The organism is Streptomyces zinciresistens K42, assembly GCF_000225525.1.
GTDB lineage: Bacteria > Actinomycetota > Actinomycetes > Streptomycetales > Streptomycetaceae > Streptomyces > Streptomyces zinciresistens.
In genome coordinates, this window is the sequence record NZ_AGBF01000004.1 from 1 (window position 1) to 55969 (window position 55969).

The window sequence follows — 55969 nt, forward strand, 5'->3', positions numbered from 1 at the left end:
GTCGACGGGGGGCTGGTCCTCGGCTCGCAGTCCCGGGGTGCGCCGGGCGATGGCGAGATCTTCCTCATGGAGGCGCTCGCAGGCGGCGAACAGCCTTCGGGACATGCCAAGGTGGACCTCCGTGCCGGGGATGCGGCAGCTGAGGAAGTCGTCGAGTCCTCTGGCGTGGAGTCCGGCGCGAAGGATGTGCTGTTCGGTGTCGGCCGCCTCTCCGCGTGCCTCGTCGCGCATGGCGAGAGTGAACGGGTCGTCTTCCAGGGGGGTAGTCAGCCCGGAGCGCCGGCGGCGGGAGGAGCGGTCGGCGGCCACGGGTACGGCGCGCAGCTGTGTGGCGGGGACGGAGCGCAGCGCGAGGTAGGTCAGCATCTGGGCGCGTGCGGCCCCGATGAGGGCGTCGTCGCTGTCCCCGAGACGGTCTTCCAAGTTGGCCGGGCCCACTGCCTCGTCGCCGGTGCTTGATTCGGCAGGGGCAAGCGGCGGCAGACCGGGGTGGAGTTCGTGGTCGATCGTGAGGAACAGGTCGTCTTCGAACCTCACGGATGCTCCGACCAGCACGGTGCGGTGTGCATACGCGCCGAGCACCTGGCTGCCGGCCGCGAGCTGCTCCCACCCTTCTCGGAGCTTCTTGAGCCCCACGTCGCCGCCCTTGGCCTCGATGAGCCAGTACAGCTTCTCCGTCTCGTGGCGTCCCCACAGATCGGGCAGCTTCTTCTTAGGGTCCTTGAACGTCTTGAGCAGGGCGGGGACGGGGCCGCCGAGTTCGAGGTGCTCGGTCTGGCCGAGGCCCAGCAGGGAGCGGCAGGCCCACTCGGTCATCGTCATGCCCAGCCGGTAGCCGGCGGCGACCTTGGCGCTGCGCTCGGTGCCGTGCGCGTACACCGGGTTCCAGGTCAGGCGCCGCCCTTTCGCGCCGTCCACGGGGTGCCGGGGCGTCACGGGGTGCGCGCCGAGGTAGGCGTACAAAGGGGAGACTCGGGCGACGAGTTCCCTGTGGGCATAGCGCGGCTGGTTCTGCAGGTGCGGGGTGACGTCGCGGCCGACTTCAGTGGCTGCCTTGATGATCTCCCGCCAAGTGGTGGTCGGCGCGTACCAGCCGTCGGCGGCAGGGAACCCGTCCGATCCGGTCCACGCCGTGTGCTTGGCCGTCCGCCATTGCCGCCGGGGCTTCCTCGCAGGTCCACCCCGGAACAGGACCGGTACGTCGAAGCTGTCGGCGTACGTCAGCGGAGGCGCGTCGGGGACTTCTGCAGGGATCATGCGGCTCACTCTGGCACGGCCTCTGGCCGCCACCGGAGCTGGGCACCTAGCCGGGGCGAGGGTCCGGCGGGGCCGACCGGCCATGAACCCGTCTCCGGGCCCGAGGAGAAGGATGAGCAGTTCGCCGGGGGCAGACAGGAAAGATCGCGGAAGGACTGGCCAACGTGCGCGAGAGCATGTCAACGTAGACGATCTCGCAAGAAACCCCAGGTCAGAGAGGTGATAGCCCGTGACCGTAGCCCCCGTGAGTCCCGGTTTCTCCACCACCGTCGAAGCGCTCCGACTACGGCAGTGGCAGCTCGGTCCCGGCCAGCCGACCCTGGTTATGGACCAATTCTCCGCCGAGGACTTCCACCTGGTCGTCGATGACCGTGCGGACGTACACGTCAACAGCAAGGACGGCCGCTTCTACCTCGGCTGGTTCCCGCTCGGCCGTCCCGGCACGGACCGCGAAGGTTGGAAGATCGCGGTCACGGGCACCGCCACGATGCCCGGTTACCAGGTCTCCTTCGACGTCGAGACGCCGGCCGACATCGTTGCCGCAGCCGTAGCCCGTGTACTGGAGACTTCACGCCTCCTCTGACCTTGCGAGGACTGCCCGCTCACAAGCCGCCGGCCGAACCGAGCGCCGGCCGCTCTCCCTTCCCTCGTTCTCTCGCCCCAAGGAGATGCTCGTGACGTCCTCGGAAATGACCGTCGCCGACCTCATCGAACTGCTCGCAGCCTGCGACCCAAGTGCTCCGGTGCGCCAGGCCATGAACCCCTTCTTTCCGATGGCCCATCGCTTGGCACAGGTCCTGCAAGCGGTCGACGAGACCGGCCGGACCGTCGTCTACCTCGCCGAAGGACGCGAGGAAGACGCACAGCTCGGTCACCTGCCGCCCGAAGTCGCCATCGAGCTGACGTGGCAGGGCCCCGTCCAGGCGCCGCCGCGCCGCCCCCGCCGCCGCGCCGGCGGCAACTAGAAACGCACCGAGCCTTTGGAGGCGCCCCTGTACTCCCACCTTCAGCCCGACCCGTCGGCCCCACCCGCATTCTGGGTCGGCCCCCGCCACCTGGCAGGTGACGACGGGCGCCCGTACGACGCTGTCGCCGACGCTCTCGCGGGCCTGGGCTGGACAAGCCTGACGATCGTCCGCGGACGGCATGAGCCGGACGAGGCGGAGCAGGACCGTCAGGTCCTGCGCAGCATCGTCCTGCACATCAGCCCCGACGGCCTGCGCTGGGCCCAGTGGTGCATGGCCGACGAGCCGTTCCACCTGGGTGCACTGCCGATCGCCTGGCAGATCTCCGCCCGTGACGAGACGACCAGCCTCGCTGGTTGGTCGGCCTACTTCACCCGCGACGTTCCCGGCGAGGCCGTTGCCGACTTCCTCCTCGCCCTCGACGCCCACGAACAGCCCACCGTGCCTCTGGCTGGCGCCGAGGTGGTCCTGGACGCCGTCGCCACCCAGGGATGGTTCCGCGACATCGACGAGCCCCAAGCCGCGGCGATGGATCCGACGGGCGCCTCGCACATCAGCCTTGGCGAGGTGCCGCCCCTCATCCAGGACGGCGACCCGCGCGTCCTGGTCACCGAAGCTGACGAAGTGGGCCCGGCCGGATGGCAGACATGGTCCGAGCCCGTACTCGGCGCGCCCTACCTGTGGGTGGCCTCGTTCGCCGCCGGCGTGCCGCACGATCTCGTCGCCGCCTTCGCCACCTCCCTCAGCTCGACCGCACCGGTCCTGCGCCGGGTGCTGCCCGAAGCCACCCAGGAGCGGCTTCTGCGCGCGCCGGCCACCTGACCGTCTCGCCGTACCGAAGCCCGGCGCCCTCCCCGGTGGAGGGCGCCGGGCCTTCGTGCTTCCCGGACACCGTCGTCCCATCTGCCCCGTAAACGCACTGCTGCCTCCGACCTTCCCGGGTCGGAGGCAGCAGTGCGTTTACGGGAATAGATCAGGGCGTTGCGGTGGCCTTGGCGAGGGCCCGATCGAGGTGGCGGTCGACGAGGGCCGGAGAGCCGGAGACGACGAGCAGCAGGCTGCCGTCGCGGATCGCGGTCTGCTTGAGGACCGTGCTTCGTCCCTCGGCGGTGAAGGTCAGGAGCTGGCTCCACTGCTCATCACCGCGGTCGTGGGGTGCGGGCAGCTTCTGGGTGGCGATGTCGATCGGGGCGCTGCCCGCGAGGACTTGATAGTTCGGGCAGCCGGTCATGGCGTCGAAGATCCGGTTGGTGCCGTCGGACAGCTTCGTCGGGCTGTCGCTGTAGAGCTCCTCGGAGATCTCCGAGGAACTGCTGCCGTAGGTGAAGTCGGCCTTCGCCTTGTGCGGGAAGGTGAGGGTGCCGCCGGTCGCCGCGTCGCCGCCCAGCTCGCTCAGCGCGGGGCAGCCGAGGACGGTGGCATCGTCGTGCTGACCCGCACGCTGCGGCTTAGGCCGGTAGCCGCTGCCGAGGTCAGCCTCGGTGAGCAGACGGGACACCAGCGCGGCCGAGGTAAGCGTGGCCGGTTCGCGGTGAGCGTCGGCCGGCTTACCGGTTCGGCTGGAGGAGGCGGTCTGCTGGTCAGCTCCGCCGGTCTCGGGGGAGCAGGCGGGCAGGGCGAGGAGGGCGGCGGTGATGCCGAGGGCGGTGGTGGCGACGCGAACGCGCATGACGGAACTGACCCCTTGGTGCTAGTGACGGGTGGTCAGTGCGGGCCCGGGGGCCCGGTGGGGTCGTAGGGGTGGTGGTCAGTGCCCGAGGTGGCGCAGGCAGTCCTCGAACGTTTCGTGCGTCGCGTCCGCCGGTCCGCTGTTGCGGTTGTACCAGGCGGTGTCCAGGCGGGTCTCCCGCTGCTGGTGGCCGGCCCGGCACCGCAGCCAGATCTCGTCTCGGGTGGAGAGGATGAGCCAGTCCCGGTAGGCCCCGCACTCGGCACAGGCGGTCATCTCACCATCGACAACCAAGGGCTGCTTCCAGGGCATCATCTTGCCCTCGACCTGATCGTGGCTCGGCACGCGCAGCTCCGGCGGAAGGAAGTCCGGTGCCGCAGCGGTCGGCTCGTCGCTCTGCGGTGCGTCCGTCGGCGCCCTGTTCCACGGCGGCATCTGGTTGTGTCGTGCGACCAGCTCGGCGAGCTGCCGCTCCACTTCGCTCGGCCCCTTGGCCCGGCGGCGTATGCGGTGAAACACCCTGGCGCCCTCCTCTGCCTCGTCACCTCGTCCTGCGCGCCTCATGATCGTGCCCGACGCCCCCGCCGGTTTCAATTCACAAAGTTCACAGTCTCCTCCGGCCAGGTCAGCAGGGGCGCTTGGGCGCATCGAGCGGGCCTAACGGACCGGCCGGGCGGCGTCTTCGCCGTTCCGTCGCTTGCCGGGCGCGGGGCGGCTCGTCGCCGTCCCGCGCTTCGTGGACCGGGTGGTTGTGGTGCCCGTCTCGGGCAGACGGGAGGCGTCGGCGGGCAGGTTTGCGGCTCGCCGCATCCGCCACACGAGCACGTCGCTGACGGACTCCGCGGTGCCGAGTTCACGCCCAGCGGCAACCTCGGGGAGCAGAGCGGCCGGGTCGTAGCCGGCGGCATCGGCTTCCGCGATGGTGGCGGCCAGGGCGTACCAGCCGGGCTCCGCGAGGACCTGTTCGGCCAGATCCGGCAGGGCCTCGCGCAGCAGCGCGGTCTGGCGCTGGAGCATCGGCCGACTCAGGCGCCGACCGCGCTCGTAGAGAATCCCGAGGGGCTGCGCGGCGGCGGCCTGGTAGGCGGCGCGCAGGTGATGAGCGGCTCGGGTGGCGGCCTCGGCCTGCTGGGCATGTCCCTTGCGAGCATGCCAGTGCGCGGCGGCCGTGATCAGGAAGAACAGCATGTCGATCGCCATCGCCGTGGTGGCGGCGTCCTCACCGCGGCCGAGCGCCGGGCCGCCCTGGACGAGTTCGCGAGCGGCCTGCCGTAGAGCGCGATCGTGGCCCCGTACGGCGCGGACGTGGGAGCGCGAGGCTCGCTCAAAAGCTGTTGCCGCGTCGCGCAGTTCGCGGCGGGTGTGGGCGGCGGACGTTTTCGCGAGGGCATCCAGGACCTCGCCGGCCGCGGCGATGTGGGCGGCGGCGACCGCGTCCTCGTCGTGCTCGAAGACGAGCACGGCTTGCCACGCGGCCGAGGCCGTTCCGCGGCGGGCAGCGGCCGGACCGTCCGGCCCCGGACGGATCGCGTCGTTCTTGGGGGGAGCCGGGGCGTCGGCGGACCAGCGTTCGCGGATGCGGGGCAGCGACAGATCGGGAGCCAGACGGGCGCCAGGGTAGAAGACCGGCTCGCCGTCCTTGTTCAGGTCGTCGGGTAGCGCAACTTTGTATCCGAGCAGGTCGCCGGAGGGTGCGGCGCGCTTTCGGATCAGGAGGCCGGCGGCGGCGAGCCGGTCGAAGAACTCTTCGTCGCTGCGCGCGCCGCTTACCGCGCGTCGTACGGCTTCGCGTAGTTCCTCGCGGGCGGTGCGCTCGCGGCCCTGCCGCTCGGCCTTGTGGCGTTCGGCGCTGGTGGGACGCTTCGCTGCGGTGCCGTCGCCGGGGGCGACCTGGTGGAGGCCGAGTTCCTTCTCGATGAGGCGGGCTTCGGCCTGGGCGCGGGAGCCGGAGCGAAAGTCGTCGGGTCGGTGGCCGTCCTCGGTGACGAGGGTGGCGACGATGTGGATGTGATCGTCGGCGTGGCGCACGGCGGCCCAGCGGCAGCCGGATTGTCCCTCACCCGGGTCAATGCCCGTAGCGGCGACGATGCGACGGGCGATGCCTGCCCATTCCTCGTCGGTCAGGATCCGGTCGCCCGGGTCGGCTCGTACAGAGGTGTGCCAGACGTGCTTGGCCGGGCGGGCGTGCTTGGCCAGGGCCATCATCGGCTGGTCCAGGAGCCGCTGGAGGTCGGTGAGGGTGGCGTTCGGGTCGCGTCCGGGGTCCGGGGACATGCCGTCGAAGGAGGCGACGAGGTGGGGGTCGGTGTGGTCCTCGTGCTTGCCGGTGTCGTAGAGGTAGTAGAGGAGACCTCGGGTGTCCGACCCGGACGGGTTGACGCTGGGGATCATGAGCCGTGGTGCTCGATCAGCCGAGCGGCGGCCTGGTGGGCGGTGTCGGCGGCACGCCGAACGGCGGCGATGGCCGCTTCGAGGTGAGGAACGTCCACGCCGGAGTTGAGCGCTTTGACTGCCTGGTTGAGGTTGCTGCCGGCCCAGCCGAGCCGACGCCGGCTGTCGAACAGGGCGGTGATCACCTCGCGTTCGTCGGCGATCTCTGCACTGGTACGGCTGAGGTCGCGGGCAGCGGCGAGCGCGGAACGCGCGAGGAACCCGGCGACGGATAGATTGCACTGGGCGGCGGCGGACTTGATCAAGGCGTACTCGTCTTCGTTGAATCGTGTGGCGGGCTGACGCAGGCGCTTCTTGGCGGGCGGCTGACGCGGTCGCTGACGAGCGCGCTGTCGGCGGGCGCGCGGCTCGCTCTGCTTCTCCTCCTGCCCCGGCTTCGATCCGCCCCCGGTCGAAGCCCGAAGGACCTGCGCCCCCCGGTGCAGGTCCTCTCCCGCCCCCTCGGGGGCGGGTTCGGCGGAAGCTATGCTTCCGCCCCAACTTGCTCGCCCCGAGACCGAGTTGGAGCCACGATCAGGTTCCGGGGTGGTGCCGTTCTTGGGTGCGTTCGTCATTGAGATTCGGGCCTCGTAGAGCGGGTGCGTTGCTGGATGGTTGCGGCCAGCGCGAGAACTTCGGCTGGGCTGGCAAGGACGCGAACCGGTCGGTTGGGACGGTCCTGGACGAGCCACTGCCCGGTCGGCGTGAGGACGACGGCGTGGAGGAGTTGCCGGCGGACCAAGACATCCGCCCAGGCACCGGCCTCGGCGGTGGTGGGCCCGGAAAAGCGAGGGGGACGAGGAATCATGGCGTACCTCCTAAGCGGGGCGGTGGCCCGGCGTGGAGCCGGGCCACTTTTACGGATACGGGCCTTTGCTGGGATTTGCCGGTTCAGCCGCATTCGGGGCAGCGTCCGACGTGGCTGTTGAGCGCGCGGGCCATCCGCTGTTTCGCCGAGGCTGCCTGCTTCGCGCTGGACTTCGCCGCCGGCCTGCCCGCATGCCGCTCGGAGTGAGCGAGCATGAATCCGATCTCGCGCTCGTACTCGGCGCGGACCGTCTTGAACTGGTGGCAGGTCTTCATCGGGCGGTGCTCCTCGTCGTCGTGGTGTCCGCGTTCCGCAGCTCCTGGAGGACCAGGCCGAGTCGGTCGTTACCGACACCCGTCAGGCCCTGGCGGCGGATGATTTCGCGCAGCTGCACTCGGGTGATCGCGCCGTTGCCGTCCCGTTCGAGCAGAGCCGGCACATGGGGACGCACCTCACGGACAAGCTGGCGCTCGGACTCACCCAGCTCGCGTGCCTGGCGCTCCGTCTGCGAGCGGGACCGTGCACGCTTGTCCTTGTTCTTCGTCCGGGAGGTCCTGGTCGGCTTCCGGCGAAGCGGGACCTTGTGTCCTCGGTCCTGGGTGGTCTCGGTCCCGGACTGTGGGGCGGTCGGTCCTCGGTCCTGGGTGGTCTCGGTCCCGGACTGTGGGGCGGTCGGTCCTCGGTCCTCGGTGGTCTCGGTCCCCGACTTCGTGATGCCCGGTCCCCGGTGAGAATCCGGGTCCTGAGCTGCCACTTCTCGCGTGCTGTGGTCGGTCCTCATGGCCGCTGCGTCCCGCGCTGCGGCTCCCGGTCCGGCGAGCACGGTCCCTGGGACCGCACCGTCTTCAGAGGGCTTGGTTCCCGCGAACGTTCCCGTTGCGTCGCCCTTGGTCCTTGCGCCGACCTCGGCTTCCGTGTTCTCGGGGACGGGGCCCCGAGGAGCCCTCGGTCCTCCGTCCGGGACCGGCTCGTCGGAAGCGTCGGGACCGGGGACGGGGACCGGCACATCCGATGTCGGCTGTACGGGGACCGTGGCCGCCGATGCGCTGCTGTGCGCCGGGGACCAGGGAGAAGGGAGCGGGACCGTGGCGAGCGCCAGCGCGTGTCGCCGAGCGGCGAGCTGGTCGAGCAGCTGCGCCCGCTGGTGAGGGTCGGTGCCGACCGAAGCCCTGCCGACCGCCTTCGACAGGCGTCGCGTCAGCCGCCGGCCGCGACGGCTCTGCTGCTGCTCGGGTGTGCGCTCGGCGAGGCGGGCGGCGAGGGTGACCGCACGGGCGGTGGCCCGGTCCCGGGTGATCTGCGCGGCGTCGCGGTCCCGCGCGGCGATGCCCAGGCGGGACAGCAGCCGCTCGCGTGCCTCCCGGCCCAGGACGGCGATCAGTCCGTTCGAGGCTGCACCCGGGGTGCGCAGGCGCAGTTCGATGCCCATGGCCAGGTGCCACAGCATCGCCGCCATGACCGGTCCGACGAAGGCGCGGACCGTGCCGCCGATGGGGCCGCTCTCTGCGTAGGCGGGGATCACCTGCACTGTGGTGATCACCCAGACCAGCGTGCCCGGCAGGCCGGGAGCGCCCTGGACGGCGAGGTTCTGCCGTGCCATCAGCGCGGTGGCGAACAGGGCGAGTTCGGCGGCGGCGAACATGGCGGCGCGCTCGGCGGTGCCGGCCATGTCGAGGTAGTCGGCCGCGAAGCGCCAGCTGGTGTCGGCGCTGTAGGCGGTGCAGCCCAGGGCGGCGACGGCGGCGACCTTGACCGCCGGGCCGCCGAGACGTTTCCGCGGGCGGGTTCCCCGGCGCCGGATCGCCCAGGCGGTCAGCACGAGCGCGAGGGCGGCGGGCACGGCGGCGGCGAGGAGGAGAGGGAGGTCCGAAGTAGCACCGAAGGCGAGGACAGGGTGGGTCATGCTGCCTTTCCGAGAGGGGCGTGCGCCGGGGTCGACGCCGCCGGGCGGCCTGTCGGCTGCTGAGTGCCGGGAGCTGCGGGCGCGGGGGTGCCCTTGGCCTTGGAGGTCTTCTTCCGCTTCTTCTTGGAGCGGGGCACGCCGTAGTTGCGGTCCCGGTCGAAGACCTTGTTGGCCGCTTGCCGGAGCAGGTCGCGGGCGTGCTTGTGGCTGATCTGCAGGGCGGCGGCGAGTCGGTCGGGCTGCCAGCCCCGGACGTAGGCGTGGTCGATGGCCACCTGCCGCTCGGCTTCCGTCAGGTGCACGTCGCGTCCCTGGAAAAAGGCGGTCACACGCCGGTAGTCCAGGCGCCGGTGCAGGTTGTCGTGCAGCGGGCGCCGCTCGGCTTCGGTGAGCCCGCCCCAGACGCCCTCCTTGAGGACGTTCTCCAGGGCGAAGTCCAGGCACACGCGGCGGACGGGGCACCAGCCGCACAGCTCCTTCGCCTCCGCGATCTCCTCGTGATCCCGGGGACCGGGGAAGAACACGGCGTCGGCGTCCTCGACGTCCATGCCGTGGCACGCTCCGCGGACGTGCCAGCTGGTGTCTCCGATGCCGCGCAGGCCGGTGGCCGGCGCGTCGTGGGTGGTGATGTGGCGCAAGGCGAGTCTCCGATGTGCTGCCACACCGGCCGGCTGGCGCAGTGCCTGGCGGGTGCGGCGTCGGGCGCCGGCTGCGGCGCGTGGGTGTGCGCCGCATCCGGTGCGGGACGGTGAGGTTGCGGCGGTGCAGCGGACGGGATGCACGCGCCGGAGGCGCCGGTCAGGCCAGGGCGGGCTGCTCGGCGTGCTGGGCCTGCTGGGCGGCGAGGTCCACACGGCCGGGGTGCGGGGTGGCGCGCGGTGTGATGGCGCGTACCCCGTCGTTGGGGCCGATCCGGCGGCGCCGGCACGGCTCGCCGACCGGGGCCAGACACCACTCGCATCGCACGCTCAGGGCATCGGGCAGCCCTTGCGCGACGGCGGCTTCGCGTGCTGCCCGGGCGGGCCGGAACGGTGCGAGAGCGGCGCGGGCGGCGGGCGGTATGCAGGAGCCGATCTGGTCCAGCCGAGCCTGCAGCCTCGGGTTGATCCCCTCCTGGCTGCTGGTGATGGCCGGGGCATACGCGGGCTGCGCTATGCCGGCGGCGACGGCACGGCGGGTGCCGACCAGCTCTGCGGTCCAGGCGGCCTGGTCGTCCGGGTCCGCGGACGGTGTGGGGTCCCAGTGGAGGGCCAGGCGGTTGCGCCGGTAGCTCTCCCAGGGGCGGACCACGTCTGCGGGTTGGATCTGGTACGGCGAGGTGCGGTAGTGCTGGCGGGCGGCGATGCGGGCGTCCCAGCCGTGCGGGGTGGCCATCGGCACGTCGCCGAGCAACTCGTGCCACTGGGCGAGCTGGTCGCGGACCTCGCCCTCGTCGGTGCGGATGCTGCGGGGGTCGAGTCGGCCGATGTAGGCCAGCAGGGCGGCGATTTCGCGGCGGTCCACGGTCAGCCCTCCGTTCCGGTCGGCTCGTCCAGGGCGGCGAGAAGGGCGGCGGTGTGCTTCTCGGCCCGCGTCATGCCACCGGGCGCGGCGGTGTTCTGGCCGGGCACGGCGTAGAGGTTCGGGCGGTTGGGGGCGTGTTCCCGGGTGATCCAGGCTCGCCAGTCGGCAGCCCAGGCTTCCACCGGCCTCGGGGCGTGGGCCGCCCGGTGGGCACGCCACTTCGCGTCGGCGGCCTGCAGGCCATGCGCGCCGAGGCGGTCGAGGTGTCCCTGCTGGCGGGCCCAGGTGTGGGTGGCGGGGTCGACCTGCCACTCGGCAGCCGAGGTGACCGCAGCACCACCACTACTGCTGTACCTCCGGTTCAAATCAGGTTCACTACGGTTCTGTGTGCCGGTGGCCGGTACATCGCTGTGCCGGTGGCCGGTACGCCGCTGTGCCGGTTTCCGCCTGGACCTGCCGGTTTCCGGTACTGCCGGTTTCCGGACCCTGGCGGGGGATTCCGGCACCTCACGCGGGCGGATTCCGTACCGCCGCAGCGCCGACAGCCGGAGCTTGGCAGGACCAGTGGGCTCGTCCGGCACCGCCGTGTCGCCCGCTTCCTCCCGCTGCTCTCGCAGTGCCTGTGCGACTGCTTCGGCGGCGAGCGGCAGGCGGTAGACCGTGCTGCGCTGCGGGCCCACCAGGTCGTCGAGCTGTTCCAGCTCGCCGGCGAGGACGAGGCGTTCGATGGCTTCGCGCACCGTGGAGACCGAGGCGTGCGTGCGCTTGGCCAGGCTGGACAGGGAGGCCCAGGAGATGCACTGATCGTCGGCCACCCGGTCGGCGATCGACAGCAGGACCAGACGCGCGGCCCCTCGGCTGGAGCTGTGCTCCCACACCCACTCGCGAGCTTCGCTGCTCACCGGCCGCTCCCGGCAAGCGGGCGGGCGGGGCGGCTCGCGGGGGCCTGGATGGTGCGGTCCGGCTCGGGGCGCTGAGGCGCCGAGGCGGAGCTAGCTGCCGCGCAGGCCGGACGGTAGGGCCTTTTGCGCAGGGCGGAGCGCATGCAAGAATCTCCTTTGGTGTTGCCACGCTGAGACGCCCCGTGGAAGGGATCAGCGTGGTGATGGTGGCGATCTCCGCCCTTGCCGGGGCGGTACAGCCGTTAAGCGTCCGGCGTCCGGGAGTTGCCGCTCTCGGGCGCCGTCGCTGTGTCCTGGGACCTATGAGGCCCGGAGGTTGTGCACGTCATTGCTCCTGTGCTCGTCCGCGCGGGCGGTCTGCCCGGCGGGGGACGACGAACATACGCACGGCTCCGCGTCAAGGTCCAGAGTTGGTTCTTAAACCCTGTAGAAGTCGCGTGAGCTGCTGCGACGGGGGTGGAGCGAGCATGGGTGAGTCCTAGCGCGTACGTAGGCCACGACGGCCGGGCAAGGAGCGCTTACCGCACCCCGTCGGCGTCACAACACTTCAGTGAAGCTGTGATCGAAAACCTACGCCAGAGTGATCCCAGTCTGTCAACACTGAAGTGAAGAGTCTCGGCCTTTGGTCCTGGGAACTACACTGCAGTACAGTCCGGAGTCGGCGTCTAGATGAAAGGAGTCGGTGATGGTGGAGTCCAGCGGACCGGCGGAGGCGCCCGGCGGCGCGGCCGACGCTCGGCGCTCATTCGCCGACAAGCTCAACCACCTGTTCCAGACCGTGACGAACCCGGAGACCGGCAAGCGCTACACCAATGCCGAGGTCGCCCGGGCGATCTCCGTGTCCGAGAGTGCGATCTCGCAGCTGCGGACCGGTGCGAAGCCCAACCCCACCTACACGACGGTGGAACGACTGGCCGGCCACTTCCACGTCAAAGAGCAGTACTTCTTCTCGGACTACGACGCCGAGGAGGCTGAGAAGGTGCGCGCCTCCATGGAACTCATCGAGGCCGTAGCCGACAGCGACGTCCGCGGCCTTGCGCTTCGAGCCAACGGCCTCTCGGCGGACAGCTTGAGGATGATCACGGATGTGATCAATCAGGCGAGACGGTGGGAAGGGCTCGACAAGCCCGGGCAGTGATGTGACCTCCCTCACCTGCTGGGTGGATTTGACTGGTATGCCGCGCATGGATCTTCAAGATCGCCTTGGGTAGCCATCTGTACCTATGCAAAGCTCCGCTAGAACCACGCGGAATGATGGGTTCCGGTTAGCGCAGGCCGTGTCAGCGCTCATTCGAGGGCTACAGCAAGGATCTCGTCCATGTTCAAGCGGCAATTCGCGCGCAGAGAGGCGCAGCTGAGGCGACTGTGTGAGGAGCAGTTGCGGGGGATCGAGATATCCGATCCCTACGCGGTGGATGAAATATGCCGGCAGCTCGCCGTCAAGCGTGGCCGCCCCCTGCACCTCCACGAATTGCCTGAGACCGGAGGGGCCAACGCTCCCTGCGGAATGGTCCTCTCGTTCGACCACGGGGATTACGTCTTTCACGTCGCGGCTACCAGCGAGCGGCATCGTGCACAAATCGTGCGCCACGAGCTAGCGCACCTGCTGCTCGGGCACGCCGGGAACAACGAGAGCGTCGTCAGGTCTCTACTGGGAGTCCTGCCTGACGGGGTCGACCCCTCTGCCGTGCTCTCCGCTCTCGGCCGGACGAGCTACGACAGCGAGACCGAGTACGACGCCGAAATGGCCGCCTCCTGCCTGGGAGAGCTCTTTCACGATCTTGCCCACTCGGGCCGGGAACGCGGTCGGTCCGGTGCCGTGGCGCGGCTCGACGACGCCCTGGTCCACCCACGGAGGAACCGCCGCTCATGAGTACATCCACCCTCATCGCCGGCGTCCTCTGGCTGGTGGCTCTGTGGCGACTGCCGTCCCTCCGGCACTCTCGCAAGCAGCGAAGTCTGGCGCTGACCCTGGTGGCTCTCGCAGCTGCCATGACGTTCGAGGTTCCGCCGGTCAAAGAGGCAGTCGATGCCGCCGTCGGTGCAGACGCCAGGCTGTCGCCGCTGCTGAAGCACCTGCTCGGCGTTACCTCGGCGGCATATCTGCTCGACTTCGTCATCGCAGTCGTTCGACCGCAGGGCCTGGCAAGTCGCACCCGGCTGGTGGCCGCCGGCGTGACGTTGCCCCTCATGCTCGCCTTCTACGCCCTGGCCAACTGGACGTCAGGAGGGCCCATCAGGCTTGGGGAGGGCCGTGGCGCCCTCTTTCCCGTCCTCTACATGACGGTCTTCACGCTGTACATCGGCATCGCCATGGTCGTCGCTACATGGCTGTTCCTCGGCGGCGTACGCCACAGTCGGACTCTCCTGGGGAAGGCCGGCCTCGGATTTCTGGGCTTGGGAACCCTGCTCGGAAGCCTGTACGCCCTCCAGCGCATCGTCTTCGTGACGGTTCAGCTTGCCTCCGGCACCAGCTATCCAGTCTTGGAGAACCTTCTCTCCACAACGCTCAAGCAAGCCACCGTCCTGTCGGTCGCAGTCGGCGTCTGCTTGCCTCCTCTCTCCGTCGCCGTGGAATACGTCGCCGCGTGGAGCACCCTGCGGAAACTGCGTCCGCTCTGGGTGCAGCTCACGGAAGCAGCCCCGTATGTGGTGCTGGCGACATCTGTAGGCAGGTGGCGTGTCCGCTTCCGGCTGGAACGGTGCGTCATCGAGATCGAGGATGCCTGCCTGGCGCTTCGCGAGTACGTGTCAGTCGACATGCACACAAAGGCCCGGAGGTTCGTCCGTCAGGAAGGGGTCGCTGCGCAACTCTCTGACGCAGTGGCGGAAGCCTGCTGGTTGCGTGCAGCCGTCCAGAGCGCACGAAATGGGGAACGGCTGCGGGGAGTTGAATATCCACCCCTCGGCGTTACTGGCCGAGACAGAGCGAGCGAACTGTCATGGTTGCGCACCGTTGCCCGCGCGTACCTCTCCTCGCCAGTCGTTTCCGAATTCGTCCGGCAAGAACATTCGTCCGTTTCCCACGAGCAGGGGGCTTCGGAAAGGATCTCCTCAAATGACAACTGATGTCCGCCCCAGCGAGTCGCGGCTGGCCCGCCGCATTACAGACTGGCTTGAGCCGAAGAACTGGATCATCGCTGTCACGCTGCTGGTCGGTTGGCACACCGCAGAATGGACAGGTGTTGCTTGGGGTGTGGTCGGCGCCCTCTTCGCGGCCGTCATCCCGATCACCTTCATCAAGTACGGCATTCGCAAGGGTCACTGGGGCGACAGACACGTCGGAGCGAAGCCAGCACGGCTAGTCGTGATGGCCGTCATCCTGCTCTCCGTAGCCACCGGCATCGTCCTGATGCTTGTCGCGGGGGCGCCGCGCACCATGGTTGCCCTCATCGTCTCGATGCTCGTGACGCTCGCGATTCTCGCCGCGATCACCTTCGCCTGGAAGATCTCCGTCCACCAGGCCGTGTCCGCAGGTGCCTGCGCGATGCTCGTGCAGACCTACGGCCCGTGGATGGCCCTTGGCTTCCTGTTGGTCGTCGTCGTCGGCTGGTCCCGCGTCGAGCTGCGGGACCACACACGCAACCAAGTGATCGCAGGCACCATCCTCGGCACCATCGTGGCCGCAGCCGTCTTCCACCTGGCGCGCTGATCCGAAGGAGGGGCGTGGTTGAGAGCGACCGCTACGCCTCCCAGGTCTCTCACCCGGCTTTCTGGCCCCTGCATCCCCGAGCTCGCGGGCCGACAGGATCGGGTTTCAGTGCTCGTAGGACCAGGCCCGTCCGGTCTGCCGGTACTCGGTCACGGAGATGGGCTGCACTCCGGGGCGCATCCGGGCTGTGTACAGGTGGCCGTCGAGGTGGTCGATCTCGTGGTGGACCAGACGGGCGAGGCCGCGTTCGTAGTCAGTGGTCACGGTCGTCCCGTCGAGTGTCGTGGTCTCGACCGTGATCCGGAGGGGGCGAGGGACGAGGCCGCGTACGTCGAAGAAGCTCAGGCATCCCTCGTACTGGTCGTCGGTCTCCTGCGAGGCGGCGATGCCCCGGGGGTTGAGCAGCAAGATCGCGCCCGCTCCTGGCTCGGCGGGCTGGACGACGGCCGCGGCCCGGCGGATGCCGATCTGTGGGGCTGCAATGCCCATGCCCTTGGCGAACGTGTGGACGCCTGCGATGCGCGCCATGGAGGTGAACAGGCTTTCCACGGCTTGCTCGGCGGCCTCACGTTCGGCAGGGAGTGAGAAGGGGCGTGCTGGCTCGGCAAGGACGGAGGCGCCTTCCTGGACTACGCCGAGGTTGCGCATCTGCTCGCTGGGCCGCATCTCGTTCACGAGAACTCCTGTTGATTCGCGTCGTGTTCGCTCGGCCAACCGCGGTTGCAGTGGACATACGACGGGGTGCGCCGCTCGGGGTGCCGGTCATGCGGGCCAGGCGTTAGCTCGGCAGCTAGCGTGGCGTTGCCAGACATCCGCTGCGACTGTTGAAGCGTCCCGTATGGCCTGATCCAGAGGGTCGGGGATGCTGCCCCGTCCGAGGCCGGCGGAGGCGACTGCAGTGGAGAGCGTTCTGCGCTCGTCCTGGCTCAGCCCTTCGCGGCACACAGAGTGGGCCAGGACGTCTCGTGCGATGTACCCGTCGGGATGCGTCGTCGCTTCGCTGGTGAGGCGGCGCATCAATTCGGCTTGTCGGGACTCTGGGGAGAGGTCGAGCGCAACTAGTCCTACACGAGAGCGGAAGACGGCAAGGTCGGGGGCCGAGTCGAGAGCCAGGTAGTGCTGCACCATCTTGTTGATCGGCTCGACTGGCTGCTCGTCGGCTGCCCTGTGGCAGAGGACGGCAAGGGCTGCCGCGACGGCGTGCTCCCATGGCTCCACCAGGGTGCTCTCGTGTAGGAACTTCAACGCATCGCTGGGCTGCTCGCCGAGGCAGCGGACGAGCACCTCGACTTGGCGCCCGTCGAAGAGGCGCTGTCCCACGCCCCGGTGTTGCCTACTGTGCGCCCGGGCGTAGTCCCATTCACCTGCTGCGACGAGGGCACGGGTTCCGTCGCCGAGGAGTACGGCCCACAGCCATTGGCATACCTGTTGATGGTCGGAAGCCGACTTCGTGAGGCGCTGGAAGGACGTGGCGCGGTCGTCGATGACCGCTTCCGTCTTCGATCTGACTGCTCGGTTCAGGGAATCGAGCAGATGATACGCGCCAGTCCCGTCGCCGTCGCGGATGCGCAGCCGGGCCAGGTTGACCAGGGGTTCCAGGGCGTACCGGGCTTCCTGCGCGCCCAGGGGCTGGGCGCGCAGGACGGCCTCGGCGTGGCGCCAGCACAGAGAGCGTGCCAGGTCCGGCATGCCGCAGTCGCTTGCGATCAGTGCCGCCTTGTTCAGGGCGACGGTTGCGGAGGTCACGTTGTCGTCGCGCTCGGCGGCGGCAGCGAGGTCGGTGATTTCGCGGATGCGTTCAGCGAGAGGCGGGCACGCTGGACGTGGACGGGCAACGAGCGGGAACCGCTTCGCTATCTGGCTGACGTCCATGTCACTGCCATTCGATGACGATGCGGTTCAGCGGGTTGTCGAAGGTGAAGCGGCCGGGCTTCGGGGCGAGCGGGGTCGCGTCGAGTGGTTGGATTTCGAACCCGACGTCGAGCGCCCGGAAGCCCTGGTTCCAGGTGCGGATCTGGTCCGCGACGTCCGAGGCGAGGGCTTCGGCGTCAGGGCCGTGGCCGATGACGCCGAACTCGTACAGGGTGGCGCCATCGGGGGCCTTCTTCGCGTAGGGGCGCCGGGTGAGGTAGGTGAGCGTGCCACCCTCGAAGACCGCGGTCGAGGACGGGTAGGGCGCGGTGACCAGGCCCTTCTCGATGGCCTCGTTGTTGGCGGGCATCCGGCTCAGGCCGTTCGGCATGGCGCAGGCGAGCCACAGCTCCAGGTACTCCGCCGATTCCGGGCCCCGGAAGGTGACGTCCGTCCACGCCTCGGCGCGCGGCTGGCGGAAGATGTCGCGCAGGGCGTCAGCGTCGACCTTCTGGTCTCCGTTGGTGACGAGCGTGACGGTGTTGTCGGGGTCCAGGGGAACGAAGACGCGCGGGTCGTCGGCGATTCCCCGGCGCAGCGGCATGAACGTGTTCATCTGGCTGCCGACGCTGCGCCAGGCTCCGTCCTGGTTCTCGAAGGCGATCGAGCGGGAGACGCTGCCGCGCAGGCGTAGTGGCGTGAGGAGTCGTCCGCCGGGGGCGAGCTGGTCGAGCCAGGCGTGTGGAACGCCGTGGGCGCCGACGGTGGCTTCGATCCGGTCGTACGGCGCGTTGGAGGCGTGGCCCACGGCTCCGTCTCCGAGGACCACTTCGACGTTGTGGATGCCGGCGGCGGCCAGCCCGCCGCGCGCTCCGTCCACGATGTCCTCGTCCACGTCGATCGTGGTGACGTGTCCCGTCTCGCCGACGAGGTAGCCGAGGAGTCCGGCGTTGAAGCCGGTGCCGGCCCCCAGCTCCAGGATCTTCTGGCCGGGCTGGACGTCGAGTTGTTCCAGCATCATGGCGACGATGTCGGGCTGGGAGGCGCAGCTGATGGAGCGGCCGGATCCGTCGAACTTCGTGTCCACGGGTGTGTTGCCGTACGCCTTTTCCAGGGGGGCGTTGGGGACGAAGACGTGGCGGGGTACGGTCCGCATGGCCTCCTCCACCCGGGGCGTGCGCACGCACCCGGTCTCGACCAGGTGGTCGATCAGCTGGGCGCGCAGACGGTCTGCAGAGGGGGCTTCGATGGTGTCACTGTTCACCCCGTTGACCGTAGTGCTCGCCGTCCCCTCAGCTCGGGTGGACGCGGTGTTGTCGCTCGTTCCCATGACTACCTCTTTCGCGAGTGTTGACAAGGTGCGCTGGTCCTGGGCGGGGAGGCCCAGGCGGTTGAAGTGGAAGATGCCGTGGTGGGCGATCACGGCCCGCAACCCTCGTTCCAGGCGGCCCTGACGGTTGAGGTCTGCGAGCTGCTGGCCAAACCACTCGAACGTGGCTATCCACTCGGCCAGCGGCGCGAGTCGGCCCTGGGTGACGCTGCGGCTGGTGGTGCTGACGTCGACGGTCATCAACCGGTGGACAGCGGCCCGGTGCCGTTGCGGACTGCAGACCTCGTCGCCGGGGCGCTCGGCCGCGATCCTCGCCCAGACGTCGCCCTGCTCGTACCAGTCGAGACCCGCCGCGCGCATCGCCACGCTGAGCAGGAGCACCGCCAGCTCGCGGCGGCCGAGCTGGGGACCGGTGACTGCCTGCTGGCGGGCCGCCTCCTCCAGCAGGTGACGGCTGTCGTAGTGGAACAGGGTGTGGGCGATCTTCATCGCGGCGGGGCCGCCGAAGGCTGTCTCTTCCGGCTCGTAGATGCCTCGCGTCCAGGAAGCGAGGACGCCGGCGTCGACCAGCTCGTCCAGGGCAGCGTCCAGGGCCTTCGCCGTGTCCGGGCCCGCGGCCCGGTATCGCAACCGCCACCAGGGGAACTTTCGCAGGAATGACCACTGGGCCAGTTCCGACTCCTGGGCGATCAGCACTGGGAGCAGATGCTCCACGGCGGTGGCCTCCGCGCGACTCCAGTCGGTGAACCGGATGAGGCGTTGCGGCCATTCGTCCGCTGCCATGTTTCCTCTTCTCGTCGGCTAGTTGATCAGGAAGCAGGTGTCCCACCCGGACGCGGACGGCGTTCCGGTGTGGAAGGAGTGCAGGGCGAGGGCGGTGCCGGCGGCGCCTTCGAGGAGTCCGATGTCGCCGCCGCCGGGAGGGTTGATCAGGGAGTCCGCCAGGGCGCCGGGCGTGGTGTCGGTGATTGGTGCCAGGAGCCGGGGCAGGCATTCGGTGAGGCCGGGAGTGAGGGCGTCGGTGGCAGCGAGTTGTGTGATGTGCGCCAGGCCGGCGAAGCCGTGGCACAGGGAGACGTCCACGGTCGCGTCGAGTTGTCCGGGGTCGGTCACGGCGCGCAGGAGGGCGAATTCGGCGGCGTGTTGGCGCGCCGGGTCCTTGAGGGCGAGGGCGGCGAGCTGCTGGGCGCGGGCGAATCCTGCGGTGCCGTAGCACCAGGACGGCCGGGATGGTCCGGGGCCGATCGTGCCGGAGCGTAGTTGCTCACGGGTGATCCAGTACGGCCACCACGGGCCGGCGGGGCCGTCCTGCTGCCAGTGGTCGAGCCAGGCCAGGATGCGGGTGATCGCGTCGAGGTGGCCCTCGACGGTGACGCTGCGGCGGGCTGCGAGGGAGAGCACAGCGAGGGGGCCGCCGATGCCGTGGGCGACGCCGTTATTGGCGTGCCCTTCCGGGTACTCCGGGGAGACCGTGCCGGAGGGAGCTAGGGAGCTCCACCAGCCGGGCAGAACTTCCCCGTCCTGCTTGACCGGCTCGGTCAGGCGGACCAGGTAGGTCAGGATCTCGCGGACGACGTCGGTATGGACGTCGCGGTGCAGCAGGAGCCCGCCCAGCCCGCTCAGGCCGCGGATCGCGTCGAACTCCGCCAGCGCGGGCATCTCGCCGCGGTCCATGCGTGCGTGGGCGTCCGCGAGCCGGTCCCGGATCGCCTTCGTGACGTACCGGTCGAGGGTGTCCAGGGCGCGGGCGTAGCGTCCGGGGCGGTCGGCGGCGGCGTGCAGGGCGAAGGCGAGCGCGGGCGCCCCGTAGTAGAGGTGGCTGTCCGGGCCGCCGACAGCGGGTTCGGCTGCGGCGCAGGCGAGCCAGTCGTGGGCGCGCTGCCACGGACCCAGCTCGGTGCGGGCCCGCTCGATGTGCAGCAGCGCGACACCGACCGCGCCGTGCGCGAGCGACTGCGGCCACCAGCCCTGGCGGTGATGCAGCCCCCGTACATCCTGCGGCGAGGCAAGCCGCTCGGCGATCGTGTCGGCGGCTGCCCGCGCGCTTTCACGCAGATTCATGGTGATCTCCTCGGTGAGTCCAGGCCATGGCGGCGGCGTGGGCCAGCCGTACGCACATCCGCTCGTCGTCCTTGTCGATGCCGGCGGCGCGGATGTGGTGGGCGTGCAGCAGCGAGTCGAGAACGACGTCCGGGTCGATGCCACCGAACGCGTCCAGCTTCTGCCGGTAGCGGGCCAGGGCCGCGTCGCGCTCGCTCCAGGCGCTGGCGATGGCGTCGCCGCCGGGAGCCGCGCGCAGGGCCGCCCAGCCGTCGGCCGGGTCGGCTAGGCGCAACGCCTGACCGCGCACGGTCCGGTCCATAGGGCGCGGGTCAGTGATCCGGCCGTGGCCGATCAGCCAGTTCATGCCGGCTGCGGTGCTGCCGGTGAAGGCGGCGGCGACGGAGACGAAGTTCGCTGCGGCGAGGACCTGTTGGTGCGGACGGGAGCTTTGGGCGAACTGGACGGCCAGGGCTCGGGAGTCAGCGGCGAAGACGTCCTCGGCCAGGCTCATCAGCGGCCCGGGGCCCCACCGGCCGGTCTCCGGGTAGGAGGTCGCGAACTGCATGTCGGTGAGGAGCCCGGCACGGCGCAGTCCGTTCGCCCAGGCGCTCACGCGTTGTGCGGTGAGGGCGAAGTCCTGCTCGCTGGGGACCGCGATGCGCAGGCGCAGGTGCCAGCGGGGATCGCGGTAGCGCATGTACCACCAGGTCGGCGGCTCGTTCCACTGGCCGAGCAGCGCGGGCAGGTGGTCGGCAAGGATCTCGGGCTGCCGTTCGACGTGCCCGTACAGCTTGACCAGCAGCCAGGAGGCGGCGCCCGGAAGGTGACCGTAGTCGCGGGTGACGAGCTGGTCCGCGGTGACGGGAGGGACGGCCGGCCACTGCGGCGGGCGGACGGCCGTCATCGGGGCGATGATCTCGTGGGACCGTCCGTCGAACCAGCCTTCCTCGGATTCCGCTTCCGTCAAGATCACCGATTCATGAGTGTCCAGGTGGGCGCGCAGCAGCGCGAGGTGCGCGCGCTCGGAGAGGTCCAGCGGCAGAAGCTGGTCGCCCTCGGCCAGCGCGACTTCGTCCGGAACTCGGCGGCGTGCGCGCCACTCGTCGGCCGCCTTGTGCCACTCCCCCCAGGAGGCGCGGCGGTCGGGCAGCTCCGACCGGTCCAGTCGCCACCTCGCCGGAGAGAGGATCGCGCGGCCGTAGCGCACCCGCGGCAGGTACGGCAGTGCGGTAGCGGACGCCCAGGGGAAGACGGTCAGGACGGCGGTCTGGGCCCGGCTGATCTCGGTGAGGAAGCGTGCGAGCGGCGGCGTGTGGCCGCGCAGGTCCAGCGCGTGCAGCGTCATGGGATCCAGCAGGCAGGCGCGGGAGAGGGAGACGAGGTAGAGCCTGCGGCGGTCGCAGCCCACGGCGAGGTCGTCGAGCGGGATGGTGCGCGCGTCGACCGGACGGTGCTCCGCCAGGCTGATGACGGCCGGCAGGAGTTCTGTAACGCGGGTGACGTTGGTGTCGCCCCGGTCGAGTGGGGTGAAGGAGACCTGCGTGGGCACCGCGCCGGGCGTGTTGACCGGCAGCTCTTCCAGCATGACGGCCACGCGGGCCTGATCGTCTGACGCGAGCAGCCCCAGGCTGCGGCCGATCGTGGTGCCGATCCCGCGGGACGGGGCGATGCCGTGGAGAACGAAGTCTCCACTCTCCAGGGACTCTTGCGAAGCGGCACGGATTCGAAAGCGCAGCTCCGTGTGGGCCGGTACCTGCGGGGCGTTGCGATCTCCGACCGTCAACGTGCGGATCAGGTCCTCGTCCAGGCGGATCTCGTCGCGGCCGTCGAGGACGGCCGCTTGGGCGAGGGAGAGCAGCCGCTGTTCACGGGCGGTCAGGGCCTCACCCTGTTCAGGTTGCGCATCGCGGTATCCGACCGGGAACCCGAGGCCGACATCGGGGTCCACCAGGTCCCGGACCGGGACGAGTGAGTTGATGCCGTACCGCTCGAAGAATCGGTTGTGGAAGTCCTTCCATGCCGGAGTGCCGAAGGGGTACGCGCTCAGCCGGGCCAGCACCGTGGCGGCCTGCTCCGCCTCGCGGGCAACCTGTGGGGGCAGAGTGAGGGAGCAGTCCATGCGAAGGTCCAGCGTGAACGGCTGAGCCTTGACGCTACTCAAAGCGGTCATTTTCCGACGTAAGGCGGTACGCAGGCGCCGGCCGTCCGCCGGGGCCAGTACCTGGTTGTGCCGGGCGATGGCGTCGCGGACCGTCCGCAGGTCGGCCACGAGGTCCGTGGCTGATGAGGCGGCGGCTGCTTCGGCCTGCTCGACCAGGTGGTCCAGGGCGTCGAGGGTGGCAGAGGGCGCGTGCAGGCTGCTGATGAGCACACCGCGTTCGACGAGGCTGCTGACGAGCCCTTCCACCCGGTCCGCGGGAACGTCGGGGAACTCGCTCCTCATCAGTGCGACCACCGCATGGACGGGGACGGGCGAAACGGTGGCATCAACGGCGATACGTACGGCGCTGGTGTACCGGAGGGACACTTCAGCCGCTGGGCTGCCGTCGGTACGGCATGAACGGGGCGGGTAGGGCACGATCAGCCGATCGCCCCGTACGAAGATGGTGTTGTTGGCCATCACATGCAGGTGCCGCAGGAGTTCAGGATCTGCTTCCAGACGGGCGACCAGGTCCGCGATCCAGTCGCCGTCAGCACGGATGACGGGTCGATGCCACTCACCCCAGGACCATCCCGGTCGTTCCCCGAACGAGGCGGGCGCGATACCGGCGAACAGACCGTTCGGGGTCGCCCGGCCCGTCATACGCAGCAGGTACCGCATGACCGACACCACTGCGCGGCGCAACTGACGGGTCTCGGGACTGGCCACCGAGCACAGGGCCTGAACCTGCTGCGCGAGCAGAGGGCTGGCCTGCTCGATGGAGTCGGTGGCCTCGGACAGCGACCAGACGTCGCGCAGCCACGTCTGCCACCGCACCTCGCAGTCCGGGGTGTCGTCGGTGAGGTCCGGCCACGCGGGAAGCCGCAGCCTCGAGGAACGGGCGGCGCGCACCAGCGCAGTATCCGCGCACCGGTACAGCGGGCCGTCCTTCCGGGAACCCATGCACCCTCCCTGGTTGTGGTGTGTTGGGGTGGGTGCCAGCCCGCGCGGCGCAAGGCCGCGCGGGCTGGCAGATCAATGCGCCGAGGTCAGGCCACGTTGGTGGCGCAGGACCCCTGGCAGCTCGGCTTGCAGCCGTCGTCCGTCAGGTTGATCACCGTGGCGGAGCCGTCGCCGGACTCCAGGACGCTGATGTCCAGGTCGAACGCGTCACCGCCCGCCGTGGCGGCCGGGGACTGTGCCTGGACCTTGATCGTGTTCGCGTTCATGCGGGTGTCTCCCTACTCGTCGTGCGGTGGAAGATGATCAGGCCACGTTGGTGGCACACGGGCTGGAGCAGGTGCTGCCGCAGCCGTCGTCGGTGAGGTTGATCAGCGTGGCGGAGCCGTCGTCGGACTCCAGGACGCTGATGTCGAGGTCGAATTCGTCGATCTGCATGTGGTGATTCCTCCGTTGCCGTGCGCGGCTCCGATCGAGCCGCGAGGGACGTGCCGCGTGGGCGGCGCCGACAGGACATGGGCGTCGTGCCGGTGGTCTGGTGCGGTCAGGAGCCGCTGGAGATACAGGCGTTGCCACCGCAGGTTGAGCCGCAGCCGCCGTCGGAGGCGATACTCGCCCCGACCGTGCCACCCGATTCGATGACGCTGATGTCGAGGTCGAACGGATCCTGCGCGGCAGAGGCCGAGGCGGTCCTCATGCCCTGGTCGGTCACCCTGGGAGTCACGGGAATCCTCCTGATTGGTCCGGTGGAACATTTCGATTCGGTGTGTTGCGGTACGGCCGACCCCGGTGGGCAGCAGCTGTGTGGCCTGCGCCAGTCGGGTCCTCGCCGGCCACCTCTTCAGACACGAGAACTGCTGTCCGGAAGAGGAGTTGGGGACGGGACACGGAAGTCCGAAAGGTGAACCGAGATACGCCGTCAGGCTGCCGCGGGCTGCGCTTGAGGATGGTTCTTCGCGGCCTGGTCCAGCACCTGGGTGAAGTGCTCGGCCCGCTTGTCGCCCTCGGCCTCCTGAGCGCGGAGGTCGCCGAAGCGCTGCCAGTAGCGCCGGCAGACGTCACTGCTCATGACCATCTCGGCGTAGAACGGCAGCTGCCCGTCGCGGACGCGGCCGAGGCAGTGTCGGAGGCGGAGGGCGCAGATGAGTCGGTTGGCCGACATGAGCTGCATGTACTCCTCGGCCTTCATGTCCTCGGGCTTCCACAGCTCGGCGAGGTCGGCGTTGGTGGACACCCGGTTCAGCCAGTCGAGCTGGTTGCCCGCGAGGAGCGCCTCGTGCCGCTCGGCCTGGTGCCGTGCGTTCTGCCTGAGCCGGGCGGTTCCGACCACGGCGGTCGTGAGGGACAGGGCAACACCGGCAGTGAGGACGGCGGTAGGGAGCTTCATCGATCAACAACCCTTTCGCAGAGCGGATGTGCGGCATGAAGGCCGAATGGTGGGGACCGCGGTGTTCCGCTTGTTCACGCGGCCTCCGCGAGGACGACGCTCGGGACTTCATCGGTAGAGCCGTTAGGCATGTACCGGCTACGCACCGTCTCCAGTGCGACAGCGATCGGCGGCAGACCGACCGTGGCCCTTCGTTTGTCGACGGATCCCGGCGCGCGCAGTGGGCACAGCTCGATGCGGTCGGCGCTCAGCAGGAGCTGGGTGCCGTACTCCTGGTCCTGGCCGGTGTTGATAAGGGTGCGGTCGTGCAGGTGTGCCCAGTGGTGGACGAGCGCGTCGCCGACCTCGACCGCACGTCCGAGCAGGATGGTGGCGGCGCGCTGGAAGACGAGATCGTGGTCGCTGTGCAGGGCGATGCTCCAGGCGGCTCGGGCAGCAGCAGGGCCGACGAGGCGGTGGCCGGGCCACTCGTATTCGCCCAGGACGCGGTGCAGAAACTTGGCGTTGGCGTAGTCGGTGTGCCGACCACGGCCGAGTTGGACGCCATCGAGCTGGTTGCGCATGCGTGTGGCCCGGTGCGCTGCCGATTCCGTGGCGCGGGCGATCAGCTCGCGGGCGATGTCGGGCCGCTGCGGCTTTTCGGTTGTCACGTGCTGCTCCCTTCTTCCGCGGCAAGATGGGGAGCTTGGGTTTGGCAGCTGATTAGTGTGCTGAGTCGGGGGCGGTGCTCGGCGGCCAGTTCGAGGTGGGCGACCCGGTCCCCCTCCCGTCCCGGACCGGAACCCCGCACGTCCCAGCCCATGTCCGTGAGCCGACGCAGCAGGGCGGCGATGGGTTCGGCTTGCAGGGTGTGGCCTGCCAGGATTTCGGCCCGTACGAGCGGGAGGCTCTGCCGGGCGGCGAAGTCGGAGGCCCACAGGGTGATCAGCCGGGTGATGTCGTCGGGCTGCTCGGGCAGGGTGTGGACGTGGCCCAGGCGGAGGCAGGGGCCTTCGCCCCAGCTGAGTCCGGGGTCGCGCGCGGGGACCATGCAGGCGAGCAGCTTTCCGTCCTCGAACAGGCCGGCCGACGTCGTGTGCGGGTCGCGGAACAGGGTCGGCACGTCGGCTTGGGCGGGCACGGGGAGGCCGCGCAGGGTGAGCCAGCGCTGCCGGTCCTGCGCGAGGGCAGCGGCTTCCGCGCGCTCGGCGTCCGTACGTAACGTGCGCACTGCGTATACGGCGTCCGGGTACTTCGCTGCGAACGAGGTGGAAGCCGGAGGCTCCTCGTTGGCCAGGGGAGTGGGGGGCCTTCTCACTGGCTCGCTCCGCTGCGCGCCGCCGGGTCGGTCGGCAGCAGTTTCCAGCTGTGGGCAAGGATCACCAGGTGGGTGGTGTCCCGGGCGTCTGTGTCGGCGAGGAGTTGGTCGAGTGCGGCGCGCTGGTCGGCGGGGGCGAGCTTGGCGGCGACGGCGATGTCACGGGGGTCGCTGTGCTCGGCGACAGCTCGGAGCAGCAGTCGCTGTTCCGGGGTGAGGGATGGCGCTGGCCGGTCCGCCGTGGGCGAGGCCACCTGTTGGGTGGTGAACAGGCGGTGCACGATCACCGGGGGCTTGCAGCGGGGCGGGCAGTGGAGGCTCTCGCGGATGTCGCGGAGGTACTGGCGGATGGTCACGGGTGACAGGACGGTCTGCGTGGCGATCTCTTGGGCCGTGAGGCCGTTCGCGAGGTGCTGGGCGACGCGCTGCAGGGTCGGCGGCAGGGGCGTGATCGGTGCGCTGGTCGTCACGGGCGGGTTCACGGTGTCTCTCTCGGCTGAGTGGATGGTCACTGGGAGGGGTGCCGCCGGTCCCCGCGGGGGAGGGGGCCGGCGGCACGGGCCCGTGCGCGGCGGTGGGGAGTCACGGGGTGCCGCGCACGGGGGCTCATGCGGCGGTCGGGTCGGGTCGTGCCCAGGCGGCTTCGGCGGCGAGGCGTTCGGACCACTGGATGTGGTCCTCTGCGAAGGCGGCGTCGGCCAGGCGTATGCGCTGGACTTCGCCGGTTCCGGCCGGTGGGTAGGTGTGCTGGATGTCGCGCCACAGGCGCTGGACGATGTAGTCGCGATCGAGGGCGTTGGCGCCGTGCAGTTCCATGGCGTCCTGGGCGGACTGGACGGCCCACTGGTGGCCGAGGTATTTCGCGTTGATCAGGTCGGCGTCGCAGGGCAGGCCCTGGTCGAGGAGGTGCACGGACTGGTAGGCGAGTATCCGTGCGGCGCGCAGGCGGGCCTCCATGCCGCCGACGCGGTCCCGCAGGACCGGCAGGTCGGACAGGGCGCCCTGGTAGCGGGGGCGGGTGCTCAGCCTGCTGGTGGTGGTGTCCACGACGGTTTCGTGGATGCCGAGGCTGACGGCGGCCAGGTTGGGGCGGCCGTAGAGGATGCTGCTGCTCTGGGCCACGGCCAGTCCCTGGCCGACCTCGCCGACCACGTTGTCTTCGGGGACGCGGACGTGATCGAGGTCGAGGCGGCCGGCGGAGAAGCCATGCAGACCGAGCCCGGCACAGTGGTCGGAGACGGAAAGTCCGGGGCGGTCGGCTTCGACCACGAACGCGGTCAGCGCCTGCGAGGTGCTCACTCCGGCCGCGGCGGTGCGGGCGACGACGAGGTGGGCTCCAGCGAGGTGACTGTTGCCGATATGGATCTTGCTGCCGGTGATCACCCATTGGTTGCCGATGTGTTCGGCGGTGGTCTCGATGCCGCCGATGTGTCCGCCGGCGAGCGGTTCGGTCACGGCGATCGACAGCAGCACGGACCCGTCCGCGACCCGGGGAAGCCAGTGGCCCTTCTGCTCGTAGGTGGCGAAGTGCAGCAGGGCGCCCACGGGGATGAGGGTGGCCTGGAGGATGGCCGCGGCAGCCGCCGAGACCCGCGCGATGCGGTGGACCAAGACGGTCCTGGCCACGTGTCCGGCGCCCAGCCCGCCGAAGACCGCCGGGACGGTGACGGCGAACCACCGCCGGGCGGCCATCAGGTCGGCGACCTTGCGCTCCACCCGGCCCGGAGCGGCCTCCATCCGCGCGGCGCGCGGCGCGACGTGCTCGGCCGCGAAGGCGTCCGCCTCCTGCCACAGCAGATCGTGGCGGGCGGTGAGGTAGGGACGCAGCGCCGGTGGCGGCGTGGTGGGTGTGGCGGACATGATCTCCCTCTCCCTGGATGAAGGTCGCAACGCGTGGAGCGGCCGGGGAACGCCTACGGCTCCCGGGTGGGAAGTTGTGGAACGGCCTAGCGGACGGGGGCGCGGGTGATGTGGTCCAGCACCTGTGCACTGGCGTTGATGACGATGTCCCGCAGACGACGTGCCTCGGCCAGAGGCCGCTTCTCGGGGTCGATGACGCACACCGTGCCCAGCACCGTGCCGCTGTCGTGGATCAACGGAGCGCCGAAGTAGGAGCGGATTCCGACGGCGTCGACCACCGCGTTGCCGCTGAAGCGCGGGGACGCGTGCACGTCGTGCAGCGGGAGGGCCTTCCTGCGGGCCATGACCCCCGGGCACCAGCCGTGGTCCCGGCTCATGGTGCGGCCGACGATCACGAACCCGCTGTCCGCCGGCGGCTGGTGCAGCCCGACGAAAGTCTGCTCCTCCAGGAACAGGTTGACGAACCCGTACAAGAACCCGGCCCGTTCAGCCATGTTGCGGGCCAGGTCGTCGAAGTCCTCGTTGGCCACCGGGGGCACGCCCAGGCGGTTGAGCAGCTCGTAACGCTGCGCCAGCTCCAACGACTGCTGAGGTCGCTGGCTGGTGAGGGCGGTGGCGGTCAGGGTGAACGGGCCACGGTTGGTGTCCCGCATGTCGCGCCGAGGCAAGGACCGGGCGGGCGGGGCAGTCTGCGGCGTGCGGTAGGGGTCGCTGGGGTGCTGTGACATCAGGCGTCCTGGAGGGTGGTAGAAGGGGTGTGACCAGCGCGATTGGTGGTGGCGGCGCTGTTCACGGCGTGGTCGACGAGGGCCAGCAGAACGCCGGCGACTTGATTCGGCTCGCGGGCGTCGCAGATGACCACCGGCACGGCGGCGGGGAGTTCGAGAGCGGCGCGGACCTGCTCGGGGTGGTAGCGGTGTGCGCCGTCGAACTGGTTCACCGCGACGACGAAGGGCAGGCCGATGTCTTCGAAGAAGCTGACGGGCGTGAAGCTGCTCTCCAAGCGGCGGGTGTCGACCAGGACGACCGCGCCGACGGCGCCGCGGGAGAGGTCGTACCAGAGGTCGACGAACCGGTCCTGGCCCGGCGTGCCGAACAGGAACAGCTCCAGAGGCATCGGCGCGTCGGGCAGGCTCAGTCGGCCGAAGTCGAAGGCGACCGTGGTGGTGGTCTTCGCTTCGATGCCCGCCAGGCTGTCGACGTCTGCGCTCGCCGCGGTCAGGTACTCCTCCGTACTCAGCGGCGTGATCTCGCTGACGGCGCCCACGGCGGTGGTCTTGCCCGCGCCGAAACCGCCGGCGATCACGATCTTCAGCACGGTCGGCGCACCGGCCTGCGAGCGCGGCGAAACCGTGGTCGGGTCATCCGGCCTGGGGATAGGCGACGGCATCAGGCCACTTCCTCTTCAAGCCGGCGGAAACGGCTGCCAGCATTTGGATAGACGGACCGGACCCTGCGCCGGTATCGGCATAGGACTGGGTCAGGGGGACGACGAGGGCGTCGGCGTCCAGGAGGTCGGACACGAGGATCTTGACGGCCGTCACGGGCCGGCCAAGGCGGCCCGCCAGCTCGACCACCGACCGCCGGCGCTCCCGGCACAGGGCGAGAATCTCCTCGCACTCCTCGGCCTGCGCCGGGCCGGGCCTTCCCTGCCCGGCCTCCAGGACGGTTTCCAGAGCGAGCAGGTGCCGCGGCTTGGTACGCCCGCGCGTCAGCGTGTAGGTCCGCACGAACGCCGACTCCTCGGCCGCGCGGCCGTACGTGGTCACCGGACCTCTCCGCCCGTGCCCACGCGGACGGGGATCAGCATGTACGGGGCGAACCGCTGGACCAGGCGCCCCATCTCGAAGCCGACGGTGCCCACGTCGGCGTCCCGGGTGGCGATGACAGCGAGGATCGTGTCCACCTCACCCCGTTCGGCCCCGGGGTGGTTGTCGAAGGCCGCGCTGCGCCCGGCGCTCTGGACGAAGAACAGGCAGTCGTCTCGCTCGATGATGACCTGCCGGGCCGGCCTCTTCTTGTGGCTGGGGCCGGTGATGTTCGCCGCGAGGGAGGCGACCCCGCTGAAGGCGGCCGACAGTTCGTCCGCCCAGTCCTTGTCGACGTCGCTGTCCAGCAGCCGCAGTCCGTCGCGCGAGAGCAGGACGGCGTGCGTGACGCCCGGCGTCTCGGAGGCGAACTGACGCAGCAGCCAGGCCATGCTGTCCCGCTGTCCGCTTGTCGTCGCGGATGCGGGCGTGCCGTCGGTCACGTTGTTCATCGCGGGGTGGGTGCTCATGGGGATCGCTCCAGAAGGGGGAAGGGCCAGTGGGTGTACTGGGCCGCCGGGAACGCGGAAGAAGCGGGTCAGGGGGTGGGGTCTTCTGTCGAGGCGGGAGGGGGACTGGCGGTGCCGCCGGCCTGGAGGCCGCTGCGGAAGGCGGCTGCCAGCCCGGGCGTCGCCGCGGACACGGGGGCTTGCTCCCGCTCCCGTGGCGGACGGAAAGGCTCCGACCGACGCGTGCGCGTGGGAAGAGCGGGCGCGTCGGCCGAATGACCCGCCGAGGTCGATGCCCCAGCGGCGCCGGGGCGTGCGACCTGCCCCACCCCTGGGGCGGCAGGAGCCGCGGCCACCTGCTGCGGCTGCTGCCCGGACATGCGAGCTTCCTCGGGCTGCGGCGCACCCGCGTCCTCGACCGATGGAATGGCTACCAGGAGCCGTGCCGGTATGACGACCAGGGCGGTGGTGCCTCCCGTCGCGTTCTCCTGCAGGAGGACGGACAACCCGTGTGACTGGGCGATCTTCGCGGCGACCAGCAGGCCGAGCTGTCCAGCCCGGACCTGGCCGCTGACGTCGACCTCGTCCGGGGCTTTGAGCAGGTGGTTCATCTGTGCCCGCGTCTGCGGGTGCATGGGGATGGCGCGGTCCTCGACCTCGATGGCCAGCCCGTGTGGCACCCGCTGCGCGCGCACCATCACCCGCGTTTCTGGATCCGAGCACTCGCAGGCGTTCTCGATCAGCTCGGCCAGCAGGTGCGTCAGGTCCGGCCCCACATGGCCGGGCAACCCCAGCTCGGCGCCCACGGATCCGGCCGCGACGGCCACCCGCGGATACTGCACGACCTCGGAGACAGCGCCACGCAGGGCCGTCGTGACGGGAACGGGCCGGCGCACGCTGCGCAGGGACTGTCCGCCCAGGACCGCCGTGCTCTCGACCTGGCGGCGCATCCGCGTCACGAGGTGATCGATCTCGAAGATCTTGGCCAGCAGTTCCGGGTCGTCGGTCAGCATCTCCAGCTGGCTCAGTGCCTGGAGTGCCTTGCTGACCAGGGCGTGCTCGCGCATGGCCAGGCGGCGAAGCACTTCCAGGAGGACCACGGACTGGGACTCGTCGTGCACGCGGATCAGCGACATGATGGCCTGCGCCTGGAGGGCACTCAGCGCGTTGTCGATCCCGGCGTTCGCAGTGGGCGACTGCGCGGTGTGCGGGTCCGGCAACGCTGGACGTTTTCCGCGGCACAGCTCGTCCGCCGACCACTGCACCGACTTCTCAACGGCTGCCGCTGCCCCTGTGACCGCTGTCAGCGCTGCTGCCTGGGACTCCTCCACTGCCGACTGCACGGCACTGGCCACGGTGCGCGTTCCGTGTGCCGCCACCGCGAGGACCGCCGCCAGTCCGCAGACCAGGCCGGCCAGGACCCAGCCGGGGCCTACGACGGACCCCGACCGGAGAGCGAAGGCGGCGAGCAGCAGCGCGGCAAGGAGTGCCAGGGGCAGTGCCACGGCGCGACGGGCGAGGTACAGCGTGGTCGCGTCGACCGGGGGCCGCCGTCTGCGGTGGCCGGTAGCGGCCGGCCGTGCCGGGAAGGCGCTGTCAGGCATGGGAATCCTCGTCAGGGGTGGGGTGGCTATGCGTGCTGCGGCGTCAGGTCTGCGGTGGACTGGCGCGTGCTGCGGGAGGTTGAGCGGGGTGCGGGAACCGCCAGCGCGGCGTGGCGGGGGGAGGACTGCGCCGCCATCTGCTGAAGGAGCAGGGCGCTTTGGATCAGGCCCATGTGGCTGAACGCCTGCGGGAAGTTGCCGAGCTGGCGCTGCTGGACGGGGTCGTACTCCTCCGCCAGGAGCCCGAGGTCGTTGCGCAGAGCCAGGAGGCGTTCGAACAAGGCACGGGCCTCGTCGGGGCGGCCGGTCAGGGCGAGGCCGTCGACGAGCCAGAAGTTGCACAGGAAGAAGGCGCCCTCGTCGCCGGTCAAGCCGTCTACCCCGACGTCCTCACCGCAGGTCGGGTACCGGTACACGAGCCCGTCTTCCGTGGAGAGTTCACGACGGACCGCATCCACGGTGCCGATGACGCGCGGGTCGTCGGGCGGCAGAAAGCTGGTGCGGGGGATGAGCAGCGTGGCAGCGTCCAGCTCCTGCGAGCCGTAGGACTGCGTGAAGGTGTTGCGCACCGGGTCGAAGCCCTTGTCACAGACCTCCCGGTGGATCGCCGCCCGCAGCTCGACCAGCGGGGCCACGTCCATGTCGAGCGCGCCGGCCTCGGCCAGGCGGATGGTGCGGTCGACCGCCACCCAGGCCATCACCTTGGAATGGACGAAGTGCCGGCGGGCCCCGCGGATCTCCCAGATGCCCTCGTCGGGCTCCCGCCAGCGCTGGACCAGGTACTCGATGAGCCGCTGGTGCAGGATCGCGGTGTCGGCGCAGTGGGCGACTCCGCTCTGGTGCGCGAGGTACAGGGTGTCGATGACCTCGCCGTACACGTCGAGCTGCAGCTGGTTCGCCGCCCCGTTCCCGACCCGTACCGGAGCCGATCCCTCGTACCCGGGAAGCCAGGGAAGCTCCCGCTCCCGCAGGTCACGCTCCCCGGTGATCCCGTACATGATCTGCAGGTTCTCCGGGTCCCCGGCCACAGCGCGCAGCAGCCATCGCCGCCATGCCTGTGCCTCCTGCCGGTATCCGGTCCCCAGCAGCGCGGCAAGCGTCGTGGCGGCGTCGCGCAGCCAGGTGAAGCGGTAGTCCCAGTTCCGGTCGCCGCCGATCTCTTCGGGCAGCGACGTGGTCGGCGCCGCGACGATCCCGCCGCTCGGCCCGTAGGTCATGGCCTTCAGCGTGATCGAGGACCGGACCACGGCCTCGCGGTAGGGCCCGTCGTAGGTGCTCTCCTGCGTCCAGTCCTGCCAGAAGGCGAGCGTCTCGGCGAGCGCGGCCTCCGGGGCAGGAACGTCCGGTGCGGGGGCGTGGGACGGGCACCAGCTGAGCACAAACGCCACGCTCTGCCCGGCGCTGATGGCGAAGGCGCTGACGACCATACCGTCCTTCTCCAACTGCAGGACGCAGGTGTCGAGCCACAGAGCGTCCGCGCCGGCCTCCGCGACCATGCGCCCACCGACCTCGTGGATCCACGGGCTGACGCTGCCGTACCCCGGCCGAGGACGCATGGCCGAGACCATCTCCACTTCGCCAGTCAGGCCCTCAGCGATCCGGATCACCTGTGGGGCCCCGTCGCGCGGCGGCATGAAATCCAGGACCCGGACCGAACCAGTCGGGGTGCGCCACAGCGATTCGAGAACGAGCGAGTCACCTCGGTACCGGCGTTCAGCCACTCTTCCGGAGCCGGACCCGCCTGCGGACGAAGCCGGGGCGATCTGCCAGGTGCCGTGCTTCTGTGTGCCGAGCAGACCGGCAAACACGGCCGGTGAGTCGAAGCGGGGCAGGCAAAGCCAGTCGATCGTGCCGTCGTCGCAGACGTGGGCGCTGGTCTGCGTGTCGCCGATCAGGCCGTACTGCTCGATACGCGGAAGGCGTTTCATCGTGTGTGGATCTCCGTTAAGCCCCGCTGGTCTGGGGGTGTTATCGGGGCCGCCGAAGCGGCCGGGGACAGGCCGGGAGTCAAGGAGCCAGCGGTCAGCGCGGGGACGCAGGCTCGCTCGGAGGTGGTGTAGAGGCCCTGTCTGCGGGATCGAGGCCAGTCGCACGAGTGCCTCGGCACACCAGCCACGCCATCGCGACGAGGATCAGTCCGATGAGGAGCGCTCCGGTGAGGGTCATGTCCGGGGCACCGAAGCGGCCCACACCAGGCAGGTGAGGGCGACGACGAAGACCGCACCGCGCAGCACGTTGATCTGCGGCGTCCATCGAGCCAACCTCCGTGCCGGTCGACTCGCTCCGACGTCGTCCAGCCGGATCTTCGCGATGAGTTCCTGCGTGGCCTCGGCGAGTCTGACGAGGTGCACCCGGCTGGGCAGATAGCCCTCCGGGAGCCCGACCGAGCAGAGTTGCTGCGCACGGAGCAAGGCCGGCTCCTGCGAAGGCATCAGGGTTCCGAGCTGGTTGACGTGCCCTCGCAGCCGCAGGACGAGGTCCTCCACATCGGCGGCGGTCTCGGGCACCGGGGAGTCCTCGCCCAGCACGAGCGTCACCGTCTCCGTCGCGGACACCGCTTGGTCACGCCCGGCACCCGGATCACCGAGTCTCCGGCCCTGACCACTGCGCTGGCAGAACGCCCGGCGAGGGGCCAGCGAGAGACGCATGACACAACTCCTATGTGAATCAAGCCGAATTGAGTGAGAGACGCCGTGCACCACAGTCGGTCGGCGTGCATGGTGAGTGATCCGGCCGCTACGTTGAGCGAACCGCGAATCCCCGCTGGGGGGTATGCCTGTGCGGCCCGCAAGGCCGTCAAAGGCGTCAAAGATCATTTCGGACCCGAGGGGCAGCCCATGGCCCGTGAGCGAAACGTCGCCCTCGCCGCACTCCTGCGCGAAGCGGGCTGGTCCCAGCCCCAAGCAGCCGCCGCGGTGGCTCGTGTCGCCGCGGAGAGCGGTGCTCGCGAATTGGAGGCCATCTCGCGCTCGCACATCGCCATGTGGGTCCAGGGCACCAAGCCCAGCGGACGAGCGCCTCATATCCTGCGTGAGACGCTGTCCCGCAGGCTCAGTCGCCCCCTCACCCTCGCTGACCTCGGGCTGGAAGACGGGCCGACAGGCTCGCCCGACAGCAGTTCCGACTGGAGCGTCGACCCTCTGACCGTGCTGGCCGAGCTGGGAAGCGACGACCTGGACATGCACCGACGCAAGCTGCTGGCGACCGCCGCGTACTCGGCCGCCGGCCTCACTCTGCCCGCGAGTTCGTGGTGGACAACCGCCCCAGCCGCTGCAGCATCGCGCCCAGCAGTCTCCCCACGGTTGGTGACCCAGGCCGACATCGATGACGTCCGCAACCTGACAGCCTTCTACTCCGCACGGGACCAGCAGCGTGGTGGAGCCTCTGGGCGCTCGGCTCTGGCCGGCCACCTTCGCGACGAAGCGGTGCCCCTGCTGGGCAGCAGGTTTCGAACGGAACGGCACCGACGGGACACGTACTCGGCCGTGGCAGAGATGACCTACATCGCTGGCTGGATGGCGTTCGACGCCTCGGAGCACCGCACCGCCCAGCGCTACCTCACCCTCGCCGCCCGCATAGCGGCCGAAGCCGGAGACGGACCACTGGGCGGCCACATCCTGCGCGCCCTCGCCCACCAGGCAGTCGACCTCGGACACCCACGCAGGGCCCTCGACCTGGCCGATGCCTCCATGGCCCGCACTCACTACGGCCAGGCCAGCTCGCGCGAGAAGGCCCTGCTCTCCATCGTCCACGCCCGCGCCATGGCCGCCGACGGCGACAGGCCCGGCACCCTCGCGGCCATCAGCCGAGCAGAGCGGGACCTCGCCCGCGCCGACAACGAGGACGCCCCCGACCGCGTCGGCTTTTTTCAGGAAGCCTCTCTCGCCCACGAAACTGCCTGCGCCCTGCGCGACCTGGGCAACCCCGTCGAGGCGGAGATCCATTTCCAGCGCAGCGTCCGCACCCGCCGCCGGCAGCAGTACGCCCGCACCCACAGCGTGACACTCGGCTACCTGGGCGCCGTCCAGGTCCAGCAAGGACGTCTCGACGAGGCATGCGGCACCTGGGGACAAGCCCTCGATGCCATGGTCGGCGTCCAGTCCGGCCGCGCCCGCGACGTCATCGTCCGCATGCAGAGCGACCTGTCGCCCGTCCGGCAACGCGGAGGCCGCCACGTCGTTGAATTGGACCGCCGGGCACGGGAAATACTGCGCGCCATAGGCTGACCACAGGGCAGGTCCGCAGGTGCGGCTGGCGGTTGCTGCACACGCGACTTCATGGGAGAGGAACGAGCGCCGATGGCGACGTACGAGGTCGAACCGATCGCAACGGTCATTGGGGGCCACACCCGCGTCCAAGACGACTACCAGGGCGGGGTGGAATCGATCATCCGACTGGACGACGCCTTCCCGCTCGAAACGCTGCAGGGCGTCGAGGAGTTCTCCCACCTCACAGTGACCTGGCACTTCCACTTGGCGCGTCCCGAAGACGTGCAGCTCCATGCCCGCAGCCCAAGAGGAAACCCGATCTGGCCGGCAACCGGAACCTTCGTCCACCGCAACCACCGACGCCCCAACCAACTGGCGATCAGCTATCCGCGACTGCTCAAGACAGACGGCCGGGACCTCGTCGTCACCGACCTGGACGCTGTAGACGGCACTCCCATCCTCGACATAGCGCCGTACTTCGCACAGATGGGGCCCCGAGGACCGGTGCATCAGCCAGCCTGGCCGGGCGAAATGCTTGCCACCTACTGGCTCGATGCCTCGGAGCGCCCGTAACTCCGCTTGCCGCAACTTCTCGCCAGCTGCGTCTCTCGTAGCGGCCTGGGCCGTCACCAACCGGGGCGCGACATTCACGTCGGGCTCCCGATGCTGTCACAGAAGAACTGGCACCACGTTTCTTTGCCGCTGCTGCCCCACTTGTCTGCGAGCGCTGCGACGAGCGCCATGCCCCGGCCGGAGATGTCGTCCGGGCCAGCCTGTTGCAACACTGCCGGGGCGGGATTTTCGTCGGTCACTGAAACAGTGAGGGTCCCGCCGACAGCGCGCAGCCGCAGTTCGATCACGCCGTGTCCGTGCTCGATCGCATTCGTGATGGACTCCGAGACCGCCAGCACCACATTGTCGGTTATCGGCCCCGTCAAGCCTGCCTGCCCCAGGAAGGCCGCCGTCGAGCCGCGCATATCCGCGACCGCCAGCGGATCCGGTACGAACGCGGCCTGGAAGACGTGCATGTCTGTAGCCGCGGCGGCGTCCGGCAACCATGCTCGGGCTCCCATCTTGGCTGCCCGTTCCAAGCAACTACGCGGGGTGGTGCTTTGGCTCATGGTGGTGGCCTCGGCTTCGTGGGGAGTTGCAGACCGGCCCTCGCCGCCTCAAGACGCTCAAGCGGAGACCGCGAGGGGAGATCAAGGTTTCCCCGGGAGAGCCGGGCCCGCCATGTCACCGGGGGTATCACCTGCATCCCGCGGGGTGACACGGGTATCACCAACATGTCATCTGGACCCCACTTGCCTGCGAGATCGCTATATGGGGCTTGAGTTGGGTGATAGTTGAAGCGCGGGGCTTGACGCCCCAGGCCGATACGGGCCGCCTCATTGCCAGCGGCCAGAAGGGAGCCGTCGGGGATGGAAGCGCGGACGTTGCTTCAACTGCTGGTCTGGGAACGCGGTTGGGCGTACCCGCGGTTCAGGAAGGAGTACGAGAAGGCCGCTCAGGAGCTGTCCGTCGCGGCCGACGAGCCCCACTTCTTCAGCGCCACGGTGGAGGAGCAGACGTTTCGTCGGTGGACAGCAGGGCGCGTCAAGGGGCTCCCGAATCAGCCTGCACCCGAGGTGCTTGAGCGCATGTTCGGGCGCAACGCCAGAGCTCTTCTCAGCCAACCGAGCGGGCCGCCGCCGGGCGCGAGCTATGTACCTACGATCAATGAGAGTGATCTTGCAATGACTGCTCGGGATGCCGCTTCGCACGCCGGGGACGCCGCGTCCCTCAGTGTGCCGGACATGACACTCGACCAGCTTGACGACGACATCGTCGCCCTGGCACGCGAGTACAGCCGAACGTCTCCCGTGGAGGTCTACCGCAGGGCGAAGGAACTCCTGAGCGTCGCGCAGTCGCTGCTGGAGAGGACCCAGGTGCCCCGCCAGCGTGAGCACGGCTACCTGGCTGCCGGCCAGTCGGCCGCCGTCCTGTCGGCGATCTGCTTCGACCTCGGCTCCCTGCCCGCCGCCGTCTCACTGTCCCGTACGGCCGCCTTGTACGGCCAAGTGATCGAGCACGGTCCACTTCAGGCGTACGCCCACGGTGCACTCGCCTTCCTGGCGTTCTGGGGTGGCCGTCCAGCGGAGGCCGTACGTCTCGTGCGCACTGCCCAGCAGTTCGGAGGACTCGGCGACACGGCTATGACGCGGCTATTCGTAATCGAAGGACGCGCCCACGGACACCTGGGCGACCAGGCGTCTGCTGAAAGGGCTGTGCGGGCCGCCCTTGAGCAGAGCACTGGTGCGCGAGACGAGCTGCACGATGACGTGGGCGGCGAATTCGGGTTCCCCCTTGACCGCGTTGCCATGAGCAACGCCACCACCTACCTCCTGCTGCGTGATGCTGACGGCGCTGAGGAAGCTGCGGAGCAAGCCCTCCAACTCCTCAGCGCCAAGCCCGAACATCAGCGTCCGCTGCTCATCTCCACACAGGCGCACGTGGATCTAGCCCGCGCCCGACTGCTCCGTGGCGAACTCGACGGCGTGCAGGCCGCACTGGAGCCCGCCTTCAGCGTACCGACTGAATGGAGGGGAGCCGGGACACTCGAACGTATGGCGGCAGTTCGCGCCGGTCTTGTTCAGACGGACTTCCGCGGTGCGCCTGACGCCATCGCGCTCGGCGAGCGGATCGAGGACTACACGGCGGAGGCGTCGGCGCAACGCTTGGGGAGCACGCCGCCACTGGCCATCGAACCCTGACCGTTACGAGCCCAGCTTCGCGAGGATCTCCTCCTCCTTCTCCGGCGAGATGCCGTGCTCTGCCCAACGGGGGTGTTCGACGGGCACACCGCCCGACTGCATCCACTCCCAAGTGGCCGCTACGGTCTCCACCAGGGGACGGCATTGCAGGCCAGCGGCCTGCGCCCGCGTCGAGTCCACATTCCAGACGCCCGCGTGGGTGCGCCAGAGAGGCAGTTCGGTCCACTGCTGCACACCCTGGTCAATCAGGAGATCATCGGGTGCCCAGACCAGTCGCCCCCCGCTTCCGGTGACATTGAGACAGGCTGTGAGGAATCCGCCCATCGTCTCCCGACCCAAGGGCGCGGTGACGTTGAACTCACCGCCGTTCGGTGAAAGGGCCTGATCGAGCGCAAACGCTGCTACGTCGCGTACGTCCACCGGTTGGATCGATTTGTCTGGCTCTCCCGGCGCGAGGATCATCCCGCCCTTTGAAGTGCGCCGGAGCCACCAAGGGAGGCGACCCACGTATTCTCCGGGTCCAAGAATGACGCCGGGCCGCAAGATCGACACCCGCGGAGCGCCGAACGTGGTGATGGCGGCGCGCTCCGCGCCGGCCTTCTGGCGACCGTAATACCAGTCGGGTCCATCCCAGTTCGCCGGCAGCCGTCCAAAGTTCACATCGGCGTCGGCCGGTGCGTCCAGCAACTCGGAGCATTCGGTCAGCGGCTCGTCTGGCCATCCGCGGTAAGCATTCACGGTCGAGATGTAGACGTATTTGCCCGCCACGGGCTGCAGCGCCTCGGCACCGGCCAACACATCGCGTGGGGCCAACTCGGAGGCCGATGTGTCGATCACCGCGTCCCACGGCCCCTGCTGTCGCAGCCGGAGGAGGTCCGCGTGCACGGTGCGGTCTCCGAGGATCTCTTGAGTGCCTTCCGGAGCCGTACCGGACCTGCCTCTGTTGAAGACAGTCACCGACCAGCCACGATCAAGCGCAGACTGAGCAACGGCTCGCCCAAGGAACCAGGTCCCACCAAGCACCAGAATTTTCATGTTGCTGATCCTGCCCGTTCAGGGCACCTCCGTGCTACAGCGCCCCCTAATCATGAACTCTCGACAGCCCCGTCGCCGCGAGCCCGGACTGGCGGCGACGGGCCATGGCTGGAGGCCCGACCATGGAGCATGCGATCCCGAACGGCTCTCGCGCCGGCTTCACCAGCGCTTCGCCCACGCCAGGCGAGAACAAAGCTCAAAGGGCTGGAACCTCCTGACTATGTCAACGTACATCGTCCCGCAAAGTACATGGTCAGGAACGGGGCCTGTGGGGACCTCCAAGGCGACCAGTGCCACGTTGGTGTCGTCGTGTAACGGCCGTGTCTATGACCCCATAGGCGCTCTGTCGCGTCAGTGCCCCATTCGCTCACGGCAGACGAGGCAGATTTCCAAAGGACTGGAACACCTCCCGATGATATGTCAACGTACAACAGGCCCAGGAGGAAGCAGGCGCGTTAACGGCTCGCCGGGTGAAATGGAGGGAGACTGTTCTGTCGGTCGGTGGTCTTCGAGGCGTTGAGGTGGGACGGCCAATTCTCCACGTACTCGGTCGATTGAAGCCTGTGATGGTCGAAAGACGGGTGGCTGCGCAGCGGTGTTCACTGGACTCTGCGCTTGCATCTCTGCGGGTTTGCCTACCGAGTGAGGACTTCTTGCAACGATGCTACGAAGAGGGCCGTGCCGTAATCGCGTTGGCGAACAGTGTTCCGGCGACTCCGCACCAAGTGGTGCGCGGCCCCGAGGTTCCCGAGTGTCGTATCACGGTGCCTCTCGACTGACCTACGGGCGAGGTCCCGCTAGCAGCCACACCGGGCAGACGGCCTCGACGACCAGGCAGCCGTCGGGTGCGGTGCGGCGCGCAACATAGCCGACGATCGCCGGTTAGCCAAACCGGCGATCGTGACGACCATTGGGGGTGTTCGCAGCGGCTGCGCTTGGCGGTGGAGCCGTTGTGGATGCAGCCGGTAGTGCCGCAATGTGCAAGGAGGTAGTAAGCGGCCCTGTCCACGGCTTCCCTGGAATCAGCAGCGCCGTTTGCTGAAAGAGGATCCACGTCGAGGTGGCGTGGACTCTCTGGTGTTGCTGATCCTGTTCTGTCGCTCTGTGCGCCCCTTCCCGAGAGATTCCACCCGATGTGCCGATCCGCGATACCCCCTGCCCATTTCCCTCTTCGATTGAAAGCCCTCTCTGCATTGCTCGCCGACTTCATTCCTGTCCTGGATTGCGCTGAGGCAAACGGGCTGGTGGCGCTTTGACCGCCGGAGGTAGCAACCGGCTGCTGACCCCGGAAGAAGTGGCCGCATGGCTCAAAGTCAGCGAGATAACCGTCAAGAACAAGTATCGCGCATGGGGGCTAAAGCCTCAGAAAGTCGGTCGCCTTCTGCGCTTCCGAGAGCGCGATATCGTGAGCTATTTGGACCGAAACTACGGGTGAGCCTGTCGCATGGCACCCAAGAGCGAAAGGAGGCCACTTGGCCACCGTCTTCCAGAAGTGCAAGACCGATGACAAGAATAGGAACTATCCGTGTGAGAAGACCAGATGCGGCCATCCCTGGACGGTCAGATACCGTGAGCCGGGAGGCCGCTCCGGGCGGCAGCGTGAGAGGACGTTCCCGACCAAGCGCGAGGCCGACGACCACGGTGTGGAGATGGAGAACGCCAAGCGGGAAGGCACGTACCTCGATCCCAAGCGGGGCGCCGTACCGCTTCGGACGTACGCGGAGGCGTGGTTCGAACGTCAGCATCTCGCACCCAACACGGAGAACACGTACGAGCGGGCCTTCCGGCTGCACGTCTTCCCCTTCATGGGTGAACGGCTGCTGACCTCGATACGCCCCGATGATATCGAGCGGTTGGGCGCGCACCTGACGGCTGGAGGGCTCTCCGCGCACTCCGTTCAGGCGTACACGACACCCCTGAAAGCGGTCTTCACGGCCGCCGTGAACAACGGGGATGTCGGTCGGCATCCCTTCCGCGGTGCCAAGCTGCCCGCGCTGCCGAGCCGAGCCGTGGATGAGACGCTCCTCCCGTCCGGTCAGCAGGTGCAGGACATCGCAGACGAATTCCGCCGCGAGTGGGCGCTGTCCGTCTGGCTCACGGCGGGCCTTGGGCTTCGGATGGGCGAGATGCTCGGTCTCCGGGTCGGGGACGTCCTCGACGACCGCGTACGGCTCCGCCGCCAGGTAACCCGCGTCAAGGGCGTCAGGGGGGCCGTACTGGGCCCGCTGAAGCATCGCAGGAAGGGAGACTGGCGGGACATTCCGTTGGCGACGAACCTGTCCGAGGCCGTGGGCGAGCACGTGGCCCGCTATGGCACCGGTCCGGACGGTGCCCTGTTCCAAACGATCACCGGAACCCTGGTCACGACCTCGGACTACTCGTCCGCGTTCCGTAAGGTCGCGAAGACCCTGGGTTACGACTGGTCGCCTCACGACTTGCGGCACTGGTTCGCCACGACCGCGCTCAGCAACGGTCTGCCACTCTTGGACGTGTCCAGGTGGCTCGGACACAAGAGCATCAAGGAGACAGCGGACACGTACGGGCACCTCACTCCCGACTCCACGGGCCGGGCTGTCAAGGTGATGGATGTGGCGCTGACCCAGCACCGTGCTGACTTGGTGCTGACTGACGCGGCATGATTCAGCGTTTTCTCTGGTCGGAGGGGCGGATTGGGATGTGCGGACGGTATGCGGCCAGTCGTGGGCCCGGGGATCTCGCGGGCATCTTCGAGATCGAGAAGTGGGAGCCCGAGGAGACCCTGGAACCGGACTGGAACGTGGCTCCGACCAAGGAGGTCCACGTCGTCCTGGACCGCCCTCTGAAAGACGCGGCAGACCCCCGGCCGGTTCGGCAGCTGCGCAAGCTGAAGTGGGGACTGGTGCCCAGCTGGGCCAGGAGCCCCGAGAACGCCTTCAAGATGATCAACGCGCGCGCGGAGACCGTCCACGAGAAGCCCTCCTACCGCAGGGCCTTCGCCGCCCGGCGCTGCATCCTCCCCGCCGACGGCTACTACGAATGGGTCACCGGCGTCCAGGAGCGGGACCTGGAGGTCGAGGGCAGGCGCAAGAGGCCGCGCAAGCAGCCGTACTTCGTGCTGCCCGCCGACGGCTCGGTGTTCGCGATGGCCGGGCTCTACGAGTTCTGGCGGGACCGGACGCTGCCCGACGCGCACCCGCTCGCCTGGTGGGCGACCTGCTCCGTGATCACCACCGAGGCCGAGACGACCCCGCTCGCGGCGGCCCCCGCCGAGGGCCCGCGCACCCTGGCCGAGATCCACCCCCGGATGCCGCTCATGCTGACCCCCGACCGCTGGGACGCCTGGCTCGACCCCTCCCGCGACGACCCCGCCGAGCTGCGCGCCCTGCTCGACCCGCCGCCGCCCGGCCTGCTGCGCGCCCATCCCGTCCCCACCCTCGTCAGCAACGTCCGCAACAACGGCCCGGAGCTGCTGAAGGAGCTGGACGGACCGGAAGAGGGCACACTCTTCTGACGTGACGACCGAGATCATCGCGACGGACGCGGGAGACGCCCGCGTCACCTGGCATCCCGCACGGCGGCCCCGGCTGGTGCTGGCCGTGAGCCACGGGGCGGGCGGCGGCATCGAGGCCAGGGACCTGCGGGCGCTCGCCGCCGTGCTGCCGGCGCACGGGGTGAGCGTCGCCCTCGTCGAGCAGCCCTGGCGGGTGGCGGGCAAGAAGGTGGCGCCCGCGCCGAAGACGCTCGACACCGGCTGGCGGGGCCTGTGGCCCGCGCTCGCGGCGCACGGCCCGCCCGTGATCGCCGGGGGCCGCAGCGCGGGCGCGCGCGTCGCGTGCCGTACGGCCGTCGAGCTCGGGGCGCACGCCGTGCTCGCGCTCAGCTTCCCCCTGCACCCCCCGGGACGGCCGGAGAGGTCCCGTGCCGCCGAACTGCTCGGCGCCGGGGTGCCCACCCTGGTCGTCCAGGGCGCCGACGATCCGTTCGGCAGGCCCGGGGAGTTCCCGGCCGGCGACTTCGAACTGGTCGAGGTGGCGTACGCCGACCACGGACTCGCCGTGCCCAGGCGCGCGCCCCTCGGACAGGACGAGGCCGTGGCGCTCGTCACGGACGCCGTCGTGCGGTGGACCGCGTCACTCGGGTAAAGCTCCGGGAATGCCCGGGGCCCGGCCTTGGTTGTGGCGGACAGCGGTGCTGAGAACGGCAGCGCGCACGCCGTAGAGAGGAAGTCCGCCGCATGGGTTCGACCTTCTGCCCGAGCCGCAGCAGCCGCGCCGACCTGGAGTGGACGGTGCTGCGCGCGGCGAGGACCGCGCCCGTTCGAGGGGCGGCGGGCACGGCGGGTCGTCTATCCTCCGATTCAGGCGAGACCGGATTCGGTCCTGCCCGCAATCTTGAGGAGGTGGGTCCGGTTCCCGGTACCGACGCAGGGACCGACGACGGCCTGGCGGAGCAGCCCGAGGGCCGGGGCACGAGCGCGGAGTCGACCGCCGAGCGCAGCGCGCGCTTCGAGCGGGACGCGCTCGAATTCCTCGACCAGATGTACTCGGCCGCCCTGCGGATGACCCGCAACCCGGCCGACGCCGAGGACCTGGTGCAGGAGACCTACGCCAAGGCGTACGCGTCCTTCCACCAGTTCCGCGAGGGCACCAACCTCAAGGCGTGGCTGTACCGGATCCTCACCAACACCTTCATCAACTCGTACCGCAAGAAGCAGCGTGAACCCCAGCGCTCCGCGGCCGAGGAGATCGAGGACTGGCAGCTGGCCCGCGCCGAGTCGCACATGTCGACCGGACTGCGCTCCGCGGAGTCGCAGGCCCTCGACCATCTGCCGGACTCGGACGTGAAGGAAGCGCTCCAGGCCATCCCCGAGGAATTCCGCATCGCCGTGTACCTGGCCGACGTAGAGGGCTTTGCGTACAAGGAGATCGCGGACATCATGGGGACACCCATCGGTACGGTGATGTCCCGGCTGCACCGGGGCCGCCGTCAACTGCGCGGCATGCTCGAGGACTACGCCCGTGAGCGCGGGCTTGTCCCGGCCGGCGCCGGAGAGTCGAACGAAGCGAAAGGCTCGGGCTCATGAGCTGCGGAGAGCCGCACGAGACGGACTGCTCCGAGGTACTCGACCATCTGTACGAGTTCCTCGACAGCGAGATGCCGGACATCGACCGTGACAAGTTCAAGCAGCACTTCCAGGAGTGCTCGCCGTGCCTGGAGAAGTACGGCCTGGAGCAGGCCGTGAAGAAGCTCGTCAAGCGGTGCTGCGGACATGACGACGTGCCGACGGACCTGCGCGCCAAGGTCATGGGGCGGATCGACCTCATCCGCTCCGGCCAGGCCGTCCCCGAGCACGACGTCACCGCCACCCCGCAGGAGTCCTGAACTCCCCGCCGTCACTCGAACGTGCTAATCGGGGAGCGATAGGCCCTCCTCGGCCCCTCGCACCGACCTAGGCTCCGCGGTGAGCTGGTCATGGTGGGGGGAGGGGCGTCGGCATGGAGGCGTTACCGGCACGCGCGCGCGTGTACGTGGCGTGTGTCGCCCTCGGCGCCGTGCTCGCTCTGCTCGCTCCGCCCGCCGCAGGCACACCCTGGTGGGCGGTCGCCCTCCTGGCCGCGCTGTTCGCCGGCGGGGAGCAGGTCGCCGCCCGGGGCCGGCTCTCGGGCACCTTCTACCCCGTCCTGCTCGCGGGCGCGTTCCTGCTGCCCGCTCCCGCCGCCGCGCTCGTGGCGGTGCCGGGAGCGCTGCTGTGCCCGGTCGGACCGCGCCCGCGCACCACGCGCCGGGTGTGGCGCGCATCCCAGCTCGGGGTCGCGGTGTGGGTCGCCGCGCAGGCGCACTCCGCCCTCGCCGCGCGGGACGCCGTGGCCGCCGCCGACTTCCCCGACGCGCTCGCCGACGCCGGCCTCGCCGTCGCCGCCTTCTGCCTGGTCCTCACCGCGCTGGACGGCGGCATCCTCGCGCTCGCCGAGCGCGTCCCCGTACGCCGGGCCTGGCGCGGACTGTTCCTGCGCTCCCTGGCGCCGCTGGCCGTGCACGGACTGGCGGGGCTGATGATGGCGGTCCTGTGGCGCAGCGCCTACGGACCCGTCGCGGCGCTGCTCGTGCTGCTGCCCATGTGGGTGTCGTGGTGGGTGTTCGCCCAGTACCACCGCGAGCGCGCGGCGCACCAGGCGACCATCCGGGGGCTCGTCCAGGCCGTCGACATCAAGGACGGCTACACCCGCGGCCACAGCGAGCGGGTCGGGCAGGCGTCGATGATGATCGCGCGCGAGCTGGGCCTGGCCGACGCGCGCGTGGAGGTGCTCCGCTTCGCCGGGATCCTGCACGACGTCGGCAAACTGGGCGTGCCCACCAGGCTGCTGCGCAAGGACGGCCCCCTCACCCCCGAGGAACGGCGGGTGATCGAGCTGCACCCGGAGTACGGACACGAGATGGTCCGCGGGATCTCCTTCCTCGGCGAGGCACGGGCCGCCGTGCTGCACCACCACGAGCGGCTGGACGGCAGCGGCTACCCCTACGGTCTGAGGGGCGGCCAGATCCCCGAGTCCGCCCGCGTGGTGGCGGTCGCCGACGCCTTCGACGCGATGACGTCCAACCGCTCGTACTCCCGGGCCCGGCCCGTGCCGGCGGCCCTCGGCGAACTGGAGCGGTGCGCCGGCTCGCACTTCGACCCCCGTATGGTCACCGCCCTCGTCCGGGCCGTCGCCCGGCACGGCTGGCATCCCGCCGTGACCGCGGACGAGACGTCCCTGCCGCAGCCGCGCCCGCCCGTCTCTCCCGCGCCCGGGGCCCGCAGGTGAGGACTCCCGCGGCACACCCGCTGCTCGGCGCGGTGCACGCCTGCGCCGCGGTCCTGGCCGCCGTCAGCCTGTTCGACATGCTCGGCGGCGCCCTCAGCGAACGCGGCACCGCCCTCGCCTTCGGTGCCCTGGTCACCCTCGGTGAACTCACCCGCTGGACCGGGGCCGAGGGCCGGGAGGCCGCCCCGCTCGGCGCCGCCGCGGCCCTGTCGTACGCCCTGCTCGGCGAGAGCGGCGGAGAGCCCACCCACCACGGTGTCACCCAGGTCGTCGGCGTCGTCCTCGCCGCCACGCTGATCGGCTGCGTCCCGCACATCGCGCGCGGGCGGCCCGTCCTCGACCACGTCTCCCGGCGCGTGCTCACCACAGGCTTCGCCGCCGTCTGCTTCCAACCCCTGTACAGCCAGGGCACCTTCCGGGGCTGGGGCACCGCCTACGCGCTGCTGCTGGTGGCGATCCTCACCCTCACCGCCCTGTGCGACGCGCTGCTCGCCGCCGCGCAGGCCCACGCGCGCACCCGGTGGCCGTTCGTGCCCCTGCTGCGGGACGAGGTGCGGGCGACGCTCGGCATCGGCTCGGCCGTCTGCGCCACCGGTGCCGTGATGGCGCTCGCCGTCGCCGTGGCCGGACTGTGGGCACTGCCCGTCTTCTGCGTCCCGCTGCTGCTCACCCAGCTGTCCTTCCACCGGTACGCTGCCGTGCGCACCACCTACCGGCAGACGATCGCCTCCCTCGCCCGCGCCACCGAGATCGCCGGGTACACCCCGGCCGGGCACGCCCGGCGGGTGGCGGCGCTCAGCCGCGAGGTCGGCCGCGACCTCGGACTGTCCGACGCCGAACTCACCGTCCTGGAGTACGCCGCCCTGATGCACGACATCGGACAGCTCAGCCTGGTCGACCCGGTCGAGGCCGGGGCCACCGCCGTGCTCCCCGTCGAGGAGCAGCGCCGCATCGCGCTGCTCGGCGGGGCCGTCGTCCGGCAGACCGGGGTGAATCCCCAGGTCGCGCTGGTGGTGGAGCGGCTCGCCGACCCCTGTCCCGAGCAGCCGGTGGCCGCCCGGATCGTGCGCGCGGTGAACGCCTACGAGGAGAAGGCGCGCGACGCCGGTCCCGGGGGTCCGCTGAAGGCGCTGGAGGAACTGCGCCTGGCGACCGCCGGGGAGTACGCGCCGGAGGTCGTCGGCTCCCTCGCCCGGGTGCTGTCGAGGGACGGTCTGAGCATGCCCGTGGCTGGGTAACCCATGGGTAATGAGCGGCCTTCCAACCGCACGTGGTTGGATGCGAAGGAGAGGGTGTCCGGGGGCAGCACCGGCCAGCCCACCCCCAGGAACTGGCAGGCGGGAATCGTGAGGATCTTCGGCAAGGGACGGCACCGGCCCTCCGCCTCCTGGCGGCAGGCCACCGACCGGGCGTTCACGCTCATCGGCGACGGCCGGTACGAGGACGCGGGCGCGCTGCTGACACGGGCCGCCGATCTGGAGCCGTGGCTGTCGGAGTCCTGGTTCAACCTCGCCCTGCTGCACAAGTTCCGGCACGACTGGGAGCAGGCGCGCGCCGCCGGGCTGCGGGCCGTCGCCCTGCTCGACCGGGAGGCCGGCGCCCCCGACTGGTGGAACGTCGGGATCGCGGCCACCGCCCTCCAGGACTGGCCGCTGGCGCGGCGGGCCTGGCAGGCGTACGGGCTGCGGGTGCCGGGCGGGGCGACCGAGTCCGGCGAGCCGGCCGGCATGGACCTGGGCAGCGCCGCCGTACGGCTCTCGCCCGAGGGGGAGGCCGAGGTCGTGTGGGGGCGGCGGCTGGACCCCGCCCGGATCGAGGTGCTGTCCATCCCGCTGCCGTCCTCCGGGCGGCGCTGGGGCGAGGTCGTGCTGCACGACGGCGTGCCCCACGGCGAGCGCACCATCTCCTCCGGGCAGGCGTACCCCGTCTTCGACGAGATCGAGCTGTGGGCGCCCTCGCCGGTGCCCACCTGGGTGGTCCTCCTGGAAGCGGCCACCGAGGCCGACCGGGACGCTCTGGAGCGGCTCGCCGCCGACGCCGGGTTCGCCGCGGAGGACTGGTCCTCGTCGGTGCGGCTGCTGTGCCGGATGTGCTCCGAGTCGCGGATGCCGTCCGACGAGGGGGACGGTGAGCATCTGGACCCGCACGACCACAGCGAGCCGGGCCACCCCGGCCCGCTGGGCCATCGCACCGACGGCCAGCTGTGGGTGCCCGAGCGCGAGTGCGGGGTGGCCGCGCCGGCCGCGCTGGTGCGGGGGCTGCTGGACGGCTGGGTCGCGGACAGCCCGGACTCCAGGGACTGGCGCGATCTCGAAGAGGTCTGCTGAGCGTTCGCCGTACCCTGTAGGAGCGTCACCCTCCCCCTTGTTCTCCGCTTCTTCTCCCCTTGTTCTTGAGTTTGTGCAGGAAGGCATACGTCTGTCATGGCCCAGCAGGACACCGATCAGCAGCACGCGGGCGTGCTCCCCGTCGACGACGAGGGCTTCGTCATCGACACGGAGGACTGCGAGGAGCGCGAGCAGGCGTACCGCGAGCGCGGCACCTCGCGGCCCGTCACGGTCGTCGGCAATCCGGTGCTCCACAAGGAGTGCAAGGACGTCACCGCGTTCGACGACGAGTTGCTGAAGCTGGTCGACGACATGTTCGCCAGCCAGCGCACCGCCGAGGGCGTGGGCCTGGCCGCCAACCAGATCGGCGTCGATCTGAAGGTCTTCGTCTACGACTGCCAGGACGACCAGGGCGCCCGGCACGTCGGCGTGGTCTGCAACCCCCGGCTGGTGGAGCTGCCCGCCGACCGGCGCAGGCTGGACGACAGCAACGAGGGCTGCCTCTCGGTGCCGACGGCGTACGCCCCGCTCGCGCGCCCGGACTACGCCGAGGTCACCGGTCAGGACGAGAAGGGCAACCCGGTCAAGGTGCGCGGCTCCGGGTACTTCGCTCGGTGTTTGCAGCACGAGACCGACCACCTGTACGGGTACCTCTACATCGACCGGCTCTCCAAGCGGGAGCGCAAGGACGCGCTGCGGCAGATGGCCGAGAACGAGCCCCGCTACCCCGTGGTCGCGAACGACTGACGTTCCCCACGGAGCCTTCACGACTCCCTCACCGACGGCGTCCGCTCGCCCGCATCGCACCGAACGGACGCCGTTCGCATGTCCATCGCACGTGCGAGCCCCTACGCACAGGGAGTGATCCATAACCAGTCACATAGGGGGAGATTCACGGCACTGGGGGGTAGTGAATGGAGCAAATCCGTTCCCAGAACGGTCAGTTGTGGTGCTGAATGTAAGTGCGGGGATACACGACGGCGCACGCCCGGTAGAGCGGGAGGGGCGTGCACAACTGAACAACTGGCGGCTGAGAGGGGTTTGTTCGTGCATGCTTTCTCACACAGCACCACATCGACACCGACGGCGGTCCCGGTTCCACCAGCGCTCTCGCTTCCGGTGATCGAGACGGCCTTTCCCAGGCAGCTCCATCCGTATTGGCCCAGGCTCCAGAAGAACACCCGGACCTGGCTGCTGGAAAAACGGCTGATGCCGGCCGACAAGGTCGAAGAATATGCCGACGGCCTTTGCTACACGGACCTCATGGCGGGCTACTACATCGGCGCGCCCGAGGAGGTGCTCCAGGCGATCGCGGACTACAGCGCGTGGTTCTTCGTCTGGGACGACCGGCACGACCGCGACATCGTCCACCGCCGCCCGGCGGCCTGGCGGCGGCTGAGGTTACGCCTGCACGAGGCGCTGGACTCCCCCGAGGACCACCTGCACCACGAGGACCCCCTGGTCGCCGGATTCGCGGACAGCGTGGTGCGGCTGTACTCGTTCCTGCCGGGCACCTGGAACGCGCGGTTCGCCCGGCACTTCCACGCGGTGATCGAGGCGTACGACCGTGAATTCCGCAACCGCGTCGAGGGGATCGTCCCCACGGTCGAGGAATATCTCGCCCTGCGCCGGCTCACCTTCGCGCACTGGATCTGGACCGATCTGCTGGAGCCGTGCGCGGGAGTCGAACTCCCGGACCGGGTACGGAAACACCCCGCATTCCGGCGGGCGGCCCTTCTCAGCCAGGAATTCGCCGCCTGGTACAACGACCTCTGCTCCCTTCCCAAGGAAATAGCGGGCGAAGAGGTCCACAATCTCGGAATCAGCCTCGTCACCCATCGCCGGCTGACCCTGGAACAGGCCGTCACCGACCTCAGGTGTCGGGTCGAGGACTGCATTTCCGAGTTCCTCGTCGTCGAACAGGAGGCCCTGGCGTTCGCCGATTCCCTCTCCGACGGAACGCTGTGGGGAAAAGAACTCGGCGCCGCCGTCCGGGCCTGTGTCTCCAATATGCGCAACTGGTTCAGCTCGGTCTACTGGTTCCACCACGAGTCCGGCCGGTACATGGTCGACAGCTGGGACGACCGGTCCACGCCCCCGTACGTCACCAACGAAGCGGCAGGTGAGAAATGACCGTCGAGTCGGTTAGCCCCGAAGCCACCCCCCGTGCGCCGTCGGAGCTGCGAGAACCGCCCGTCGCCGGCGGCGGCCTCCCCCTGCTGGGCCACGGGCTGAAGCTGGCCCGGGACCCGCTGGCCTTCATGGCCCAGCTCCGCGACCACGGCGACGTCGTGCGCCTGCGCCTCGGCCCCAAGACGGTGTACGCCGTCACCACGCCCGATCTCACCGGCGCGCTGGCCCTGAGCGGCGACTTCAAGATCGGCGGGGCGCTGTGGGAGTCCCTGGAGGGCCTGCTCGGCAAGGAGGGCGTGGCCACCGCGAACGGCCCGCTCCACCGCCGTCAGCGGCGCACCATCCAGCCCGCGTTCCGGCTCGACGCCATCCCCGCCTACGGGCCGATCATGGAGGAGGAGGCGCACGCGCTGGTCGACCGCTGGAAGGGCGGCGAGCCCCTCGACTGCACCTCCGAGGCGTTCCGGGTCGCCGTGCGCATCGCCGCCCGCTGCCTGCTGCGCGGTGACTACATGGACGAGCGGGCCGAGCGGCTGTGCGCCGCGCTCGCCACCGTCTTCCGCGGCATGTACCGGCGCATGGTGATCCCGCTCGGACCGCTGTACAGGCTGCCGCTGCCGCCCAACCGCGAATTCAACCGGGCGCTGGCCGATTTGCATCTCCTGATCGACGAGATCGTCGCCGAGCGGCGGGCATCTGGTCAAATGCCGGACGATTTGCTCACGGCATTGCTGGAGGCCGAGGACGAGAATGGCGACCCCATCGGGGAACAGGAGATCCACGACCAGGTGATCGCGATTGTCACCCCGGGAAGCGAAACGGTGGCGTCCACGATCATGTGGTTGCTGCATGTCCTCGCACAGCATCCGGAACAGGCCGACAAGGTGTGCGCGGAGGTCGAATCCGTCACCGGTGGCCGTCCTGTCGCATTCGAGGACGTCCGCGCCCTCAGGCACACGAACAATGTCATCCTGGAAGCGATGCGTTTGCGCCCGGCGGTCTGGATTCTCACCCGGCGGGCGGTGATCGACACCTCGCTCGGCGGCTATCGCATTCCGGCCGGGGCCGACATCATCTACAGCCCTTATGCGATCCAGCGCGACGAGAAGTCCTACGAGCGGAACCTGGAGTTCGATCCCGACCGATGGCTCCCGGAACGCGCCAAGGACGTGCCGAAGTACGCCATGACGCCGTTCAGCGTGGGCAACCGCAAGTGTCCGAGCGACCACTTCTCGATGGCGCAGCTGACCCTGGTCACGGCGGCCCTGGCCGCCCGCTACCGCTTCGAGCAGGTGCCGGGCTCCGACGACTCGACCCGGATCGGCATCACCCTGCGGCCGAACGACCTGCGGCTGAGGCCGGTGCCCAGGGACACCCCCTGACCGGTGTCCGGTCCCCGTGACGTCCCGCGCCAGGCGTGCGGCGTGGTCCCCGGGGCCCGGACGGACCGACGGCGGAGCGCGGCCGCCGTGACGGGCCCGGTCCGGCCGGCGGTCGCGCTCCGCCGTCCCGCCCGTCGCCTCCGGCGACTCCCGCGTCAGCGGTACCCGTTGACGCGGGAGTCGGCGGGACGGGGGATGTTCCGCTCCCCTGCGGGCAGCGGCGGGCGAAGGCGCGCGCCGACCGCCCGGTCAGGGAGGTCCAGGAGCGCGGGCGCGGCCCTCGCTCAGAAGTCCTCGTCCAGGTCGACGGTGCCCTCCACCGCCACCTGGTACGCCGAGGGCCGCCGCTCGAAGAAGTTGGTCAGCTCCTGAACGCCCTGGAGCTCCATGAAGGAGAAGGGGTTCTCGGAGCCGTACACCGGGGCGAAGCCGAGCCGTGTCAGACGCTGGTCGGCGACGCACTCCAGGTACTGCCGCATCGAGTCGGTGTTCATCCCCGGGAGGCCGTCACCGCACAGGTCGCGCGCGAACTGCAGCTCGGCCTCGACGGCCTCCCGCAGCATGTCGGTGACCTCCTCGCGGAGCCGGTCGTCGAAGAGGTCGGGCTCCTCCTTGCGGACGGTGTCGACCACGTCGAAGGCGAAGGACATGTGCATCGTCTCGTCGCGGAAGACCCAGTTGGTGCCGGTGGCCAGACCGTGCAGCAGGCCACGGCTGCGGAACCAGTAGACGTACGCGAAGGCGCCGTAGAAGAACAGCCCCTCGATGCACGCGGCGAAGCAGATCAGGTTCAGCAGGAAGCGGCGCCGGTCGGAGCGGGACTCCAGGCGGTCCAGCTTCTCCACCTCGTTGATCCACTTGAAGCAGAACCCGGCCTTCTCGCGGATCGAGGGGATGTTCTCCACCGCGTCGAAGGCCGCCGCCCGGTCCCGCGGGTCCGGGAGGTAGGTGTCCAGCAGCGTCAGATAGAACTGGACGTGCACCGCCTCCTCGAAGAGCTGACGGCTCAGGTAGAGCCGCGCCTCGGGGGAGTTGATGTGCTTGTAGAGGGTCAGCACCAGGTTGTTCGCCACGATCGAGTCGCCGGTGGCGAAGAACGCCACCAGGCGGCCGATGAGGTGGTGCTCCTCCGGCGTCAGCTTCGCGAGATCGGCGACGTCCGAGTGGAGGTCGACCTCCTCCACGGTCCAGGTGTTCTTGATGGCGTCCCGGTAGCGCTCGTAGAAGTCCGGGTAGCGCATGGGGCGCAGCGTCAGTTCGAAGCCCGGGTCGAGCAGGTTCTTCGTTTCGGCGGTCATCACTGGCAGGCCTCGCAGGACTCGGGGTTTTCCAGGGAGCAGGCGACGGCCTCGGGGTCGGCCGCCTGCCGGACGGGGACGGTCGCCTCGGGCCGCGCCTGGGCCCGTGCGGCGCGCGCGATCCGGGTCGCCGGGCGCGAGCGCAGGTAGTACGTCGTCTTCAGCCCGGACTTCCAGGCGTAGGCGTACATCGAGGAGAGCTTGCCGATGGTGGGCGTCTCCAGGAAGAGGTTCAGGGACTGCGACTGGTCGAGGTACGGGGTCCGGGCCGCCGCCATGTCGATCAGCGCACGCTGCGGGATCTCCCACGCCGTGCGGTACAGCGCCCGTACGTCCGCCGGGATCCAGGCGAAGTCCTGCACCGAGCCGCTGGCGTCGCGCAGCGCCTCACGGGTGCGCGCGTCCCAGACGCCGAGGGCCTTCAGCTCGTCGACCAGGTAGGAGTTGACCTGGAGGAACTCGCCCGAGAGCGTCTCGCGCTTGAACAGGTTGGAGACCTGCGGCTCGATGCACTCGTACACCCCGGCGATGGACGCGATGGTGGCGGTCGGCGCGATGGCGAGCAGCAGGGAGTTGCGCAGGCCGGTCACCGCGATCCGCTCGCGCAGCGCCGCCCAGCGCTCGGGCCAGGCGGGTGCGGTGCCGTAGTGGTCCGGGTGCAGCACACCGCGTGCCGTGCGGGTCTTCTCCCAGGCCGGCAGCGGGCCGTTGCGCTCGGCGAGGTCGGCGGACGCCTCGTAGGCGGCGAGCATGACGCGCTCGGCGATCCGCGTCGACAGGGCGCGGGCCTCGGGCGAGTCGAAGGGCAGCCGCAGCTGGAAGAACACGTCCTGGAGGCCCATCGCGCCCAGGCCCACCGGACGCCACTTGGCGTTGGAGCGGCCGGCCTGCTCGGTCGGGTAGAAGTTGATGTCGACGACCCGGTCGAGGAAGGTCACGGCCGTGCGGACGGTCTCGTCCAGCCGCTCCCAGTCCAGGTCGCCGTCGCGCACGAACGCGCCGAGGTTGACCGACCCCAGGTTGCAGACGGCCGTCTCGCCGTCGTCGGTGACCTCCAGGATCTCCGTGCACAGGTTCGAGGAGTGCACGACGTTGCCCGGCAGGGCCGTCTGGTTGGCCGTGCGGTTGGCCGCGTCCTTGAAGGTCATCCAGCCGTTGCCGGTCTGCGCGAGGGTGCGCATCATCCGGCCGTACAGCTCGCGGGCCGGGAGGGTCCTGCGGGCGAGCCCGGCCGCCTCGGCCTTCGCGTACGCCGCGTCGAACTCCTCGCCCCACAGGTCGACCAGCTCGGGCACGTCCGACGGCGAGAACAGCGACCAGGGGCGGTCGGCGTCGACGCGGCGCATGAACTCGTCCGGGATCCAGTGGGCGAGGTTCAGGTTGTGCGTACGGCGCGCGTCCTCACCGGTGTTGTCGCGCAGTTCCAGGAACTCCTCGATGTCGGAGTGCCAGGTCTCCAGGTAGACCGCGGCGGCGCCCTTGCGCCGGCCGCCCTGGTTCACGGCGGCGACCGAGGCGTCCAGCGTCTTGAGGAACGGGACGATGCCGTTGGAGTGCCCGTTGGTGCCGCGGATCAGCGAACCCCGGGAGCGGACGCGGGAGTACGACAGGCCGATGCCGCCCGCGTGCTTGGAGAGCCGGGCGACCTGGTGGTAGCGGTCGTAGAGGGAGTCCAGCTCGTCCTTGGGGGAGTCCAGGAGGTAGCAGGACGACATCTGGGGGTGCCGGGTGCCGGAGTTGAAGAGGGTGGGGGAGGAGGGGAGGTAGTCGAGGCGGCTCATGAGCCCGTAGAGCGCGGCGACTTCCTCCAGCGACCTCGCGCTGTCGTCCTCGGCGAGACCGGCGGCCACCCGCAGCAGGAAGTGCTGGGGCGTCTCGACGACCTTGCGGGTGAGGGGGTGCCGCAGCAGATAGCGGCTGTGCAGGGTGCGCAGTCCGAAGTAGCCGAAGCGGTCGTCGGCGCCGGGGTCGACGAGCGCGTCGAGGCGGGCGGCGTGCGTGCGCACGAACGCGGCGGTCCGGTCGGCGATCAGGCCCTCGCGGTGCCCCGTGCCGACCGACCCGGTGAAGCTGGTGACGCCCTGGGAGGCGGCCTCGGCCGCGATGGAGAGGGTGAGCAGCCGCGCGGCCAGCCTGCTGTAGGCGGGGTCCTCGGAGATGAGGCCGGCCGCCGCCTCGGTGGCCAGCTCGCGCAGCTCGGCCTCGTCGGCGCGGGCGGAACGGCCGCGCAGCG

General features: G+C 69.8%; 56 protein-coding genes (1 of these 56 cut by a window edge). 22 read left to right on the forward strand and 34 right to left on the reverse strand.

The window, feature by feature from the left end; all coding sequences use genetic code 11:
- Nucleotides 1–1257, reverse strand: a 1257-nt coding sequence (locus SZN_RS02475; protein ID WP_007491125.1) for a hypothetical protein, incomplete at its 3' end; no start/stop codon positions are given.
- Between the two features lie 229 nt (nt 1258–1486).
- Between SZN_RS02475 and SZN_RS02480 the strand changes: the two genes are divergently transcribed.
- From SZN_RS02480 to SZN_RS02490, 3 genes are all read left to right on the forward strand, one after another.
- The gene (locus tag SZN_RS02480; RefSeq protein ID WP_043727688.1) at nt 1487–1840 is read left to right on the forward strand and encodes an SPDY domain-containing protein; all 354 of its coding nucleotides are present in this window, start codon (nt 1487–1489) and stop codon (nt 1838–1840) included.
- A gap of 91 nt (nt 1841–1931) precedes the next feature.
- On the forward strand, nt 1932–2222 hold the full coding sequence (locus SZN_RS02485; protein WP_043727755.1) for a hypothetical protein: 291 nt from the start codon (nt 1932–1934) through the stop codon (nt 2220–2222).
- Between the two features lie 15 nt (nt 2223–2237).
- Nucleotides 2238–3044 (forward strand): SPDY domain-containing protein, encoded by an 807-nt coding sequence (locus SZN_RS02490; RefSeq protein ID WP_007491128.1) that lies wholly within the window; start codon nt 2238–2240, stop codon nt 3042–3044.
- 151 nt (nt 3045–3195) lie between these two features.
- On the opposite strand, the gene SZN_RS02495 is transcribed toward SZN_RS02490, so the two are convergent.
- The 9 genes from SZN_RS02495 to SZN_RS02535 form a co-directional block, all read right to left on the reverse strand.
- A complete protein-coding gene (locus SZN_RS02495) occupies nt 3196–3891 on the reverse strand; it encodes a hypothetical protein (RefSeq protein ID WP_007491129.1) in 696 nt (231 codons plus the stop codon).
- Between the two features lie 78 nt (nt 3892–3969).
- On the reverse strand, nt 3970–4410 hold the full coding sequence (locus SZN_RS02500; protein WP_043727695.1) for a hypothetical protein: 441 nt from the start codon (nt 4408–4410) through the stop codon (nt 3970–3972).
- Between the two features lie 138 nt (nt 4411–4548).
- Nucleotides 4549–6282 carry a relaxase/mobilization nuclease domain-containing protein gene (locus SZN_RS02505; RefSeq protein ID WP_007491131.1) on the reverse strand — a complete coding sequence of 578 codons (1734 nt, stop codon included), beginning with the start codon at nt 6280–6282 and terminating at the stop codon, nt 4549–4551.
- Nucleotides 6279–6629, reverse strand: coding sequence for a plasmid mobilization protein (locus SZN_RS02510; RefSeq protein ID WP_425274405.1), 351 nt, complete (start codon nt 6627–6629; stop codon nt 6279–6281). Before SZN_RS02510 ends, SZN_RS02505 begins: the two co-directional genes overlap by 4 nt.
- A gap of 583 nt (nt 6630–7212) precedes the next feature.
- Nucleotides 7213–7404 carry a hypothetical protein gene (locus tag SZN_RS02515; RefSeq protein WP_007491133.1) on the reverse strand — a complete coding sequence of 64 codons (192 nt, stop codon included), beginning with the start codon at nt 7402–7404 and terminating at the stop codon, nt 7213–7215.
- A complete protein-coding gene (locus tag SZN_RS02520) occupies nt 7401–9032 on the reverse strand; it encodes a hypothetical protein (RefSeq protein WP_007491135.1) in 1632 nt (543 codons plus the stop codon). The genes SZN_RS02515 and SZN_RS02520 overlap by 4 nt, the downstream gene beginning before the upstream one ends.
- A complete protein-coding gene (locus SZN_RS02525; RefSeq protein WP_007491137.1) occupies nt 9029–9670 on the reverse strand; it encodes a WhiB family transcriptional regulator in 642 nt (213 codons plus the stop codon). The genes SZN_RS02520 and SZN_RS02525 overlap by 4 nt, the downstream gene beginning before the upstream one ends.
- Before the next feature lie 160 nt (nt 9671–9830).
- Entirely contained in the window at nt 9831–10535 is a 705-nt protein-coding gene (locus SZN_RS02530) for a zinc finger domain-containing protein (RefSeq protein WP_007491139.1), read from the reverse strand.
- Between the two features lie 2 nt (nt 10536–10537).
- Nucleotides 10538–11437 carry a helix-turn-helix domain-containing protein gene (locus tag SZN_RS02535; protein ID WP_043727701.1) on the reverse strand — a complete coding sequence of 300 codons (900 nt, stop codon included), beginning with the start codon at nt 11435–11437 and terminating at the stop codon, nt 10538–10540.
- A gap of 685 nt (nt 11438–12122) precedes the next feature.
- Between SZN_RS02535 and SZN_RS02540 the strand changes: the two genes are divergently transcribed.
- The 4 genes from SZN_RS02540 (at nt 12123) to SZN_RS02555 (ending at nt 15089) form a co-directional block, all read left to right on the forward strand.
- Nucleotides 12123–12575, forward strand: coding sequence for a helix-turn-helix domain-containing protein (locus tag SZN_RS02540; RefSeq protein ID WP_007491144.1), 453 nt, complete (start codon nt 12123–12125; stop codon nt 12573–12575).
- A gap of 180 nt (nt 12576–12755) precedes the next feature.
- Nucleotides 12756–13310, forward strand: coding sequence for a hypothetical protein (locus SZN_RS02545; RefSeq protein ID WP_007491146.1), 555 nt, complete (start codon nt 12756–12758; stop codon nt 13308–13310).
- Nucleotides 13307–14506 (forward strand): MAB_1171c family putative transporter, encoded by a 1200-nt coding sequence (locus tag SZN_RS02550; protein WP_007491148.1) that lies wholly within the window; start codon nt 13307–13309, stop codon nt 14504–14506. The genes SZN_RS02545 and SZN_RS02550 overlap by 4 nt, the downstream gene beginning before the upstream one ends.
- Nucleotides 14496–15089, forward strand: coding sequence for a phosphatase PAP2 family protein (locus tag SZN_RS02555; RefSeq protein ID WP_043727704.1), 594 nt, complete (start codon nt 14496–14498; stop codon nt 15087–15089). Before SZN_RS02550 ends, SZN_RS02555 begins: the two co-directional genes overlap by 11 nt.
- 105 nt (nt 15090–15194) lie before the next feature.
- Here the strand turns inward: SZN_RS02555 and SZN_RS02560 are convergent, their stop codons facing one another.
- The 20 genes from SZN_RS02560 to SZN_RS02650 all read right to left on the reverse strand — a co-directional run bounded on the left by SZN_RS02560 (nt 15195) and on the right by SZN_RS02650 (nt 34466).
- Nucleotides 15195–15755: a peptide deformylase gene (locus SZN_RS02560; protein ID WP_244313277.1), complete on the reverse strand. Its 561-nt coding sequence runs from the start codon at nt 15753–15755 to the stop codon at nt 15195–15197.
- Between the two features lie 96 nt (nt 15756–15851).
- On the reverse strand, nt 15852–16961 hold the full coding sequence (locus SZN_RS02565; RefSeq protein WP_007491153.1) for a hypothetical protein: 1110 nt from the start codon (nt 16959–16961) through the stop codon (nt 15852–15854).
- A 1-nt stretch (nt 16962) separates the two neighbouring features.
- Nucleotides 16963–19053: a methyltransferase, FxLD system gene (fxlM, locus tag SZN_RS02570; RefSeq protein ID WP_007491154.1), complete on the reverse strand. Its 2091-nt coding sequence runs from the start codon at nt 19051–19053 to the stop codon at nt 16963–16965.
- Nucleotides 19054–19071: 18 nt separating this feature from the next.
- Nucleotides 19072–20331 carry a lanthionine synthetase C family protein gene (locus tag SZN_RS02575; RefSeq protein ID WP_007491155.1) on the reverse strand — a complete coding sequence of 420 codons (1260 nt, stop codon included), beginning with the start codon at nt 20329–20331 and terminating at the stop codon, nt 19072–19074.
- On the reverse strand, nt 20318–23416 hold the full coding sequence (locus SZN_RS02580; protein ID WP_007491156.1) for a lantibiotic dehydratase: 3099 nt from the start codon (nt 23414–23416) through the stop codon (nt 20318–20320). Before SZN_RS02580 ends, SZN_RS02575 begins: the two co-directional genes overlap by 14 nt.
- 86 nt (nt 23417–23502) lie before the next feature.
- Nucleotides 23503–23682, reverse strand: a complete 180-nt coding sequence (locus tag SZN_RS02585; RefSeq protein ID WP_007491157.1) for an FxLD family lanthipeptide — start codon at nt 23680–23682, stop codon at nt 23503–23505.
- Nucleotides 23683–23719: 37 nt separating this feature from the next.
- Nucleotides 23720–23851 (reverse strand): FxLD family lanthipeptide, encoded by a 132-nt coding sequence (locus tag SZN_RS38070; protein WP_007491158.1) that lies wholly within the window; start codon nt 23849–23851, stop codon nt 23720–23722.
- 106 nt (nt 23852–23957) lie between these two features.
- Nucleotides 23958–24137, reverse strand: a complete 180-nt coding sequence (locus SZN_RS02590; protein ID WP_007491159.1) for an FxLD family lanthipeptide — start codon at nt 24135–24137, stop codon at nt 23958–23960.
- Nucleotides 24138–24332: 195 nt separating this feature from the next.
- Nucleotides 24333–24800 carry a DUF6082 family protein gene (locus SZN_RS02595; protein WP_007491161.1) on the reverse strand — a complete coding sequence of 156 codons (468 nt, stop codon included), beginning with the start codon at nt 24798–24800 and terminating at the stop codon, nt 24333–24335.
- A 74-nt stretch (nt 24801–24874) separates the two neighbouring features.
- Nucleotides 24875–25450: a DUF6624 domain-containing protein gene (locus tag SZN_RS02600; RefSeq protein ID WP_007491163.1), complete on the reverse strand. Its 576-nt coding sequence runs from the start codon at nt 25448–25450 to the stop codon at nt 24875–24877.
- On the reverse strand, nt 25447–26010 hold the full coding sequence (locus tag SZN_RS02605) for a hypothetical protein (RefSeq protein WP_007491165.1): 564 nt from the start codon (nt 26008–26010) through the stop codon (nt 25447–25449). Before SZN_RS02605 ends, SZN_RS02600 begins: the two co-directional genes overlap by 4 nt.
- Nucleotides 26011–26093: 83 nt before the next feature.
- A complete protein-coding gene (locus SZN_RS02610) occupies nt 26094–26567 on the reverse strand; it encodes a helix-turn-helix domain-containing protein (protein WP_244313272.1) in 474 nt (157 codons plus the stop codon).
- 136 nt (nt 26568–26703) lie between these two features.
- Entirely contained in the window at nt 26704–27957 is a 1254-nt protein-coding gene (locus tag SZN_RS02615; protein ID WP_007491169.1) for an acyl-CoA dehydrogenase family protein, read from the reverse strand.
- An 86-nt stretch (nt 27958–28043) separates the two neighbouring features.
- Entirely contained in the window at nt 28044–28685 is a 642-nt protein-coding gene (locus SZN_RS02620) for a GAF domain-containing protein (RefSeq protein WP_043727710.1), read from the reverse strand.
- Nucleotides 28685–29347 (reverse strand): GTP-binding protein, encoded by a 663-nt coding sequence (locus SZN_RS02625; RefSeq protein WP_425274401.1) that lies wholly within the window; start codon nt 29345–29347, stop codon nt 28685–28687. Before SZN_RS02625 ends, SZN_RS02620 begins: the two co-directional genes overlap by 1 nt.
- Nucleotides 29319–29726, reverse strand: coding sequence for a DUF742 domain-containing protein (locus SZN_RS02630; RefSeq protein ID WP_007491176.1), 408 nt, complete (start codon nt 29724–29726; stop codon nt 29319–29321). Before SZN_RS02630 ends, SZN_RS02625 begins: the two co-directional genes overlap by 29 nt.
- Nucleotides 29723–30235 (reverse strand): roadblock/LC7 domain-containing protein, encoded by a 513-nt coding sequence (locus SZN_RS02635; RefSeq protein ID WP_007491178.1) that lies wholly within the window; start codon nt 30233–30235, stop codon nt 29723–29725. The genes SZN_RS02630 and SZN_RS02635 overlap by 4 nt, the downstream gene beginning before the upstream one ends.
- Nucleotides 30236–30303: 68 nt before the next feature.
- The gene (locus SZN_RS02640) at nt 30304–31818 is read right to left on the reverse strand and encodes a sensor histidine kinase (RefSeq protein WP_007491180.1); all 1515 of its coding nucleotides are present in this window, start codon (nt 31816–31818) and stop codon (nt 30304–30306) included.
- A gap of 26 nt (nt 31819–31844) precedes the next feature.
- The gene (locus tag SZN_RS02645) at nt 31845–33746 is read right to left on the reverse strand and encodes a glycoside hydrolase family 15 protein (protein ID WP_007491181.1); all 1902 of its coding nucleotides are present in this window, start codon (nt 33744–33746) and stop codon (nt 31845–31847) included.
- A gap of 234 nt (nt 33747–33980) precedes the next feature.
- Complete coding sequence (locus SZN_RS02650; RefSeq protein ID WP_244313273.1) at nt 33981–34466, reverse strand: DUF6415 family natural product biosynthesis protein; 486 nt, start codon at nt 34464–34466, stop codon at nt 33981–33983.
- Nucleotides 34467–34655: 189 nt separating this feature from the next.
- Here SZN_RS02650 and SZN_RS02655 point away from each other — a divergent pair, with 189 nt between their 5' ends.
- Nucleotides 34656–36044 carry an NsdA family TPR-like regulatory protein gene (locus tag SZN_RS02655; RefSeq protein WP_007491183.1) on the forward strand — a complete coding sequence of 463 codons (1389 nt, stop codon included), beginning with the start codon at nt 34656–34658 and terminating at the stop codon, nt 36042–36044.
- A gap of 72 nt (nt 36045–36116) precedes the next feature.
- Entirely contained in the window at nt 36117–36599 is a 483-nt protein-coding gene (locus SZN_RS02660) for an SAM-dependent methyltransferase (RefSeq protein WP_007491184.1), read from the forward strand.
- A 74-nt stretch (nt 36600–36673) separates the two neighbouring features.
- Here the strand turns inward: SZN_RS02660 and SZN_RS02665 are convergent, their stop codons facing one another.
- Nucleotides 36674–37054 carry an ATP-binding protein gene (locus tag SZN_RS02665; protein ID WP_007491185.1) on the reverse strand — a complete coding sequence of 127 codons (381 nt, stop codon included), beginning with the start codon at nt 37052–37054 and terminating at the stop codon, nt 36674–36676.
- 393 nt (nt 37055–37447) lie between these two features.
- On the opposite strand from SZN_RS02665, the gene SZN_RS02670 reads away from it, so the two are divergent.
- Nucleotides 37448–38779 carry an NsdA family TPR-like regulatory protein gene (locus SZN_RS02670; RefSeq protein WP_043727719.1) on the forward strand — a complete coding sequence of 444 codons (1332 nt, stop codon included), beginning with the start codon at nt 37448–37450 and terminating at the stop codon, nt 38777–38779.
- Between the two features lie 3 nt (nt 38780–38782).
- On the opposite strand, the gene SZN_RS02675 is transcribed toward SZN_RS02670, so the two are convergent.
- Entirely contained in the window at nt 38783–39814 is a 1032-nt protein-coding gene (locus SZN_RS02675; protein WP_078508393.1) for an NAD-dependent epimerase/dehydratase family protein, read from the reverse strand.
- Between the two features lie 1252 nt (nt 39815–41066).
- Between SZN_RS02675 and SZN_RS38075 the strand changes: the two genes are divergently transcribed.
- The 12 genes from SZN_RS38075 to SZN_RS02730 all read left to right on the forward strand — a co-directional run bounded on the left by SZN_RS38075 (nt 41067) and on the right by SZN_RS02730 (nt 52438).
- Nucleotides 41067–41249 (forward strand): helix-turn-helix domain-containing protein, encoded by a 183-nt coding sequence (locus SZN_RS38075; protein ID WP_007491190.1) that lies wholly within the window; start codon nt 41067–41069, stop codon nt 41247–41249.
- A gap of 37 nt (nt 41250–41286) precedes the next feature.
- Nucleotides 41287–42453 carry a tyrosine-type recombinase/integrase gene (locus SZN_RS02680; protein WP_007491191.1) on the forward strand — a complete coding sequence of 389 codons (1167 nt, stop codon included), beginning with the start codon at nt 41287–41289 and terminating at the stop codon, nt 42451–42453.
- A gap of 35 nt (nt 42454–42488) precedes the next feature.
- Nucleotides 42489–43304 carry an SOS response-associated peptidase gene (locus tag SZN_RS02685; protein ID WP_007491192.1) on the forward strand — a complete coding sequence of 272 codons (816 nt, stop codon included), beginning with the start codon at nt 42489–42491 and terminating at the stop codon, nt 43302–43304.
- A 1-nt stretch (nt 43305) separates the two neighbouring features.
- Nucleotides 43306–43935, forward strand: a complete 630-nt coding sequence (locus SZN_RS02690) for an alpha/beta hydrolase family protein (protein WP_007491194.1) — start codon at nt 43306–43308, stop codon at nt 43933–43935.
- Between the two features lie 257 nt (nt 43936–44192).
- Nucleotides 44193–44876, forward strand: coding sequence for an RNA polymerase sigma factor SigR (sigR, locus tag SZN_RS02695; RefSeq protein WP_007491196.1), 684 nt, complete (start codon nt 44193–44195; stop codon nt 44874–44876).
- Nucleotides 44873–45175 carry a mycothiol system anti-sigma-R factor gene (gene rsrA, locus SZN_RS02700; protein ID WP_007491199.1) on the forward strand — a complete coding sequence of 101 codons (303 nt, stop codon included), beginning with the start codon at nt 44873–44875 and terminating at the stop codon, nt 45173–45175. The genes sigR and rsrA overlap by 4 nt, the downstream gene beginning before the upstream one ends.
- Before the next feature lie 113 nt (nt 45176–45288).
- The gene (locus SZN_RS02705) at nt 45289–46596 is read left to right on the forward strand and encodes an HD-GYP domain-containing protein (protein ID WP_007491202.1); all 1308 of its coding nucleotides are present in this window, start codon (nt 45289–45291) and stop codon (nt 46594–46596) included.
- Nucleotides 46593–47834, forward strand: coding sequence for an HD-GYP domain-containing protein (locus tag SZN_RS02710; protein ID WP_007491204.1), 1242 nt, complete (start codon nt 46593–46595; stop codon nt 47832–47834). The genes SZN_RS02705 and SZN_RS02710 overlap by 4 nt, the downstream gene beginning before the upstream one ends.
- A gap of 108 nt (nt 47835–47942) precedes the next feature.
- The gene (locus tag SZN_RS02715; protein ID WP_043727776.1) at nt 47943–48923 is read left to right on the forward strand and encodes a tetratricopeptide repeat protein; all 981 of its coding nucleotides are present in this window, start codon (nt 47943–47945) and stop codon (nt 48921–48923) included.
- Between the two features lie 96 nt (nt 48924–49019).
- Complete coding sequence (gene def, locus SZN_RS02720; protein WP_007491208.1) at nt 49020–49670, forward strand: peptide deformylase; 651 nt, start codon at nt 49020–49022, stop codon at nt 49668–49670.
- A 300-nt stretch (nt 49671–49970) separates the two neighbouring features.
- Nucleotides 49971–51056, forward strand: a complete 1086-nt coding sequence (gene cyc1 / locus SZN_RS02725; RefSeq protein WP_086021322.1) for an epi-isozizaene synthase — start codon at nt 49971–49973, stop codon at nt 51054–51056.
- Nucleotides 51053–52438 (forward strand): bifunctional albaflavenone monooxygenase/terpene synthase, encoded by a 1386-nt coding sequence (locus SZN_RS02730; protein ID WP_007491213.1) that lies wholly within the window; start codon nt 51053–51055, stop codon nt 52436–52438. Before cyc1 ends, SZN_RS02730 begins: the two co-directional genes overlap by 4 nt.
- Before the next feature lie 284 nt (nt 52439–52722).
- Here SZN_RS02730 and SZN_RS02735 read toward each other — a convergent pair whose 3' ends face one another.
- Together SZN_RS02735 and SZN_RS02740 are read right to left on the reverse strand one after the other, a co-directional pair.
- The gene (locus SZN_RS02735) at nt 52723–53736 is read right to left on the reverse strand and encodes a ribonucleotide-diphosphate reductase subunit beta (RefSeq protein WP_007491214.1); all 1014 of its coding nucleotides are present in this window, start codon (nt 53734–53736) and stop codon (nt 52723–52725) included.
- On the reverse strand, nt 53736–55969 hold the 3' portion of the coding sequence (locus SZN_RS02740) for a ribonucleoside-diphosphate reductase subunit alpha (RefSeq protein ID WP_043727724.1). 136 nt of this gene lie beyond the right edge of the window; the window shows 2234 of its 2370 coding nt (coding positions 137–2370); its start codon lies beyond the right edge, outside the window; its stop codon occupies nt 53736–53738. Before SZN_RS02740 ends, SZN_RS02735 begins: the two co-directional genes overlap by 1 nt.

Bases quoted from the DNA above. Each gene is read 5' to 3' on its own strand.
- SZN_RS02495 (WP_007491129.1), bottom strand. From the start codon at position 3,891: ATGCGCGTTCGCGTCGCCACCACCGCCCTCGGCATCACCGCCGCCCTC.
- SZN_RS02505 (WP_007491131.1), bottom strand. From the start codon at position 6,282: ATGATCCCCAGCGTCAACCCGTCCGGGTCGGACACCCGAGGTCTCCTC.
- SZN_RS02515 (WP_007491133.1), bottom strand. From the start codon at position 7,404: ATGAAGACCTGCCACCAGTTCAAGACGGTCCGCGCCGAGTACGAGCGC.
- SZN_RS02520 (WP_007491135.1), bottom strand. From the start codon at position 9,032: ATGACCCACCCTGTCCTCGCCTTCGGTGCTACTTCGGACCTCCCTCTC.
- SZN_RS02540 (WP_007491144.1), top strand. From the start codon at position 12,123: ATGGTGGAGTCCAGCGGACCGGCGGAGGCGCCCGGCGGCGCGGCCGAC.
- SZN_RS02545 (WP_007491146.1), top strand. From the start codon at position 12,756: ATGTTCAAGCGGCAATTCGCGCGCAGAGAGGCGCAGCTGAGGCGACTG.
- SZN_RS02550 (WP_007491148.1), top strand. From the start codon at position 13,307: ATGAGTACATCCACCCTCATCGCCGGCGTCCTCTGGCTGGTGGCTCTG.
- SZN_RS02555 (WP_043727704.1), top strand. From the start codon at position 14,496: ATGACAACTGATGTCCGCCCCAGCGAGTCGCGGCTGGCCCGCCGCATT.
- SZN_RS02560 (WP_244313277.1), bottom strand. From the start codon at position 15,755: ATGCGGCCCAGCGAGCAGATGCGCAACCTCGGCGTAGTCCAGGAAGGC.
- SZN_RS02565 (WP_007491153.1), bottom strand. From the start codon at position 16,961: ATGGACGTCAGCCAGATAGCGAAGCGGTTCCCGCTCGTTGCCCGTCCA.
- fxlM (WP_007491154.1), bottom strand. From the start codon at position 19,053: ATGGCAGCGGACGAATGGCCGCAACGCCTCATCCGGTTCACCGACTGG.
- SZN_RS02575 (WP_007491155.1), bottom strand. From the start codon at position 20,331: ATGAATCTGCGTGAAAGCGCGCGGGCAGCCGCCGACACGATCGCCGAG.
- SZN_RS02580 (WP_007491156.1), bottom strand. From the start codon at position 23,416: ATGGGTTCCCGGAAGGACGGCCCGCTGTACCGGTGCGCGGATACTGCG.
- SZN_RS02585 (WP_007491157.1), bottom strand. From the start codon at position 23,682: ATGAACGCGAACACGATCAAGGTCCAGGCACAGTCCCCGGCCGCCACG.
- SZN_RS38070 (WP_007491158.1), bottom strand. From the start codon at position 23,851: ATGCAGATCGACGAATTCGACCTCGACATCAGCGTCCTGGAGTCCGAC.
- SZN_RS02595 (WP_007491161.1), bottom strand. From the start codon at position 24,800: ATGAAGCTCCCTACCGCCGTCCTCACTGCCGGTGTTGCCCTGTCCCTC.
- SZN_RS02615 (WP_007491169.1), bottom strand. From the start codon at position 27,957: ATGTCCGCCACACCCACCACGCCGCCACCGGCGCTGCGTCCCTACCTC.
- SZN_RS02620 (WP_043727710.1), bottom strand. From the start codon at position 28,685: ATGTCACAGCACCCCAGCGACCCCTACCGCACGCCGCAGACTGCCCCG.
- SZN_RS02625 (WP_425274401.1), bottom strand. From the start codon at position 29,347: ATGCCGTCGCCTATCCCCAGGCCGGATGACCCGACCACGGTTTCGCCG.
- SZN_RS02635 (WP_007491178.1), bottom strand. From the start codon at position 30,235: ATGAGCACCCACCCCGCGATGAACAACGTGACCGACGGCACGCCCGCA.
- SZN_RS02640 (WP_007491180.1), bottom strand. From the start codon at position 31,818: ATGCCTGACAGCGCCTTCCCGGCACGGCCGGCCGCTACCGGCCACCGC.
- SZN_RS02645 (WP_007491181.1), bottom strand. From the start codon at position 33,746: ATGAAACGCCTTCCGCGTATCGAGCAGTACGGCCTGATCGGCGACACG.
- SZN_RS02650 (WP_244313273.1), bottom strand. From the start codon at position 34,466: ATGCGTCTCTCGCTGGCCCCTCGCCGGGCGTTCTGCCAGCGCAGTGGT.
- SZN_RS02655 (WP_007491183.1), top strand. From the start codon at position 34,656: ATGGCCCGTGAGCGAAACGTCGCCCTCGCCGCACTCCTGCGCGAAGCG.
- SZN_RS02660 (WP_007491184.1), top strand. From the start codon at position 36,117: ATGGCGACGTACGAGGTCGAACCGATCGCAACGGTCATTGGGGGCCAC.
- SZN_RS02665 (WP_007491185.1), bottom strand. From the start codon at position 37,054: ATGCACGTCTTCCAGGCCGCGTTCGTACCGGATCCGCTGGCGGTCGCG.
- SZN_RS02670 (WP_043727719.1), top strand. From the start codon at position 37,448: ATGGAAGCGCGGACGTTGCTTCAACTGCTGGTCTGGGAACGCGGTTGG.
- SZN_RS02675 (WP_078508393.1), bottom strand. From the start codon at position 39,814: ATGAAAATTCTGGTGCTTGGTGGGACCTGGTTCCTTGGGCGAGCCGTT.
- SZN_RS02685 (WP_007491192.1), top strand. From the start codon at position 42,489: ATGTGCGGACGGTATGCGGCCAGTCGTGGGCCCGGGGATCTCGCGGGC.
- rsrA (WP_007491199.1), top strand. From the start codon at position 44,873: ATGAGCTGCGGAGAGCCGCACGAGACGGACTGCTCCGAGGTACTCGAC.
- SZN_RS02705 (WP_007491202.1), top strand. From the start codon at position 45,289: ATGGAGGCGTTACCGGCACGCGCGCGCGTGTACGTGGCGTGTGTCGCC.
- def (WP_007491208.1), top strand. From the start codon at position 49,020: ATGGCCCAGCAGGACACCGATCAGCAGCACGCGGGCGTGCTCCCCGTC.
- SZN_RS02730 (WP_007491213.1), top strand. From the start codon at position 51,053: ATGACCGTCGAGTCGGTTAGCCCCGAAGCCACCCCCCGTGCGCCGTCG.
- SZN_RS02735 (WP_007491214.1), bottom strand. From the start codon at position 53,736: ATGACCGCCGAAACGAAGAACCTGCTCGACCCGGGCTTCGAACTGACG.